Origin of the sequence: Shouchella oshimensis, assembly GCF_004375095.1 — a bacterium.
Taxonomy (GTDB): Bacteria; Bacillota; Bacilli; order Bacillales; family Bacillaceae_D; genus Shouchella; species Shouchella oshimensis.
Map to the genome: position 1 here is coordinate 633,589 of NZ_SNUX01000004.1, position 57,671 is coordinate 691,259.

Annotated in this window: 54 protein-coding genes (2 of these 54 only partly in view); 17 read left to right on the forward strand and 37 right to left on the reverse strand. The window is 40.4% G+C overall.

Annotated elements, in window-relative coordinates:
* From E2L03_RS18675 to E2L03_RS18710, 8 genes are all read right to left on the reverse strand, one after another.
* Positions 1–1,150 carry the 5' portion of a 2-hydroxycarboxylate transporter family protein gene (locus E2L03_RS18675; RefSeq protein WP_095151005.1) on the reverse strand. 209 nt of this gene lie to the left of the window's left edge, so 1,150 of the gene's 1,359 nt are visible here — the first part of the coding sequence; the start codon lies at positions 1,148–1,150; its stop codon lies off the left edge, out of view.
* Between the two features lie 96 nt (positions 1,151–1,246).
* Entirely contained in the window at positions 1,247–1,960 is a 714-nt protein-coding gene (locus tag E2L03_RS18680; protein WP_134260063.1) for a response regulator, read from the reverse strand.
* Complete coding sequence (gene dcuS / locus E2L03_RS18685; RefSeq protein ID WP_051667691.1) at positions 1,953–3,575, reverse strand: DcuS/MalK family sensor histidine kinase; 1,623 nt, start codon at positions 3,573–3,575, stop codon at positions 1,953–1,955. Before dcuS ends, E2L03_RS18680 begins: the two co-directional genes overlap by 8 nt.
* A gap of 97 nt (positions 3,576–3,672) precedes the next feature.
* The gene (locus E2L03_RS18690; RefSeq protein WP_055736172.1) at positions 3,673–5,295 is read right to left on the reverse strand and encodes a catalase; all 1,623 of its coding nucleotides are present in this window, start codon (positions 5,293–5,295) and stop codon (positions 3,673–3,675) included.
* Positions 5,296–5,401: 106 nt separating this feature from the next.
* Positions 5,402–7,117, reverse strand: coding sequence for an ABC transporter ATP-binding protein (locus E2L03_RS18695; protein WP_134260065.1), 1,716 nt, complete (start codon positions 7,115–7,117; stop codon positions 5,402–5,404).
* 76 nt (positions 7,118–7,193) lie between these two features.
* Positions 7,194–8,009 (reverse strand): endonuclease VIII, encoded by an 816-nt coding sequence (gene nei, locus E2L03_RS18700; protein ID WP_124742865.1) that lies wholly within the window; start codon positions 8,007–8,009, stop codon positions 7,194–7,196.
* 34 nt (positions 8,010–8,043) lie between these two features.
* The gene (gene murB, locus E2L03_RS18705; protein WP_134260067.1) at positions 8,044–8,979 is read right to left on the reverse strand and encodes a UDP-N-acetylmuramate dehydrogenase; all 936 of its coding nucleotides are present in this window, start codon (positions 8,977–8,979) and stop codon (positions 8,044–8,046) included.
* A 276-nt stretch (positions 8,980–9,255) separates the two neighbouring features.
* The gene (locus E2L03_RS18710; RefSeq protein WP_055736168.1) at positions 9,256–9,876 is read right to left on the reverse strand and encodes a flavin reductase family protein; all 621 of its coding nucleotides are present in this window, start codon (positions 9,874–9,876) and stop codon (positions 9,256–9,258) included.
* 658 nt (positions 9,877–10,534) lie between these two features.
* Here E2L03_RS18710 and E2L03_RS18715 point away from each other — a divergent pair.
* The 8 genes from E2L03_RS18715 (at position 10,535) to E2L03_RS18750 (ending at position 19,007) form a co-directional block, all read left to right on the forward strand.
* Positions 10,535–12,088 carry an ABC transporter substrate-binding protein gene (locus E2L03_RS18715; protein ID WP_166740375.1) on the forward strand — a complete coding sequence of 518 codons (1,554 nt, stop codon included), beginning with the start codon at positions 10,535–10,537 and terminating at the stop codon, positions 12,086–12,088.
* A gap of 52 nt (positions 12,089–12,140) precedes the next feature.
* The gene (locus tag E2L03_RS18720) at positions 12,141–13,058 is read left to right on the forward strand and encodes an ABC transporter permease (protein ID WP_038484399.1); all 918 of its coding nucleotides are present in this window, start codon (positions 12,141–12,143) and stop codon (positions 13,056–13,058) included.
* A 14-nt stretch (positions 13,059–13,072) separates the two neighbouring features.
* On the forward strand, positions 13,073–13,996 hold the full coding sequence (locus E2L03_RS18725; protein WP_038484402.1) for an ABC transporter permease: 924 nt from the start codon (positions 13,073–13,075) through the stop codon (positions 13,994–13,996).
* A gap of 13 nt (positions 13,997–14,009) precedes the next feature.
* A complete protein-coding gene (locus E2L03_RS18730) occupies positions 14,010–14,999 on the forward strand; it encodes an ABC transporter ATP-binding protein (RefSeq protein WP_055736165.1) in 990 nt (329 codons plus the stop codon).
* Complete coding sequence (locus E2L03_RS18735) at positions 14,996–15,973, forward strand: ABC transporter ATP-binding protein (RefSeq protein WP_134260069.1); 978 nt, start codon at positions 14,996–14,998, stop codon at positions 15,971–15,973. The genes E2L03_RS18730 and E2L03_RS18735 overlap by 4 nt, the downstream gene beginning before the upstream one ends.
* Before the next feature lie 21 nt (positions 15,974–15,994).
* Positions 15,995–17,119 carry a M20 family metallopeptidase gene (locus tag E2L03_RS18740; protein WP_134260071.1) on the forward strand — a complete coding sequence of 375 codons (1,125 nt, stop codon included), beginning with the start codon at positions 15,995–15,997 and terminating at the stop codon, positions 17,117–17,119.
* A 299-nt stretch (positions 17,120–17,418) separates the two neighbouring features.
* The gene (locus tag E2L03_RS18745; RefSeq protein ID WP_038484429.1) at positions 17,419–18,066 is read left to right on the forward strand and encodes a DUF421 domain-containing protein; all 648 of its coding nucleotides are present in this window, start codon (positions 17,419–17,421) and stop codon (positions 18,064–18,066) included.
* A gap of 50 nt (positions 18,067–18,116) precedes the next feature.
* On the forward strand, positions 18,117–19,007 hold the full coding sequence (locus E2L03_RS18750) for a diacylglycerol/lipid kinase family protein (protein WP_241742142.1): 891 nt from the start codon (positions 18,117–18,119) through the stop codon (positions 19,005–19,007).
* 42 nt (positions 19,008–19,049) lie between these two features.
* Here E2L03_RS18750 and E2L03_RS18755 read toward each other — a convergent pair whose 3' ends face one another.
* Positions 19,050–19,733 carry a DsbA family oxidoreductase gene (locus E2L03_RS18755; protein WP_124742877.1) on the reverse strand — a complete coding sequence of 228 codons (684 nt, stop codon included), beginning with the start codon at positions 19,731–19,733 and terminating at the stop codon, positions 19,050–19,052.
* 947 nt (positions 19,734–20,680) lie between these two features.
* Between E2L03_RS18755 and E2L03_RS18760 the strand changes: the two genes are divergently transcribed.
* Both E2L03_RS18760 and ribD read left to right on the forward strand, forming a co-directional pair.
* Positions 20,681–21,544 (forward strand): oxidoreductase, encoded by an 864-nt coding sequence (locus E2L03_RS18760; RefSeq protein WP_124742878.1) that lies wholly within the window; start codon positions 20,681–20,683, stop codon positions 21,542–21,544.
* A gap of 13 nt (positions 21,545–21,557) precedes the next feature.
* Positions 21,558–22,661, forward strand: a complete 1,104-nt coding sequence (ribD, locus tag E2L03_RS18765) for a bifunctional diaminohydroxyphosphoribosylaminopyrimidine deaminase/5-amino-6-(5-phosphoribosylamino)uracil reductase RibD (protein ID WP_221620917.1) — start codon at positions 21,558–21,560, stop codon at positions 22,659–22,661.
* Positions 22,662–22,696: 35 nt separating this feature from the next.
* Here the strand turns inward: ribD and E2L03_RS18770 are convergent, their stop codons facing one another.
* The gene (locus E2L03_RS18770) at positions 22,697–24,715 is read right to left on the reverse strand and encodes a hypothetical protein (protein ID WP_166740376.1); all 2,019 of its coding nucleotides are present in this window, start codon (positions 24,713–24,715) and stop codon (positions 22,697–22,699) included.
* 2 nt (positions 24,716–24,717) lie between these two features.
* Positions 24,718–25,398: an ATP-binding cassette domain-containing protein gene (locus E2L03_RS18775; RefSeq protein ID WP_166740377.1), complete on the reverse strand. Its 681-nt coding sequence runs from the start codon at positions 25,396–25,398 to the stop codon at positions 24,718–24,720.
* An 83-nt stretch (positions 25,399–25,481) separates the two neighbouring features.
* Between E2L03_RS18775 and E2L03_RS18780 the strand changes: the two genes are divergently transcribed.
* Positions 25,482–26,111 (forward strand): NUDIX hydrolase, encoded by a 630-nt coding sequence (locus E2L03_RS18780; RefSeq protein ID WP_134260079.1) that lies wholly within the window; start codon positions 25,482–25,484, stop codon positions 26,109–26,111.
* 16 nt (positions 26,112–26,127) lie between these two features.
* Here the strand turns inward: E2L03_RS18780 and E2L03_RS18785 are convergent, their stop codons facing one another.
* The 4 genes from E2L03_RS18785 to brnQ all read right to left on the reverse strand — a co-directional run bounded on the left by E2L03_RS18785 (position 26,128) and on the right by brnQ (position 29,450).
* Entirely contained in the window at positions 26,128–26,673 is a 546-nt protein-coding gene (locus tag E2L03_RS18785) for a GNAT family N-acetyltransferase (RefSeq protein ID WP_124742882.1), read from the reverse strand.
* Positions 26,674–26,789: 116 nt separating this feature from the next.
* Positions 26,790–27,722, reverse strand: coding sequence for a nucleoside hydrolase (locus tag E2L03_RS18790; RefSeq protein ID WP_134260081.1), 933 nt, complete (start codon positions 27,720–27,722; stop codon positions 26,790–26,792).
* 73 nt (positions 27,723–27,795) lie between these two features.
* The gene (locus tag E2L03_RS18795; protein WP_241742070.1) at positions 27,796–28,110 is read right to left on the reverse strand and encodes a CHY zinc finger protein; all 315 of its coding nucleotides are present in this window, start codon (positions 28,108–28,110) and stop codon (positions 27,796–27,798) included.
* Positions 28,107–29,450 (reverse strand): branched-chain amino acid transport system II carrier protein, encoded by a 1,344-nt coding sequence (gene brnQ / locus E2L03_RS18800; RefSeq protein WP_437183250.1) that lies wholly within the window; start codon positions 29,448–29,450, stop codon positions 28,107–28,109. Before brnQ ends, E2L03_RS18795 begins: the two co-directional genes overlap by 4 nt.
* A gap of 173 nt (positions 29,451–29,623) precedes the next feature.
* Here brnQ and E2L03_RS18805 point away from each other — a divergent pair, with 173 nt between their 5' ends.
* Positions 29,624–29,893: a 4a-hydroxytetrahydrobiopterin dehydratase gene (locus tag E2L03_RS18805; RefSeq protein WP_241742073.1), complete on the forward strand. Its 270-nt coding sequence runs from the start codon at positions 29,624–29,626 to the stop codon at positions 29,891–29,893.
* A gap of 84 nt (positions 29,894–29,977) precedes the next feature.
* Here E2L03_RS18805 and E2L03_RS18810 read toward each other — a convergent pair whose 3' ends face one another.
* The 5 genes from E2L03_RS18810 to E2L03_RS18830 all read right to left on the reverse strand — a co-directional run bounded on the left by E2L03_RS18810 (position 29,978) and on the right by E2L03_RS18830 (position 34,735).
* A complete protein-coding gene (locus tag E2L03_RS18810) occupies positions 29,978–30,367 on the reverse strand; it encodes a hypothetical protein (RefSeq protein WP_038484454.1) in 390 nt (129 codons plus the stop codon).
* Positions 30,368–30,460: 93 nt separating this feature from the next.
* Positions 30,461–31,855 carry a sensor histidine kinase gene (locus E2L03_RS18815; RefSeq protein WP_095151025.1) on the reverse strand — a complete coding sequence of 465 codons (1,395 nt, stop codon included), beginning with the start codon at positions 31,853–31,855 and terminating at the stop codon, positions 30,461–30,463.
* Positions 31,852–32,535, reverse strand: coding sequence for a response regulator transcription factor (locus E2L03_RS18820; RefSeq protein ID WP_038484460.1), 684 nt, complete (start codon positions 32,533–32,535; stop codon positions 31,852–31,854). Before E2L03_RS18820 ends, E2L03_RS18815 begins: the two co-directional genes overlap by 4 nt.
* Positions 32,532–33,497, reverse strand: coding sequence for a YncE family protein (locus E2L03_RS18825; protein ID WP_134260085.1), 966 nt, complete (start codon positions 33,495–33,497; stop codon positions 32,532–32,534). Before E2L03_RS18825 ends, E2L03_RS18820 begins: the two co-directional genes overlap by 4 nt.
* A 74-nt stretch (positions 33,498–33,571) precedes the next feature.
* Positions 33,572–34,735 carry an MFS transporter gene (locus E2L03_RS18830; protein WP_134260087.1) on the reverse strand — a complete coding sequence of 388 codons (1,164 nt, stop codon included), beginning with the start codon at positions 34,733–34,735 and terminating at the stop codon, positions 33,572–33,574.
* 270 nt (positions 34,736–35,005) lie between these two features.
* Between E2L03_RS18830 and E2L03_RS18835 the strand changes: the two genes are divergently transcribed.
* On the forward strand, positions 35,006–36,433 hold the full coding sequence (locus tag E2L03_RS18835) for an aldehyde dehydrogenase family protein (protein ID WP_038484469.1): 1,428 nt from the start codon (positions 35,006–35,008) through the stop codon (positions 36,431–36,433).
* Positions 36,434–36,473: 40 nt separating this feature from the next.
* Here the strand turns inward: E2L03_RS18835 and E2L03_RS18840 are convergent, their stop codons facing one another.
* The 7 genes from E2L03_RS18840 to E2L03_RS18870 form a co-directional block, all read right to left on the reverse strand.
* Entirely contained in the window at positions 36,474–37,016 is a 543-nt protein-coding gene (locus E2L03_RS18840; protein WP_055736148.1) for a glycerol-3-phosphate responsive antiterminator, read from the reverse strand.
* Positions 37,016–38,668 (reverse strand): glycerol-3-phosphate dehydrogenase/oxidase, encoded by a 1,653-nt coding sequence (locus tag E2L03_RS18845; RefSeq protein WP_038484475.1) that lies wholly within the window; start codon positions 38,666–38,668, stop codon positions 37,016–37,018. Before E2L03_RS18845 ends, E2L03_RS18840 begins: the two co-directional genes overlap by 1 nt.
* A 155-nt stretch (positions 38,669–38,823) precedes the next feature.
* Positions 38,824–40,320 carry a glycerol kinase GlpK gene (gene glpK, locus E2L03_RS18850; RefSeq protein WP_038484478.1) on the reverse strand — a complete coding sequence of 499 codons (1,497 nt, stop codon included), beginning with the start codon at positions 40,318–40,320 and terminating at the stop codon, positions 38,824–38,826.
* 22 nt (positions 40,321–40,342) lie between these two features.
* Complete coding sequence (locus E2L03_RS18855; protein WP_134260089.1) at positions 40,343–41,047, reverse strand: MIP/aquaporin family protein; 705 nt, start codon at positions 41,045–41,047, stop codon at positions 40,343–40,345.
* A gap of 276 nt (positions 41,048–41,323) precedes the next feature.
* Complete coding sequence (locus E2L03_RS18860; protein WP_241742076.1) at positions 41,324–42,988, reverse strand: SLC13 family permease; 1,665 nt, start codon at positions 42,986–42,988, stop codon at positions 41,324–41,326.
* 83 nt (positions 42,989–43,071) lie between these two features.
* On the reverse strand, positions 43,072–43,773 hold the full coding sequence (locus E2L03_RS18865) for a response regulator (protein ID WP_134260093.1): 702 nt from the start codon (positions 43,771–43,773) through the stop codon (positions 43,072–43,074).
* Between the two features lie 16 nt (positions 43,774–43,789).
* Positions 43,790–45,370, reverse strand: a complete 1,581-nt coding sequence (locus tag E2L03_RS18870; RefSeq protein ID WP_134260095.1) for an ATP-binding protein — start codon at positions 45,368–45,370, stop codon at positions 43,790–43,792.
* 244 nt (positions 45,371–45,614) lie between these two features.
* Here E2L03_RS18870 and E2L03_RS18875 point away from each other — a divergent pair, with 244 nt between their 5' ends.
* Genes E2L03_RS18875 through E2L03_RS18885 form a run of 3 tightly spaced genes read left to right on the forward strand, consistent with a single transcriptional unit; the run spans position 45,615 to position 47,705 of the window.
* Positions 45,615–46,511 (forward strand): DMT family transporter, encoded by an 897-nt coding sequence (locus E2L03_RS18875; protein ID WP_038484489.1) that lies wholly within the window; start codon positions 45,615–45,617, stop codon positions 46,509–46,511.
* A 13-nt stretch (positions 46,512–46,524) separates the two neighbouring features.
* Positions 46,525–47,079, forward strand: coding sequence for a cysteine dioxygenase (locus tag E2L03_RS18880; protein ID WP_134260097.1), 555 nt, complete (start codon positions 46,525–46,527; stop codon positions 47,077–47,079).
* 11 nt (positions 47,080–47,090) lie between these two features.
* Positions 47,091–47,705 carry a YdcF family protein gene (locus E2L03_RS18885; RefSeq protein ID WP_124742893.1) on the forward strand — a complete coding sequence of 205 codons (615 nt, stop codon included), beginning with the start codon at positions 47,091–47,093 and terminating at the stop codon, positions 47,703–47,705.
* A 72-nt stretch (positions 47,706–47,777) separates the two neighbouring features.
* Here the strand turns inward: E2L03_RS18885 and E2L03_RS18890 are convergent, their stop codons facing one another.
* The 8 genes from E2L03_RS18890 to E2L03_RS18915 all read right to left on the reverse strand — a co-directional run bounded on the left by E2L03_RS18890 (position 47,778) and on the right by E2L03_RS18915 (position 54,857).
* Positions 47,778–48,623 (reverse strand): fatty acid kinase binding subunit FakB, encoded by an 846-nt coding sequence (locus tag E2L03_RS18890; RefSeq protein ID WP_038484494.1) that lies wholly within the window; start codon positions 48,621–48,623, stop codon positions 47,778–47,780.
* 439 nt (positions 48,624–49,062) lie between these two features.
* Positions 49,063–49,917: a mechanosensitive ion channel family protein gene (locus tag E2L03_RS18895; RefSeq protein ID WP_095151045.1), complete on the reverse strand. Its 855-nt coding sequence runs from the start codon at positions 49,915–49,917 to the stop codon at positions 49,063–49,065.
* 28 nt (positions 49,918–49,945) lie between these two features.
* Positions 49,946–50,809, reverse strand: a complete 864-nt coding sequence (locus E2L03_RS18900) for an STAS domain-containing protein (RefSeq protein ID WP_038484524.1) — start codon at positions 50,807–50,809, stop codon at positions 49,946–49,948.
* A 159-nt stretch (positions 50,810–50,968) separates the two neighbouring features.
* Positions 50,969–51,682, reverse strand: coding sequence for a purine-nucleoside phosphorylase (gene deoD / locus E2L03_RS18905; RefSeq protein ID WP_038484527.1), 714 nt, complete (start codon positions 51,680–51,682; stop codon positions 50,969–50,971).
* Positions 51,651–51,803 (reverse strand): hypothetical protein, encoded by a 153-nt coding sequence (locus E2L03_RS20605; protein ID WP_166740379.1) that lies wholly within the window; start codon positions 51,801–51,803, stop codon positions 51,651–51,653. Before E2L03_RS20605 ends, deoD begins: the two co-directional genes overlap by 32 nt.
* A gap of 44 nt (positions 51,804–51,847) precedes the next feature.
* The gene (locus tag E2L03_RS18910; RefSeq protein ID WP_055736125.1) at positions 51,848–52,831 is read right to left on the reverse strand and encodes a ring-cleaving dioxygenase; all 984 of its coding nucleotides are present in this window, start codon (positions 52,829–52,831) and stop codon (positions 51,848–51,850) included.
* An 11-nt stretch (positions 52,832–52,842) separates the two neighbouring features.
* Positions 52,843–53,001, reverse strand: a complete 159-nt coding sequence (locus E2L03_RS20610; protein ID WP_166740380.1) for a hypothetical protein — start codon at positions 52,999–53,001, stop codon at positions 52,843–52,845.
* A 14-nt stretch (positions 53,002–53,015) separates the two neighbouring features.
* A complete protein-coding gene (locus tag E2L03_RS18915; RefSeq protein WP_134260099.1) occupies positions 53,016–54,857 on the reverse strand; it encodes a UbiD family decarboxylase in 1,842 nt (613 codons plus the stop codon).
* 180 nt (positions 54,858–55,037) lie between these two features.
* Here E2L03_RS18915 and E2L03_RS18920 point away from each other — a divergent pair, with 180 nt between their 5' ends.
* Entirely contained in the window at positions 55,038–55,430 is a 393-nt protein-coding gene (locus tag E2L03_RS18920) for a hypothetical protein (RefSeq protein ID WP_095151047.1), read from the forward strand.
* A gap of 54 nt (positions 55,431–55,484) precedes the next feature.
* On the opposite strand, the gene E2L03_RS18925 is transcribed toward E2L03_RS18920, so the two are convergent.
* Both E2L03_RS18925 and E2L03_RS18930 read right to left on the reverse strand, forming a co-directional pair.
* Positions 55,485–57,413 (reverse strand): FtsX-like permease family protein, encoded by a 1,929-nt coding sequence (locus tag E2L03_RS18925; RefSeq protein ID WP_134260101.1) that lies wholly within the window; start codon positions 57,411–57,413, stop codon positions 55,485–55,487.
* Positions 57,406–57,671, reverse strand: the 3' portion of a protein-coding gene (locus tag E2L03_RS18930) for an ABC transporter ATP-binding protein (RefSeq protein ID WP_055736121.1). Its footprint extends 493 nt past the window's final position; 266 of the gene's 759 nt are visible here — the last part of the coding sequence; its start codon lies beyond the right edge, outside the window; its stop codon occupies positions 57,406–57,408. The genes E2L03_RS18925 and E2L03_RS18930 overlap by 8 nt, the downstream gene beginning before the upstream one ends.

A 57,671-nucleotide genomic window follows, 5' to 3' on the forward strand; every position in this document is an offset into this window, starting at 1 on the left:
AACCGGTTGTGACCATCGTCACGACAACGGACGCACATATCAATACATAGGAAACGCTAATGATTCCTGCCACATCTTCAAGTGGAATAAATAAAAGCCCAAGTCCAACCATAAGAGGCCATGTAAAGCTCGTCGATACAAACTTATATAGATGGAAAGCACCTTGTTCCAGCTGGGACGGGATCAGCTTAAAGATCTTACAAAAAGCTGCGATAAGTATCATTAGAATCGCTGCAGGAATATGAAGGCTGCTCTCCATCAAATGCCCAAACACGTAAAAGCTACAGGCAACTAATAGACCAGCCCCCATTAAGCTGAAATTAACAGGTTTATTGTCATCCACAGAGGTAGGGATTCTATCCCCTTTTGTTTTAACGAGAACGCCATTACCTGTAAGGTGCTGCTTTCTTAGACCTAACTGCTTTAATAAAGCAGCGCATATGATCGCAAAGATGTTTCCAATAATGGCAGCAGGAATCATTTGCGAAATTAAATCCGCTACAGGTGTTCCTAGGATGGCACTGTATCCAGCAGATAACGGTAGAATGCCTTCTCCAATTCCACCAGCTAGAATCGGGACAACAATAAAAAATAACGTATGCTTTGCTTCATACCCAAATAACATACCAACACCTACGCCTGCTGCAACCGCCGTTACCGTGCCGAGTACAAGCGGCACAAGCATTTTCGTGATGCCTTGCATGAGCACTGTCCGATTCATGCCGAGAATACTTCCTGCTACAAGACAAGCAATATAGAAATAAAGGAAATTCGAAGTTGTCATTAAATTTGATACAGCATTCACAGTTGTTTCATTTAATAAGTTAAAAAACATAAACGCTGATGGTACGAATAGAGCTAGAATAGCCGGTCCACCGATACTACGAAAAATAGGAATACGCGATCCAATTTCCCCTAATAACATTCCGACAACCATAATGATGGCAAAGCCACCAATCATATCCGCCGGTAACTTTTGAAAATAGGCAGCTAATAATACGATTGTCGCAACAGCAACATAAATAGGAACAGGCAACACGCCAATTTTCCAATGTATAGGGTTCCAACGTTGAGATTTAGAATCATTTGTATGATGACTATCAGATGTAACCGTTTTTAATTGTTCCAAGCTGAACACCTCCTGCTTCATACTGTAATAGTAGGAGGTCGCTCGTTTTTTAGATAGATTTTGTAAATAAGAACCTTCTTTTTGAAACTAAAAAAAGCAGCTCAATGGTAAGCTGCTTCATAAAAATGCTTTTATACGTTGCTTGTGTTCATATTTAAGCTTATAAAGATGAATAGGCCTGCCAATCGATCCATAGGTAGGTTGTAGTTCCAGTACTTCCCATTCAAGTAAAAATGTTAGATATTTTTTCACTGACACACGGGAAATACACGCATGCAAGGCTACATCTTCTGTAGAGAAGCTATTTTGACCAACTCGTTCTATTGCTTGCCATACCTGTCCAAGTGTTTCCTTAGTCAAACCCTTTGGCAGGTCGATTTTTGCGTTTTTTTCGTTATCTTTTCGAAACCACAGTTCGTCTAATTCTTGCTGACTAACCGGCTCTTCCTTCGTCCAAATGGTTTGCTTCTTCTTAAAATGCATGAGCGCTTCTTGAAAACGTTCAAATTGATACGGTTTTATTAAGTAGTCAACGGCACCATGGCGTAGTGCGGTCTGTATGGATTCTTTATCAGATGCAGCGGTTAACACGATCACATCAGCCGCCACACGCTGTTGCCGTAATTCCGTTAACAATGTCAAGCCATTCTCTCCTGGCATGTAAACATCTAATAAAATAAGACGTATATGTGGATAGTGAGTAAGAGCTTTTCTCGCCTCCTCTACATTTCTAGCGTGAGCCACTAACTGGAAACCAGCTACATCTTTAAGGTAATTGGTTGTTACTTCAGCGACCATAGGATCATCTTCTACAATGAGCACGTCAATCATCAGTATCGCTCCTTTTTATTTCGTGCAGTGGCATAAATACCGCAAATGTTGTTCCTTGTCCCTTTTCGCTTTGAACCGTCATAGAGCCTTGTATCTGTTCAACACTTTGCTTTACTAAAGACAATCCGTAGCCACGGTTCAACCCTTTTGTAGAGTAGCCCTGCTCATACATGTTTTGTAATTCATCTGCATTCATCCCTGGCCCATTATCGGAAATATAGATAATCAGCTCTTCTTCTATAACAAACAACTTTAAGCGAACGACTCCTTTCTCTTGATTCACCACTGCATCAAATGCATTATCAATCAAGTTTCCAAGAATCGTTGTTAATTCCAGTGCTTGTTCATTTGTAGCGAATGATTGAATTGCTGTGTCTATGGAGATGTCTAACTCAACACCTCGTTCACGCGCATAGCTTTTCTTCCCTAGCAATAAGCCCGCAAGAACAGGCTCTTTTAATTTAACTGTTACTTCGTTCACTTCTACTAATTGATTTCCTGTAATTTGCTGCACGTAGGACTCTAATTTTTCGTATTCCTTTGAATGGAGCATCCCTAAAATGATTTGCATACGATTCATAAATTCATGGGTCTGTGATCGGAGCGTAGATGCATATGTTTTTACCCCTGTTAATTGCTCTGCTAGCTGCTTCATTTCAGTCTTATCCCGAAACGTAGCGATGGCTCCAATAATGTGATTGTTCAAATGCACAGGCACACGGTTTACAACGATCGTTAAGTTGTTCAACGACTGTTCTTGGTTGTATTCGGGCTTTCCACTCTCTATTACATGTCTAAGTCTAGAGTTTTGCATATACGTTTCTACTTTTACACCGACTGCATTTGGTGGCAGACCGGCACGCTCAAAAATCGTTTGAGCTGATTTATTTACGAGGGTAATATTCCCTGATGCATCCACTGCAATCATACCTTCTATCGTCGATTGCAGCATGGCGCTTCGCTCTTCTAGTAATGTGGCAATCGCTTTTGGCTCTAAGTTAAAAAGGGTTCGTTTAATATAGCTTGCTAACCATATAGCCCCGACTAAACCTACTAATAAGCCAAAGAAAGTGCCAATAAATAAGTTCGTCCGATTCTCAGAGACCGCTTCCTCTACTTTATCCAAAGAGATCCCCACCGCTACAGCTCCAATTTGTTGCTGTTGTTCATCATAAACCGGTGTAAACGCACGCAGTGAGCGTCCTAATGTCCCTTCTGAAATCGATAGGCTTTCTTCACCAGTTGTTAGCACCGTTTGCTCATCTCCACCAACAAAATGAGCACCGACTTTCTCTCTTTCAGGGTGGGCATAACGAATACCATCCATGTTCATGACAACAATAAACTGAACATCTGTCTTATCCATAAGGGTTTCTATATAAGATTGAACCGATGTTTCCTCTTCTTCTATAAGTGCCTCTCGTACAATGGGTGTCAATGCAACAACCTTTGCTAACTGCTGCGCTTTGTTTGTTTGGTTTTCCTCTACTTCTTCTTCAATCGATCGATGCACTAAGAGATCGGTCACAAGAAGAGATAGTACCACAACAACGAACACAAGCAATAGAATGGTTGATTTTAGCGTTAAACGGTTACGCAGTTTTTTTATACTCATAAGATGCGCTTCCTCTCTGCGTCTATTCCCTCGCAGTATAGCATAAAAAAAACAAAAAAAGAGGCTCTCTCCCATTTGAGACAGCCTCTTTCCTTACTTAATATGGATCGGATGGCTTGCTATCGCGTTTTGCCTCTTCCACCTGTTGTGCTTGGCGATCTTTCATGCTTTCTCGCTCTTTATGAATGGCTTCTTTTAGTCGCTTCCCATAATCTGCATCCGCTTCTGTTACATTCGTAATCATTTGTTCTCGTACGGCATCATGAACATCTGCAAGAGCGGAAGATAAATTGGAAATTAACTCGTCCTTTTCCCAATCCGCTAAGCGACGGTATGTTTCGCCCGCTTGTCCAAAGTTGTTCGGCCGGTCGATTGCCTCACCTTTCACTTCACCAGATACATGCGGTGTATGTTCTTTCCCTGTTTTTTCTGCCTCTTTTAACCCACCGATTACAGACGGCTCATAGTTAATATGGGGATTGTTGCTTGGCGGTGAATCCACTTGATACGTCATCTGCCCATCTCGCTGATTCGTTGCAACGCGCTTTTTAGGTGCATTAATCGGCAGCTGCAAGTAGTTTGCACCGACACGATAACGCTGTGTATCTGAATAAGAGAATGTACGACCTTGCAAGAGCTTGTCATCAGAGAAATCTAGTCCATCGACAAGCACTCCTGTACCGAATGCCGCTTGCTCCACTTCTGCAAAATAATTTTCTGGATTTTTATTTAACACCATTTTTCCGACTTTGTGCCACGGATATTGATCCTTATACCAAAGTTTTGTTGGATCAAGAGGGTCAAAATCAAGCTCAGGGTGATCGTGGTCCTCCATTATTTGAACATAAAGTTCCCATTCCGGATAATTTCCTTCTTTAATTGCATCATACAAATCTTGAGTTGCATGGTTAAAATTTTGACTTTGAATCTCATCTGCTTCTTTTTGCGTTAAGTTTTTAATGCCTTGAACAGGCTCCCAGTGGTATTTCACAAGAACTGCTTTTCCTTCTTCATTTACCCAACGGTAGGCGTGAACACCAGACCCTTGCATATTTCGATAGTTTGCAGGAATGCCCCAAGGAGAAAACAAAAACGTAATCATATGAGTCGCTTCAGGGCTTTGTGATACAAAATCAAAGAACCGTTCCATACTTTGACGATTTGTCACTGGATCAGGCTTAAACGCATGAACCATATCAGGAAACTTTAATGGATCACGAATAAAGAAGATTTTTAAATTATTACCAACTAAATCCCAATTCCCATCTTCTGTATAAAATTTAATTGCAAACCCTCTTGGGTCTCTCAATGTTTCTGGTGAATGTGTACCATGAATGACAGTTGAAAATCGAACGAACACCGGGGTTTTTACTTCTGTGTTTGTAAATACCTTTGCTCGTGTATAGGTAGAAATTGATTCGTCTCCCACTTTTCCATACGATTGAAAATAGCCATGTGCACCCGCCCCACGACCATGTACAACACGTTCTGGAACACGTTCTCTGTCAAAATGACTTACTTTTTCTAAGAAATCATAGTTTTCAAGTGTTGTTGGACCACGGTTCCCTACCGTGCGAACGTTTTGATTGTCCTTTACAGGGTGACCTTGACGATTCGTAAGTGTTTCGTCCTTTTCATTCGCTGCTTTACGCTTGTCGAGAGAATCGCCTGCACCTGTCACATTTGTTCCAAATGAGGGGGACTTATGTTTCTCATCCATTTTACACAGCTCCTTTATCATTCTTTCATCTCTATCATTACCAAATGAAGGGAGCCTATTCACCAAAAAAGCAAATCACCCTAGGATGATTTGCTTTTCCATTTAACTATTGTTTAATTTGAATACTGTTTAACGTTGCAAAGACGCCGTTATTCTCTATTAATTCATCGTATGTCCCTTGCTCGACAATACCATCCTTTGTCACAACAACAATATGATCTGCATGACGAATGGTTGCCAATCGGTGCGCAATTACAAGTGTTGTACGATCCTCAGCCAGTTCTTTTAGTGATTGCTGAATGAGTGCTTCTGTCTCTGTATCTAAAGCAGATGTCGCTTCATCTAGTATTAAGATTGGAGGATTCTTCAAGAACGTACGTGCAATAGCAATACGCTGCTTCTGTCCGCCAGATAACTTCAAACCACGCTGACCAATTTGCGTATCATATCCATTCGGAAGTGATTCAACAAGCGCGTCTAAATTCGCTAGTTTGGCAGCATGGTAGATGTCTTCATCTGTTGCATGTAAATTACCATAACGAATATTTTCTCTCAACGTTCCACCGAATAAAAAGACATCTTGCTGTACAATCCCAATTTGTGAACGAAGAGATTCTTTCGTCATCTCTGTAATATTGATGCCATTAATCGTAATCGCTCCACCATTAATATCGTAGAAGCGTGGAATTAAAGAACTAATGGTTGTTTTTCCAGCTCCAGATGGACCAACAAAAGCAACCGTCTTTCCTGCTGGAATGACTAAATCAACATTCTTTAATACTGGTCGGTTTTCTTCATAACCGAACGTTACATCGTTAAACTCAATGGCACCATCTAAAAGAGGCGCAGGTTTTGCGTCTTCTTTATCAACGACATCAACTTCTTCATCCATTAAATCAGTGAAACGCTTAAACCCTGCCATTCCTTTTGGATATAATTCAAGTATGGCACTGATTTTCTCAATAGGTTTGAATAAAATATTAATATATAGAATGAAAAGAACAAATTCTCCTACATCAATCGTCTCAACATAAAGCAACCATGCACCGTAAATAAGCACAGATAGAATCATTAAGCGAGTCGCCAAAAAGATTCCTGAAGACGTGTAGCCCATTACTTTATAGCCGCCTACTTTTGCATTACGGAAGCGTTTATTGTTTTCACGGAACGTGTCGACTTCATGAGCCTCATTCGTAAACGATTGAACGACACGCATACCGGATACGCTATCTTCTACTCGTGCATTTACATCACCAATTTCCGCATACATCTTTCTCCATGCTTTATTCATTTTAATATTGGTATATGTAATTAAAGCAATTAAAATGGGAACAAAAATCAATGCAATAAGTGCTAAGCTTGGATTTACATAGAACATAATGCTAAATGCACCAACGAACGTCATGACCGCAATAAATAAATCTTCTGGTCCATGGTGAGCAAGTTCACCAATATCAAATAAGTCATTTGTAATTCGACTTATAATATGTCCTGTTTTCGTATTATCAAAGAATCGAAACGACTGCCTTTGTACACTTTCAAATAAATCTTGTCGCATGTCTGTTTCAATATTGATTCCTAACTTATGCCCAAGGAAGTTTACATTGTACTGTAAATAAGCACTAACTAAGTAGGTAGCCAATAAACCTCCAGACACCCATACTACCGTTCCCCATTCTTGTTCAGGCAAAAGTGTATTAATAAACCACTGCACCACAAGCGGGAAAATTAAATCTAAAATTGCTACTACGATGGCACTAAAAAAATCAACATAAAACAAGCGTTTATGCGGTACGTAGTAAGCAAAAAAGCGTTTTAACATGATTTACCTCTCTCTCTGCCTAATCAGCAGACCCCTCCTTAATTTAACGAAAGGAAACAAAAAATGCAAAGGTTATTTACTGACAATAAGGACAATAATACAATCTTCGTCCATTTTTCGTTACTTTCACAATCGTTTCCCCACACGCATAGCATAATTTACCTTCACGGTTAAACACATAGTGGCGATAATCCCGGCGTTTTTTCCCTGCATTCCTTAATTCATTCGCCAATGGATGACTCACAGTTATGCCTTCTGTTTCATAAGAGCGCTCTGACAACGTGATCAGTGCTTCTGCCATTGCATGTTGCTGCTCATCTGAACATTCACTAGGTTTAGCATCAGGGGAGATACCTGCTACATAAAGCAGTTCACTTCGCAAATAGTTTCCGTTCCCAGCTACGAAACCTTGATCTAGTAAAAGCGCACTCCACGACCGGTTTTTAAACGTACTTGATTGCATACGCTCTAAAAGCAGTGATTCGGTTACGTCATCAGATAAGACATCTGGCCCAGCTTTCGCAATAAACGGATGGTTTACAAGCTCGTCTGTTTTAAGAACTTCAATATCAGAAGCACTGTATAGTAGCGCTGCTTTCTTTTCTGTGTAGAGCGCCAGACGTAGCTGCCGTTTTGTTGTAGGATACGTGAACGCTTTTCGGATCATCCATTTGCCATACAATTGATTATGAGAATAAATGCTATATCCATTAGAAAAATGAATAAGCATGGCTTTTCCCTTTGTTCGTACCGCCTCTACTTTGGCAGCTACCAAATGGTCTTCATGTTCTTTTAAATGCGGAAAAGCAAAATAGACTTCAACTAAGGTTTGTCCTTTAACAGCTTGTTCCACCTCAAATGCGGCTCTTCTTATTTCTGGACCTTCTGGCATGACGCTCCTCCTACATACACGGAAGCCCTGTTAATTAATCATTAACAGGGTCTTCAAGATCTTCTCCTATTGTAATGACTTCCGTTTCTAGCATAACCCCAAACGTTTCATGTACTTTTTCACGCACATATTGAACGAGATTCATGTAGTCTGTCGCTGTAGAACCATCGACATTCACGATAAAACCAGCATGCTTTTTTGAGACTTCTGCTCCGCCTATTCTTGTTCCTTGCAAACCACTTTCTTGAATGAGTTTGCCTGCGAACATTCCTGGTGGTCGCTTAAAAACACTCCCACAGGAAGGATACTCAAGAGGCTGCTTCGTCTCTCTTGCAATCGTTAATTCATTCATCTTTTGTTTTATTTGAACAGCATCGCCTTTTTCAAGTAACATCGTACCTTCTAACGCAATATAACGTTTCTTCGAGAACACGCTTTTACGGTAGTCAAACTCAAACTCATCTTTTTGAAGTGTGAGAAAATCGCCTTCTTCTGTTAGCACAAGCACACTTTCAAGTACGTCGGCAATTTGGCCTCCATAGGCGCCGGCATTCATGTAAAAAGCACCACCCACGGTTCCTGGAATACCGCAAGCAAATTCAAGGCCAGTTAACGATTGTGTTAAAGCTTCTCTTGATGCACCAATAATGGTCGCACCTGTTTGCGCAACCATCTTTGTACCTGTAATCGTAACCTTATTTAATTGCTTTAGACAGAGGGTAATCCCTCGAATTCCACCATCTTTTACAATGACATTTGATCCGTTCCCGAGTAATGTAACCGGAACTTGATGGGCATGCGCAAATCGTAAAACGAGTTGTGTTTCTTCGTAGGTGTTTGGCGTAATAAATAGATCTGCTAAACCACCCATTTGCGTATACGTATGCTTGTAAATTGGTTCATCTTGTCGTACCACTTCATTCGGTAGTTCATTTAATAATGCTTCACAGCGTTCTATATATTCGTTCATTATCATCGTCCTCTAATTAAGGTCATCACTCACTTACCTTTTAAACGATATGCCTAGTGTACCTATATGCATTCGTCATGGTGAATGTGCCCGATTTGCCTCCTTTTATTCTATACAGGATAGGCGTAAACAGTATCTTCCCTATTATGAAGGAAAACCATACAAAAAAACAGACCAAACTTCTGTTTTAGCTAAAGCTCACTGACAGACAGAATGGAACTTTGACTCGAAAAAGGTTGTCTACATTTAGTTGAATGAATCTCGACAAACCCCAAACTAATCGGGTCGCTTTAACGAAAAAAATTCACCTAAACCGGCATAGTTTGGTCCAGATAGCCTAGCAACAGGCTTCAATTTGTCAGGAAGTACGTAGTTTTTTTCTTTATTATAAACGGTTTCGTCTAGATGAATGACGATTACCCTAGCGATAAGTAAGTCAAAAGAGACTTCTCCTTCATCATTTTGAATTGGTAGATGAGATTCAAGCTGACATTCAAAGCGTACTAGAGCCTCTTTAATTCCTGGTACTTGGATGGATGTGCTTTCTACAAGACTAAGGGAAGTTAAATCCACTTCACTTTCCTCAGGCTTTAGCGTCGCAGCCGTTTGATTCATATCGGACACAAGATCCTCATGAACGACATGGATAACGAGTTCCTTCGAGGCAACCGCATTTCGAGCAGTATCTTTCATCAATCCTTTTTTTCTCCCTACAGCAATTGAAAGCAACGGCGGGTCACCTGCCAACATGGAAAAAAAACTAAAAGGAGCAGCATTCGTCTTTCCGCTTTCAGTCGAGCGCGTCGTCACAAACGCAATTGGACGTGGTATCACTGTACCACTTAAAAGTTTATAGCGTTCTTTTGCCGTTAAATTCATTACATTAATTTTATGCATCAACGAGTTCCTTTCTCACTTGGTTAACCATCTCGTTATTGGTAGATTAGGAAAATAGTAGCCAGTGCGTTTCCTAATGATCCTTAAACAGGTAGTATGTTCCAGTGAATGAATCCTTCGTATTGTCTCTTAAAAAATATTTATTTGATTTATTTTATTATACAACAACTCTGTTTTACAATTGTTTCTCTTCAACCATTTCATTGCTCTTATCCTCATCACGTTGTTAAGAAATTCGCTTTCTATATCCAATTAGAATTTATTTTATTTGTATATAAAAAATGTCATGTTCACCTTGTAAGCGCTGTTGATCTTTTTCCGTACGCAAACTAGCTCTTTTTTCTAGTTTCTAACAATCAACTGTTTAGAGACGAATATTCAATTCTATTTCCAAATCAATCTTCGTAAAATTCATACGCTAGCTTTACAAAATCTCATATTGAATGAAGTAAAAATTTAGTAAAATAAACTTTTCTACTAAAGTTTTTTTCTGTTTTTGTTTTTAAAACGCTAATTGACTGAATTTTATATAGTCGTTATACTCTGGAATAACTTTCTCATCTTTTTTCATTTTTTCTAACACTTTTTTTAATGATGAAGCTAAAGATGAAACTGTTACCGCAAGAATTGCAACTTATGCGAGAAGGGGGAAACGTTTTTGAAAAAGATTAGTGCATTACTTTTAGGGGTCAGTGTATGTTTAGCAGCATGTGGAGGCGAGACAGAAGATGTTCAGTCTCTTGATGAGGGAGCTGCCTCTATTGATGAAGAGAACAGAACATTAACCATTGCTTTAGGAACAGATGTCGTCTCGTTTGATATTCATGACCATAATAATACGTCTACCGAGGCTGTGCACGACAACATGTTTAACTATTTATTTAAACGGGATAGCCAAAACGAGATACAACCAGAACTTGTAGATACGTATGAGCAAATTGATGATGTAACGGTAGAAATGACATTAAAAGAAGGAGTCACCTTCCACAATGGCGATCCACTAACGTCAGAAGACGTGAAGTTTACACTTGAACGTGTGGCAAATGATGACACATTGCAAGAGTATCCTAACTATCGTCAAATAAAAGAAGTGGACATTATAGATGACTTAACATTCCGAGTCATTACGCATGAAGAGGAACCTTCCCTATTCCACCGACTATCGAGATTAGGTTCAAGCATTCTACCAAAAACGTACATAGAGGAAGAAGGATGGGATCACTTCTTAGCCAATCCGATTGGAACAGGACCTTATCAGTTTGAGGAATGGGTACGCGATTCACAAGTTGTCATGACACCGTATACTGAATATTTTGAAGGCGAAGTGGATGAATGGGATGAAGTCATTTTCCGTGTCATACCAGAAAATTCTACACGCGTATCTGAACTTTTAACTGGTGGTGTGGATATTGCCGTTAACGTACCTCCTGCAGATTGGGACCGTGTTAATGGAAATGCAGGTACATCGATGGCATCAGAAACGTCTAACCGAACAATGATGCTCATTCTCCGTGCCACAGAAGGGTTTCCAACAGCTGATGTTCGAGTTCGTCAGGCACTCAACCTAGCTATAAACAACGAAGCTATTACAGAGAACGCCCTTCGAGGCGGGGGCGTACCAACAAGAACGAGAGTTGCTCCTGGCAATTTCGGAGCGGAAGAATCCTTGTATGATTCATATGATTATGATGTCGAACAAGCTCAAGCCCTTATGGATGAAGCAGGTTACCCTGATGGATTTGAAATGACGCTACATTCCCCGCGTGGACGCTATTTGCAAGATGCTGAAATCGCAGAACTTGTAGGCGGCATGCTAAAAGCCATCAATGTAGAGGTTACGGTTGAATTTATGGAGTGGAGTAATTTCGTGGAAATGCGTCAAGCTGGCACAAACAAAGATGCTTATTTAATAGGTTTAGGTAACTCTATGTTTGATGGCGCGTATGCAGTGGACTGGTATCGAGGAGATCGTTTCGTAGGTGAAACGGACTATCAAAACGATGAAATTGATGCATTACTTGATGCTTCAGCAATCAATATGGATGAAGCAGAACGTGCTGAGCAGATTCAGGAAATTCAGCGTATCGCTAATGAAGAACAGCCTCACATTATGCTTCACCAAGAAACCGTCAATTATGGAGTCAATGATCGAGTAAACTTTTCACCTGCAATGGATGAAATGATTTATGTTCCATCTATCTCAAAAAACTAATTGTAACGGCCAGGGAAAACCTGGCCTTTCCTAAGAAAAAGGAGGCGACGATTTGGGTTTATTTTTATTGAAACGCCTTGCGCAAATTATCCCTGTTCTACTTATTATTTCGTTTATTGTATTTGCACTTGTTTTTATAGCCGGTAATCCTGTGGCGCTTATGTTGCCGGACGATGCCTCTCAAGAAGATATTGCTCAATTAACCGCTTCTCTCGGTCTTGATAAACCTTTTATCGTCCAGTACGGTCACTATTTACTTAACCTGATACAAGGAGACTTTGGAGAATCTTTTCGATACAGCACAAGCGCACTACCACTTGTACTCGAACGACTTCCAGCCACATTGGAGTTAGCTATAGCGGCAATGATTATTGCTGTTACGGTGGCCATTCCTCTTGGAATATGGTCTGCTACACAACAAAATACACCGCTAGACTTACTTGCTTCAGGCGGAGCAGTACTTGGAAAAGCCATGCCTAATTTCTGGTTAGGTATTATGCTCATTTTACTTTTTTCTGTCACGTTGGGATGGCTACCTGTATCAGGAAGAGGAACATTCGCTCATTTACTTTTACCTGCCATCACACTTGCAACTGGCATTGCAGCCGAAATTACACGGTTGCTACGCTCCAATATGATCGAAATTTTAAATCAAGATTATATCCGCACTGCTAAAAGTAAGGGAATTCGCAATCTTTTTGTCGTTTACAAACACGCATTTCGTAATTCATTAATCCCCCTAATTACCATCACTGCACTTCAAACGTCAACGGTGGTCGGTGGGACGTTAATTACGGAAACTGTCTTTTCTTGGCCTGGTCTTGGACAGTTGTTAATACAAGCCGTAAATACAAGGGATATGGCTATTGTTCAAGCGTGCGTATTTGTCATTGCCATTCTAGTAATTTTAATGAATTTGCTTGCTGACATTTTGTACAGGCTGTTAGATCCGCGGATTAAATATGACTAAAGGAGGCCTTCTAAATGGCTTTACAACCAGAACCGCAACTGCCTGGCTCTCAACAACTAAGTACGCCTATTAGGAAAGGACGACTCAAACGCTGGAGTCAATTATTGTGGCGAAGTAAGACAGGGACAGTTGGTTTTTTTATCGTTGTTGCTGTCATTTTAGTGGCAGCTTTTGCTAGTGTATTAGCGCCTCACGATCCGAATGAAATTAACCCCATTAATATGTTACAGCCACCAATGTGGATTGAAGGAGGCTCCATCAGCCATATCCTAGGAACCGATAATCTTGGACGGGATATATTGAGCCGAATTATTTACGGTTCCCAAATCTCTTTATTAGTCGGAATAGCTTCCGTTGTTGTTGCCGGAATCATCGGTGTCACAATTGGCATCATAGCTGGCTTTTATGGAGGATGGATTGATTCCATTTTAATGCGATTAGTCGATTCTTTTTTGTCCATCCCTAATATCTTATTTGCTCTTGTTATTTTAAGCGTATTTGGTCCAAGTGTCTGGACGCTCATATTTGTTCTTGGGGTAACAAACTGGGTAAATTACGCGCGACTTGTTCGAGGGGAAGTACTCTCAATTAAAGAAAGGGAGTTTGTAAAAGCAGCTCGTTCTATCGGTGTAAAGAATCGGGTTATTATGTATCGTCATTTATTACCGAATGTCATTTCTTCTTTTATTGTTATCTCCACCTTAAGTGTCGCAACCACCATTATTTTAGAAGCGTCTTTAAGCTTCCTTGGTTTAGGTATACAGTCACCTGATATTTCTTGGGGCGGCATTTTAAGTGACGGACGGGATTATTTGGCAACAAGCTGGTGGCTCGCAACATTCCCTGGATTAGCCATTACAATAGCAGTATTAGGAATAATTTTTTTAGGCGATTGGCTTCGCGATGTTCTCGATCCTCGTAGCCAAACCCGTCGGTAAGGAGAAGGTAAACATGAGCGAAGACGTTCTTTTGTCAGTAGAAAACCTGCAAACACATTTCTTTACAGAGAATGGTGCTGTTCCGTCTGTGAATGGTGTATCCTTTTCAATTAAACACGGGGAAACAGTTGCAATCGTAGGCGAATCGGGTTGTGGTAAAAGCGTGACTTCCTTATCAATAATGGGACTTGTGTCCTCCCCAGGAAAAATTGTCGGCGGTTCCGTTAGGTTTAATGGTCAAGATTTGATTGGCATTAGCGATAAACAGTATCGTAAATTAAGAGGCAATGACTTATCGATGATTTTTCAAGAGCCACTCACCTCTTTAAATCCTTTATTTACAATCGGAAATCAGTTAGCAGAAGTAATCTTACTACACCAAAACGTATCAAAAGAGCAAGCGAAAGAAAAAGGCATTGATATGCTTAAAAAAGTCGGAATTCCGCGAGCTGAAAAGGTCTACCGTTCCTTCCCACATTCCTTAAGTGGCGGTATGAGACAGCGTGTTATGATTGCTATCGCACTTGCTTGTAGCCCTAAATTACTCATTGCTGACGAACCTACAACAGCTTTAGATGTGACCATCCAAGCACAAATCTTAGGGTTAATGCGTGATTTAGTTCAAGAAAACGATACAGCGATTATGCTCATTACTCACGATCTTGGCGTTGTAGCAGAAATGGCAGATACTGTCATCGTTATGTACGCAGGGCAAGTCGTTGAAGAAGCAGACGTATTTACATTGTTTGAGAAACCAGCACATCCATATACACAGGGACTACTTGCTAGTACACCAAAAATTAACGAGCTAGAAGAAACATTAACGTCGATAGAAGGAACAGTTCCTACCCCTGAATCAATGCCAACTGGATGTCGCTTTTCTCCTCGCTGCCCTCATGCAATGGAACGTTGTATCACAGAAGCACCACCATTGTTTTCCGCAGAAGCAGGTCAGCATGTCCGTTGTTGGCTTTTCAGCAAAGAGGAGGCAGCAATTGTATGAAAGATGTATTACTTGAAGCAAAAGGATTAACAAAGCATTTTGATGTCAGTGAAGGTTTTCTAAAACGAAATAAACGCTTGCTCCGAGCAGTAGATGGGGTCGATCTTACCATTTATTCTGGCGAAACCCTTGGTGTCGTTGGCGAATCTGGTTGCGGAAAGTCGACGCTTGGCAATGTATTAATGCGCTTGCTTGAACCAACGAGCGGGGAAATCTTATTCGAGGGAAGCGATTTTTCGCAATTACGCGGAGAGCCTTTACGAAAAAAACGCGCGGATATCCAAATGATTTTCCAAGACCCATTTTCTTCGCTTAATCCGCGGATGAGCGTAAAAGATGTCATTGCAGAGCCTCTTAAAACGCATAAAAATGAGTCAGAAAAAAGTATACTTGATCAAGTGTATGAGCTGATGGATGTCGTCGGGCTTGATCGCTCGTATGCGAAGCGCTATCCTCATGAATTTAGTGGTGGGCAGCGGCAAAGAATTGGCATTGCGCGAGCCATCGCCCTAAAGCCTAGACTCATTATATGTGATGAACCTGTTTCAGCCTTAGACGTTTCGATTCAAGCACAAATATTAAATTTAATGGCACGACTGCAAAAGGAATTTCAGCTTACTTTTCTATTTATTGCCCATGGCTTACCTGCCGTTAAGCATATTAGTGACCGCATCGCTGTGATGTATTTAGGAAAAGTAGTCGAGCTTACGTCTAAAGAGGATTTATTTGAACGTCCTATGCATCCTTATACACAAGGATTAATTAGCGCTGTACCTGTGCCTGATCCAAAACAACGAAACCAAAGGGAGCGGATTGTTCTTGAAGGCGATATGCCAAGCCCTGTTAATCCCCCATCTGGCTGCCGTTTTCATACACGCTGCGCAAATGCGCAGGAAAAATGTGCGATTGAGGAACCTGCGTTTCTTGAAAGAGAACCAGGTCACTTTGTAGCCTGTCATTATCCACTACATTAATCCGTTAAAGAGGTGATTACAATGAAGATCGCGTCAACAGTAGAGATGTTAAACATGCTAGAAAAGCTCGTTAACATTGATAGCGGATCTTATCATAAAGATGGCGTTGACCGAGTTGGACAACAATTAATCGACGCTTATCAAACAATCGGTTTTCATGCAGACATACATGAACAACACACATACGGCAATCATATTGTTCTTATGCATCACGAAGCAACAGAGCCAGACATCCTAGTTGTTGCGCATATGGATACCGTCTTTTTAGAGGGCACAGCGGCAGAACGACCATTTCACATTGTTGGTGATCGCGCTTATGGACCAGGTGTCATAGACATGAAAGCAAGTCATGTCACAACGTTCTCTGCGTTACAAGCACTTCTAAATGCTAATAAGGAAGCCGCTAAAAACGTTGTTGTATTGCTAACGAGTGATGAAGAAATCGGCGCACCATCAGCGCGGAAGCTGATTGAGGCACAAGGTGCAGGCAAGAAAGCCGTGCTTGTGATGGAACCAGCTAGAAAAGACGGTTCCCTCGTCACGTCACGTCGTGGTGGCGGTAGATATACCTTGAAAGTCACAGGAAAAGCGGCTCATTCAGGTATTGAACCAGAAAAAGGACGGAGCGCGATTGAAGAACTTGCGCATAAGACGATTAAGCTACACCGATTATCTAATCACGAGGAGGGCATCAGTGTGAACGTTGGTATCAGTCATGGTGGTTCCTCTGTCAATACTGTCGCTGATTATGCCGAAGGGAAAGTTGATATTCGCATTACCACTCAAGACCAAGCGGCGCCTTTAGCAAAAGCTATAGAGAACATATGCGCTCAGCCTGATGTTCCTGATACGTCAATAGAACTTGAAGGCGATATTACCCGCCCACCAATGGAGCGAAACGAGCAAACCATTGCTCTATATGAAATCATTAAAGACGTTGCTTCATCATTAAATATTGATTTAACAGAAACAAGTACGGGGGGCGGATCGGATGCTTCTTTCACTTCTGCACTCGGTATCCCAACAATTGATGGAATGGGACCAATTGGCGGAAATCAGCACAATGACGAGGAATATTTAGAGATTGATTCACTCGTAGAACGAACAAAGTTGCTTGCATTAACGATTGAAAGGTTAAGCAGTTAAATTCAAATCATTGTCTAAGACCAGAAATTAACAATAAACGTTTTAAAAAAATGCGGTGACGCCTACTGAAAAAGGAGCCGCATTTTTTGTATTAAGTTAAAAAGAACACTAACGAACCTATTCCAATAATAAACCCTCATCCTCTATAGTAAGAAGAGGGTGTTTTTTGCTATGATCAAACAAGCTTTTTACTCTTTTTACTCTCTTTGCTCCTTACAAGTGGTGCTATTACCAAGCCGATTTAGAATAATTGCATGTTTCTTGATTCTTTCGCTCATACTTTAAACGAGGTGATCGGCTTGGACCAACTACTGTCCATACTTATACGCACGGTTATTATGTTTATCGCCGTTTTAATTTTCTTTCGTTTAACTGGCAAAAAAGAACTTGGGGAAGTAAGTGTTCTTGATGTCATTATTACCTTAATGATTGCTGAATTAGCTGTCGTTTTAATTGATGATCCAGAACTGCCTTTATATAGGGGTTTAGCACCTATTGCCCTTCTCATTCTATTGCAACGTATCTTTACTTATTTACAAGTAAAGAATCAAAAGTTTCGAGATCTCGTTGATGGAGAACCTGTCATCATAATTAAAGATGGCCAATTTTTGCAAAAAAACCTCTCGGATCAGAATTATAATATTGATGATATTATGTTGCAGCTTCGGGATAAAAACATTGCCGATGTACAAGAAGTTGACTGGGCTATGCTTGAAGCCTCTGGCACATTATCTATCTTTAAAAAAGGGGACAACGCACCCTTTACCTTGCCTCTAATTATGGATGGAGTACTGCAAACAGATCATTTAAACATACTAAATCTAACTGAAGAATGGGTTCACGAACAATTAAATAAAAAGGGCATCGTCGCCGTTGAGCACGTTTTTTACTGTAGTTACTTTAATAACACATTTGCCGTTCAAAAAAAGATTATTACACGTAGTTGAAATAAAGGAAAAAGGGTATAGATGTATAGAAGAGGTGAAGTCAAGTGACCATGTATTCGAAAGCCATGCTCATCTACAATCAAGCAGCTGGACAAGGTGAACTAGAAGATTTACTTAAAGACATTGTTCCTAAATTAGCCCCTTCCATAAAAGAATTCACTTTATACCAAACCGAAAAAGCAGGGGACACGGAAGCTCTATGCATGGAAAATGGAAGCAAAGTGGACTTAATCCTCATTATGGGTGGAGACGGTACGGTTCACGAATGCGTAAACGGGCTTATGCAGCAAGCTGGCCGTCCTATCGTTGGCATCTTACCAACAGGAACATGCAACGACTTATCTCGCTCATTAAACTGTTCAAAATTAGAAGATGCGGTGGATGCTATACTTGCTGGACAGACGACTGATATTGATATTATTAGCCAAAACGATCGTTACTTTAGTAATTTCTCTGGGGTTGGTCTGATTACAGAAGCATCAAAAGAAATAGAGGAATCCACTAAGGAATCGTTTGGGAAGTTAGGCTATATTATTAGCGCCATCCGCTCCCTAAAAGAACCGACACCTTTTTCCTATGAAGTAACAACTAATACAGGAATAAAAAAAAGCGGAGAGGCCGTTATGATAGTCGCTATGAACGGTCAATACATCGGAACAGTTGGCTTGTTTAAAGACGTTATCTCTTTAAACGATGGCATTCTTCACATGATTATCGTAAAAGAAGCAGGCGCAACATTGCTAAAGAATATGTATAATCAAGCACGCACGGACGAAGGCTGGCTCGATGACCCAGAGCAATTGGAAATGCTTAATGTAAGCCAATGTTCACTTACTACCTCGCCTGTCCTTGATATTGATAGCGATGGAGAAAAGATAGACAACACACCTGTAACCTATCTTGTTCACGAAAAAGCATTGACCTTTATTCATCATCAATGATAAAAAGAGGAACCAAGTAAGTGTTGGATTCCTCTTTTTTATTTAACAACTTTCATCTGTGCAGGTATCGCCTTGATTCACGACTTGAATCTGAGGTTGATCTTCTTCTTTTACTTTTTCTAATACTTGAAGAAATGCCTCTTTTGGCTGAGCGCCTGAAACAGCATATTTCCGATTAAAAACAAAGAATGGAACGCCTTGAACGCCAATTTGGCTTCCTTCTGCCTGATCTTGCATGACAACGTCCTTATATTGATCGCTGTCTAGTACGGTGTTAACCTCTTCTTTCGATAGACCAGCCTTTGCCCCAATGTTGATTAACTCCTCTCGGTCACCAACATAGCGTCCCTGAACAAAATGCGCGTCTAATAGCGCCTCCATTACTTCTCCCATTTTCCCTTTTTCTTTCGCCAAATGACTTAAGCGATGAGCATCCATTGTATTCACAACTCGGATACTCTCTAGATCATAGTTTAAACCTACTTCTTTCGCCTGAGCAGTAACTTGACTATTCATTTCCTTTGCCTTTTCAACAGGTATATTGTATTTTTTCGCAAGAACCGTAACCATGGACTCTGTTGAGTGGTGTGGTGCATTCGGGTCAAGCTGAAAACTTTTAAACGTCACGTCAACAGGTTGATCAAATTCGTCTAGAGCCTGTTCAAACTTCCTCTTCCCAATATAACAAAACGGACATGCAATATCCGACCAAATCTCTACTTTCATTCTTTATTCACCCCTTCTTTTTTATACGATATACCCATCAGTAAACAAGTGCAACGGATGTGCTCGGCCATCATTTTAAACCATTTTAAAAAAAATTATAAAAAAAAGTGATCCAATGTGACCTCTCCTGCGTTAGCTAGGTAAGTAAAAACAATAAAGCTTTTTAAAAGGAGGTTCTGTCATGTTTACAGATATTCTCGTTCAAGCTTTTGAATCCGTTTCTAGCATTATCGGTACTCTTGGTTAATTTTCTTTTTCCTTATTTTCAAACTGGAGGTGGACCTTATGTTTACAGATATTCTTGTTCAAGCTTTTGAATCCGTTTCTAGCATTATCGGTACTCTTGGCTAATTCTCTTTTTCCTTATTTTCAAACTGGAGGTGGACCTTATGTTTACAGATATTCTTGTTCAAGCTTTTGAATCCGTTTCTAGCATTATCGGTACTCTTGGCTAATTCTCTTTTTCCTTATTTTCAAACTGGAGGTGGACCTTATGTTTACAGATATTCTTGTTCAAGCTTTTGAATCAGTTTCTAGCATTATCGGTACTCTTGGCTAATTCTCTTTTTCCTTATTTTCAAACTGGAGGTGGATCTTATGTTTACAGATATTCTTGTTCAAGCTTTTGAATCAGTTTCTAGCATTATCGGCACTCTTGGTTAATTCTCTTTTTCCTTATTTTGAAACAGGAGGTGGATCAAATGCTCACAGACGTACTTACACAACTTTTTGAATCGGTTTCTAGCATCGTGGGAACTCTTGGGTAATCAATATGAACGGGCAGTGATCCTTATCACTGCTCGCTTTTTTTGTTTTTAACACGCCAAAGCACTATACACGCTACCTCCTCCAATGGCTCGTAACGTCTTTAGCAACCTTCTTTTTGGCAAACCCTCATAAGACTAGTGTAGTATGGAGACAGTGATTGCTTAAAGGAGCAAAATGATATGAAGCATACAGCGCTTATTACCGGTGCAACAAGCGGAATTGGCTTTGAAACAGCCAAGTTTTTACTAGCGAGCAACTATCGGGTAATCATTGCCAGTCGAAATAAAGAAAAAGGGGAAGCCACCGTTAGACTTCTCCGCTCTTATGGAGCTGTCTCTTTTTCTTTTCTCGATTTAGGGAACCTTTCTTCCATTCAAACCTTTTCAGAAAGCGTACCATTTTCAAGATTGGATTTACTTATCAATAATGCAGGGGTTATGATTCCACCATATGAGCTTACAGTAGACGGTTTTGAAAGACAGTTTGGTACGAATCATCTTGGTCACTTCGCATTGACCGGGTATCTTTTGCCACTCTTAACTTCTACTCCTTCATCCCGTATTGTGACGATCACAAGTATCGCTGCCATTAAAGGAACGATTCAGTTTGCTAATTACAATGGAGACTACGGTTACAATCCAATGACCTTTTACCGACAGAGTAAGCTTGCCAACTTTTTATTTGCTCGAGAGCTGGATTTACGTTTAAAACTACATCAAAAATCCACTATTAGTGTTGCTTGCCATCCTGGTCTAGCTTATTCAAACTTGCTCTCCAAAGGCTCAGGCAAGAAAGCCCATTGGTTGATTCGTAGCATTTTACCCTATCTTGTTCAATCAGCTGAACAAGGCGCTGCATCGACATGTTATGCTGCCACAAATGCCACGCTTAACGGCGGAGAATGGATTGGACCTAGTGGCTATAGGGAATGGTACGGGGAACCTAAACCTCAAACAACTGGGGATACTATTTTTAATAAACACCAAGCGGAGTCTTTATGGTCGCTTTCAGAAAAACGCACCGGCATCTATTATTTATCGTAAGGAGTGTTTACTTATGTCTGATCAAATGTATATGAAGCTAGCCCTTGAAAATGCAAAAGCCATGCTAGGTCAAACAGGGGCAAACCCTATTGTCGGCTGCGTACTTGTAAAAGAAAGTCGAGTGGTTGGAATAGGTTCTCATTTAAAAGAAGGAGGGCCACATGCAGAAATTCATGCGCTTCAAATGGCGGGTGAGCATGCAAAAGGTTCAACAGCTTATGTTACCCTCGAACCATGCTCACACACAGGTAAAACAGGTCCTTGCGCAGATGCCTTAGTGAAAGCCGGTGTAAAGAAAGTCGTAGTCGCTTCACTTGATCCCAACCCTAAAGTAGCTGGTAACGGAATAAAACGTCTCAAAGATGCTGGCGTTTTAGTCGAAGTTGGCTTATTAGAAGAAGATGCTACACAATTAAATGAAGTATTTAACTTTGCTATCGTTCAAAAAAGACCCTTCGTGACGTTAAAAGCTGCTGTCTCCCTTGACGGGAAAATTGCTACGAAAACGACTCACAGCAAATGGATTACATCCCCTCCTGCACGGGAAGATGTACATCGACTTCGAAGTGAACATCAAGGTATTATTGTCGGCATTGAGACCGTCTTAAAAGACAACCCCTCATTAACGGCTCGTATTCCTAATGGGAGAAACCCGGTTCGCATTATCGTTGATTCGCAAATGCGTATACCGTTAGACTGTAACGTAGTCAATGATGGGGAAGCCCCTATCTATCTCTTTACCTCTGCTGCACCAGCTCATAGAGCTAAAGAAGCCGCATTAAAAGAGAAAGGTGTACACATCTTTTACACAACGAATCAGGAGAAGGTCGATGTAGATGAGATGCTTGCTACGTTATTCTCAAAAGGCATCACCTCAACGCTTCTAGAAGCTGGTGGCACATTAAATGCTGCTTTTCTAGAGCAGCAACACGTACAGAAATGTATTATTTATATCGCGCCAAAACTTATTGGTGGACGAGATGCACGAAGCTTTTTTGAAGGAATCGGTATCGAAACAATGGATCAGGCGATTCCACTGAAGTGGGCAGAAAGCTCCGTTATAGGACCTGACCTAAAGATTATTGCTTATCCTCAATATGAAAATAAAAAAACCTAAATGCGCTTTAAATGGCTGCATTTAGGTTTTCTCTATTAAGAACTCCATTGTTTTTTCGCTTTTATTTTCTTAAGCAAAGGTGCGCCTAACGAAAACAGAATCATTGTTAATACAAGTACAATCGGGACAACCTGTATCATCAGCAACCTAAAGCTTGTTCGCTCTGTTTCAACAAACCATGTGGCGTGATGCCCATTTTCAATAAACCTAAGCAACGGATACTCGTTTAAATAGTTCGTGAACAATTCGTATTCAAATTCGTTAATGGATAAATCAGTCGGGATTAAGTAGACTGGCATGAACAATTGCTCGTCTACCTTTGTTTCACCAACATAAGATTGAGGCAATATAAACGTTTCATAGGTAAAAAAATGCTCTTGTTCTACACTATAGGCACGAAATGTTAACGTTTCTTCATTGGTTACAAACTCAAAGCTGCCATCATTTTTATAGTTTATTTGCTGGAGTGCTACTTCCATTCCTTCGAGATAAACGGGCTCCTGGTAACTAAACTTTGCTGACTCTTTCCATGGAAAATGAATAATGGGAGGTGCGCCATCTTGTTTTAAGGACGCTATTTCCTCCATGCCTAATTGCTTTAACATGTTTGGCCACTCATCGTCCTCTACAGCTAAAACTTGCGATGCGAAAAACAGATCTTGTTCATCTTCTAGTCCATTTACAAACCAATCTTGAAGCCCCCTTAAATGAAGAGCGGAAACACCGTCACGATCCAATGCACTTGTTAAATCATCAAACTGATCGATGGCTCTTTTATCTAATAAATGAGCGCTTGTATACGGTTGTTTTTCTAAATAATAATCATAAATATCATCACCGATTTCATTCTCTCTGTGAAATTCGTTATAGTCCACTACAGATTGAATGAAAGGCATTGTTAAGGCTAAACAAATAAGCCCAACTAAACTTGAAACAATGAGGGTTGTTGTTCTATTCATTTGTTTACTTACAAAGAAAACAAGAATGAACCATATTGTAAGAAGGATACTGGCGATGATCATATAGGTGTAATCAATAGGTATATGCATTTGATTATTTACATGGTCTTGACGATAGAAGATTGAAACACCTATTACGTGGCTCCATCTCTCGCCAACATACTGAAAGGCTATATAAGCTATAAAATAACTGATGCTGACTAAAAGCATGGCAACGATACTAAACAATACGATACAAGCCAATGTTGTTTTCTTCGGCGACAAGCCATAGTACATGGCCGTTGACAATCCAGCACGAAAATCAAACAATGACAGAAGTTGCACGGCAAGCCATGCTAGGATGATCATGTTCAATAAGAGGAGTAGACTATAAAACACGATGATGGTACTACCCTCCGAAAGCTTCTCAAAAGGTGGATTTTGATAAACCGGTTGGCGTTGTATGGTGATGTCAAAAGTCTCCTTCAAATCAGAAGAAACAGTTGAAACCGAATCCATTTCTACTAATCCAGCAATATAGCCTTCCTCTACCTCTCCAACGGTTAGCGCTGAATAAGATGCTTGATAAGCTTGCAGCTCTTCATATACACCTGTAATCGTAATAGCCTTTCGATCGCCTGTGCTAGACTCAAATGTAAGTTGGTCACCAAGTGAAAAATCGTCATCGATCGCATAAAATTGATAGCTATTAATAACCCATTCATGTTCATTCTGTGGCCACTCTCCAATAAGAAGAGTCGTCCCATTTTCATGAAAATAAGGTTCACTATTCCTTTGGACGATTACCGTTGCTCCCTCATATGTATACGCCTCTGGCTTACTTTTCACATATGGTTGGTAAACAGAATCTAAATCCATGAATCGGTCAATTTCTGACTTACTTAGATCGACTTTAGACTGAATTGAATAAAGGCCTAAGTTCCCTCCATCACTTGATAGCTGGTTAACCTTATTTGCATGAATGGCAACTTGCAAACTAAAAAACAACGACGTAAGTAACACTATAAGCAATAGTACGTAAACTAAAAACAACCGAAATCCTTTCTTTGACTGAAAAGCTGTGCGATTGCCCATTAAAAAATAAATCATCTTCATTCCTACTCTTGCACCCTTCCTCGTTCTAGGCGCGAATGATCCTCTAATACTCCGCCCTTTATAGACAACATGCCGTGAGCCAGCTCTGCTTTTTTTAGTTGAGAAGTTGTAAATAGAAATGTAATTTGCCTTGACCACGTATACTGAATAAGTTTTTTTAGCGTACGAGCATCTTCTGGCTCTTCCATTAGGATTAGATAAGGGCTCATCCAAAGAGCACGAATAAGTCGTACAAGTTCCTTTTCACGAGAGTCAAGGTCTTTCACGAATTTATGACAAAGAGATTCAGCCTCAAAGTAGATAAGTAATTGTTTTAAATGCGCTTTATTTGCATAAGCCTTTTTATTTAGCCACTTATTCACCTGTAAATTCGCTTCAACCGTTGCTTCTGTCATTAATAGTGTTCGACTTGATACAAAGGCAACTTCCTCTCTGCGTATACGAGCTGCTTCTTCTTCATTTACATTTGTGATCGTATGCTGACCGATTATAATTTCACCACGATTAGGTTTTTTCATTCCTAGCAAAAGATCCATCAGCCATTCTCTCTCTTGCCGATTTTCTACAAAGAGTCCAATTGCCTCACCATGGCGAATGGAAAAGCTAATGTTATCTAAAATCCGTCTCTTTCTATAAATAAACCGTTCATTTACTGATAACTGTTTAACCTGGACATACTGCAAACGCATGCTCCTCTCTTACATGATCCTTCATTTGTTCTTATGCTATACTAAATCTAGCTACTGTACAGAAAAGAGGATTAATCATGAATACTGAAAAAATTTTGTACTTTACTCATGCGAAAAAACCCCTCGGTTCGACCCATCGAGAACAAATTCACCAGAACGGGTTATGGCACGAAACATTCCATCTATGGATGATAAATGACAAAATACAAGAACCACTTATTTACTTGCAGCTTAGAAGCCCGACAAAAAAAGATTTTCCGAATTTGTTCGATATAACAGCTGCTGGTCACTTAATATCTACCGAAACCACACTAGACGGTTTACGAGAAGTCGAGGAGGAACTCGGTGTAACACTATCATCAGAAGACATCTACTTTATCGGTCAATTTCTCGATAAGATTCATACAGAATCATTTCTCGATAACGAAATCGCTTCTTCTTACGTTCATTTCACATCCAAATTGATAGAGTCGTTTACACTACAAAAAGAAGAAGTAGCTGGAATGGTAGCTGTCCCTTTTTATCAATTCAAAAAGGTATGCTTTGGCTTGTCCAACTCAATGGTTGCCTCAGGCTATAAAGAAGAGGGGAATGATCGCATTGCTCTAGAGTTAGAAATCACACTAAATGATCTTGTCCCCCATTCCCTCTCTTACTTAAAGCAAACAGTTATTGCATTAGAAGACCAGCTACAGCGTCATGCCTAAAAAGGAGTCGAGAGCTTTATTGCTCTCGATCCTCTCGCAAACAACCCATAATAAGCTGATCATAATAAATGCCTTTCACACACTCCGCTCTTCTTAACCTTCCTTCTATTTTAAAACCACACTTTTGGTACGTCCGTATCGCTGCATCATTTCCACTCCATGTATCTAGCTGAACACGCTGCAAATTTAAATCTTCAAACAGAAATTGGACGAGCGCTTGTAACGCCTCCGTTCCATAACCTTTGCCACGTTCACCCTCAACACCTATAGAAATACCTACCTCAGCACTTCTTGCAATAGGATTAACATCTCGATAATCACAGTTTCCAATATGCGTATTGGTTTCAGCTATATAAATAGCAAAAATGTTTTCCGTTTTCCTTTCTTTTACAACTCGTTTATCATAGAGCGCCTCTACTTCTTCCATTGTCACATGACCGTAGAGGGCAGCATACGACCCCGCAGCTAAACGAGCAGTGTTTTCATCATTTCTCCACTCAACTTGCCTTATGAAGTCTTTCTTCGATGCAGGCCTTAATTCGATTCTTTTTCCTTTGATCAATCACAAAACTCCTTTTACTATAATAGTGTCTTTTTTCTGTTATATACAAATACGTTACATACGTTTTCATAAACATCACCCTTCCGTCTCAGTTATAACGTAAGTATACCAATGTTTTATCCGCCTGCATAGAAACCGAACATCGCATTCTCGTAATCTTGTAACAGTTGTTTTTGATTAATCGTCCACGCGATTTTTTGTTGTCCAATGGGACTATCCGGTCTTAAATCAATAACTGTCATACCAGTTGCTTCTCCCATAGTAATCACTTCAATATTACGAGATACATAAGTAGCTAGAGAGGGATTTACCATAATGAGTAGAGGAACAATGTCGTGAATAGGGGGTCCAGATAGTTGAGGGTGTTTTTCTTGATAGTACTTTATGTATACAGAAAGAATGGCTTGAATGGTGCTCCCAAAAGTAGGGTGACTGGTTAAGCGTTGAATGAGAGGAGGAGTGATTATCGCTTGTGATGTAACATTTAACGGTGCAATAGTCGTTTGCAGAAATCGAAATATAAACCGAGCACTGACAGAATCACCGTACACATTTGCTTCCGCTACAGGTGTACGATTTCCAGGAATGAAGAAAGCCCCACCCATAATAAAGACATTTTTCACCTGAGAAAACTCGTTTTCATATAAATTAAAAGCACTTGCCAATGCCGTCATTCTTCCTAACTCGATTATTGTTAGCTGTCGATTATAAGTCGTTAGAATAGAGCGAATGGTATCGAAACCTAAGCGATTTCCTGGGAAATGATGTTCAGGCACGATCGATCCAAGTCCTGCTACCCCATGGATTTCAGGGTAAGACACTTCTTCAAACGCTGAAAAAGAACGAAAAGCAGCAGGGATCACTGGTATATGAGACATCCCTGCTACTTTTAATATATATTCTGCATTTATGGTTGACTGGTTTTTTGTAACATTTCCATAGCTAGTGACAATACCAACTAATTCAATCTGTGGGTGCATGATGGCTAACATAATAGCCATTGCATCATCTATTCCTGGATCACAGAATAACAACACATAGTGCTTCATGTACCTGCCCCTCTCTCAATGTCCTACACCATTTTATGAGAAGCAGTACCAAAACATACTTGTTCCTTATCCCTTAACAGTCAAAATAGAGATGGTTATGCCATACACAATTCGGGTTAAAAGCCACCTCACAATGCGGACATTGTGAGGCTTTCAAGTATTGATGGATCGTTAACAGCTGCTTACAAACCCCACACAGAATGACGGGTTTATCAAATGCTGCTTTTGGCCACTGGGTTCGTTCATGATCGACCGCTTCATCATGGCATTTGTAGCATGGATAAAAATCACGGCAACATTCGAACTGAATGGCTACGACATCAACCGCCTTCGAATAGTGGACACAGCGCGTCTCTGTATCAACCATTCTTCCCTTTACGATCGTCAAGCTTTAGGCTCGCTTCCTTTAAATACTGGGCTCAAGAGAAGACCGATAACAAAGCCAATGAATGCAGGCAATGCCCATGCAAAACCAATATCATTAAAAGGTAGAGGAACTGCCCTTAAATAGTTCCATGATGGGTTTGCAGCCGTTAAACCTTCGTTTATCGAAGCAATGGCGGTAAACAGAACGGTCATTTGGTAAACAATGCGTCTCCTTTTAAATAATGGCTCAAGGAATGCTAGTAGAATAAGCACGATAGCAATTGGATAAATAAAGACTAATACAGGGATTGAGAATTCAATAATTGTGTTTAATCCAAAGTTTGATATACCTAAGCTAAAAAGTGTAAAAATAATAACAAACGCTTTGTAAGAGAGTCTTGGAAACAACTTATTAAAATAAAACGAACACGAGGAAATCAATCCTGTAGCAGTTGGAATACATGCACCTAATATGATTAAACCAAGTAGTACGTTTCCACCTAAGCCAAAGTATTCAAATGAGACACTTGCAAGGATTCCTGCTCCTGAATCAGCTGATATAGCCGACGCACTGATGGCCCCTAGATAACCAAGACCTGCATAAACAGTACCTAAACAGATAGCAGCAATCAATCCCGCTTTCCATGCCGTTCGCTTCACAATCCGCTGATCCGTCACGCCAAAATCTTTTATTGCTTTTACGACAATAATTCCGAACACGACTGCCGCAATGGTATCCATTGTTAGATAACCTTCCGTAATTCCACGGAAAAATGGATAATCACTGAAAGATGAGTCAACAGGCTCAAGATACGTCCCTAAAGGATTAAATAATACCGTCACAAGTAAGATAGCTATAACGAGTAATAAAAACGGCGTAATAATTTTGCCGATTCGATCTACAAATTTCCCTGGACTTAATGATAAATAAAATACAATGGCAAAGTACGCAATGGAGAAAAGAAACAGCCATAATGGGCTCGATGCATTTAGGCTCTCACTTCTTTCAATAAATGGACGAATACCAATTTCATAGGACACTGTGCCTGTACGAGGTACGGCAAAGAATGGACCAATCGTTAGAAAAGTTAAAGCTGTAAATCCTATCGCAAAATAGGGATGAACTCTACGCCCAAGGCCTTCAGCGTCATCACTTCCTACGTACGTAATTGCCATAACACCGAGTATAGGTAAACCTACCCCTGATATTAAGAAACCAATAATCGCTGGCCATGCATTTGATCCAGCACTCTGACCAAGCTCTGGTGGGAAGATTAAATTACCTGCACCAAAGAAAAGTGAAAAGAGCATCAACCCAATATAAAGTGTTTGTTTGTTTGATATACCACTTAATTGGTTCATCATGTCACCTCTCTGTTTAAATTATCTGACTAATTATGTCATTTGAGAATTGTATCACATATTGTCAAATTATGTCCATATAATTTTCATGTAAAATCTTCCTTCAAAACAAATGGTTAGTATGTGACCAAAACAGGTATAAAGAAAGACAAACTTTTTTAGGAGGAATGACTTTGGGTCAGTTAATAAAAGAAGCCGAGAAATTAGAACACTGGACGGTTGAAGGAGAAACGTTAATCAGACATTTTTCTTTTGATGACTTCTTAGCCGGAATTGATTTTGTCCAAAATGTTTCTGCTTATTCTGAAGGAGCTCAACATCACCCCTATATCATTATTGACCACACGACGATTACCATTAAATGGACAACGGTCGATAAAGGCAAGCTTACACAAAAAGATCTTGATGCGGCAAGAGCTTGCGATCAATTCTACTCCCATTAGTAGCAATGTGCACACACAATCTAGCTATCAGCAAAAAAACTGTCCTCATCCTATAAATAGGAGAGGGCAGCTTTTTTTATAACCCTATTCTTCTTTTGAACTTGATAAAAATGCTAGTACGGCAAAAAGTATGAAGCTAACAACCACGGTCATACCTCCGCCAATATAAAGCCCAAGCTGAAGCGCATGTGGCAGATTAAACGGTTCATTTGTATACAGCCACATACCGACTGTAAGAAGAATAGCACCAATTATGCCTGTCCACGTTTGCAAACTAGCTAGTAGCCTTTGCTTCGGCTTATAGAGCTTATGAAAGACACTCCAAGCAAAAAGGGTTAACCAGCCTAAAACAAGAACATGGGCGTGAATAGCGGATAACGCATAAGACCCGCCTCCTGCCATATGTGCCCCCATCATTACACCCCATAGACCAAATAAAGACGACACAATTAACAATAGCTTCGAATGGTTCATTACATAACCTCTTCTCTACTTGCCATAGAACTGCTCCGATGGTTTTTGAACATCCCATCTGTTTCTGGACGAGAGACAATGAAGCTTAGCTCATTATTCGTCATACTCTGCTAAAGTAAGGACGATTGTTGTTCCTTCGTTTTCAATTGAATCTAGTTGAAATGTACCGTTGTGTTTGGCAATAATTTCTTGAACAATGGATAGCCCTAATCCAGTGCCACCATCTGTACGGCTTCTTCCTCTCTTTACCCTGAAAAAACGTTCTGTTACTTTAGCGACATCCTTTTCAGGAATACCAAATCCGCTATCTTTTACAACTACCTTTGCTCTTCCATCCTCTACGGTTAAGGTAATTGTAATAGCATGACCGCAATCACTATAAGCGATTGCGTTTGTTAATACATTTATAAATACTTGCTTCATTCGATCACGATCTGCTACCACAATACTTGCTTCATCTAAATCTAGTTGAATCGGTATACACTTCTCATCCGCCCGAATGAGAACGGTGTCAACTGCTTCTCGAATTAACTCAGCAAACACAAGCGGATGCCTATCCAGTGTATCGCCATCTCCCTCCAGTTGGGCAAGATCAAGTAAGTCCGTTACTAATCGATTCAGTCGATTGGCTTCTTGAGTGAGCACCGTTAGTCCCTTTTTCTGATCAATGACCCCTTCTTCCATCCCCTCCATATAGCCAATCATATAGCTAAGGGGTGTACGAAGTTCATGGGCAACATTTGCTAAAAACACTCGACGATTTGATTCCACCTGATCCAAAGAGTAAGCTAATTGGTTAATCGAATTCGCTAACAGCACAAACTCATCTTCAGACCGAACGAGCTGAATACGTGCAGAAAAATCACCTGACTCCATCTTTTCCGCAACTTGTTTCATCTTTAAAAGTGGGCCAACAAGCTGTTTTGTAAGGCGACTACCCATAAATAAAATAAAGCCACCTGCTAATGTGACAATGAGAATAAGCCACCATGCCACGTTTGAAAATAACTCGTATAAGTCGGTGAGTGGTTGAGAAATGAACACAGCTCCCTCTAGGCGGCCTTCTTCCCCTATAAATGGAATGGCTACACCGATTAACTCTTGTTGGAACCGAGGGTGCTCTCGCCTCACATAGACCGATTGCCCTTGCAATAACACTTGCCTCTCATCAAATGAAATCAGCTCTTCACCAAAATCATCTTCAAACGGCGCACCTCCTGCAAGCTCCATCGGATCTTCTGTTACGACATAACGAGCATCTGATGTTTCCTCTGACCAATGAAGAAACTCATAAAATCCTTCAGTCAATCCTTCATCCTTATAGAGAGCTGCTAGCGCCTGTCCCTCACGTTCGAATTGGCTTATTTGCTGATCCACATATAGCCGTTCATATAGAAAAAAGATCAACAGACTTGATAGTACCATAACCGCAAGAACTGTTAACCCTATACCCATCCAGACCTTCTTCTTGATCGAAATGGACTTCATTCAACCTCTCCAAACTTATAGCCTATGCCCCAAACGGTTTGCACTTTTTTTCCGTTCTCTCCTAACTTAAGGCGTAACGTCTTAATATGGGTATCTACGGTTCGCAAAGAGCTTGTACTAAGATCACTCCAAATTTGTGTAAACAGTTGTTCTCGCGTGAACGAGCGATTTTTATGTTCAGCCAAATACACGAGTAGATCAAACTCTCTTCTTGTTAACGGTACTTCCTGGGTGCCTACAAATACCATTCTTGCACCACGATCAATCTGTAGATCATGAAAGACTAGACGATTTGGCTGATCATTCATTTGATTGGAGCGTCGCAGTGTTGCTTCTACTCTAGCCATTAGTTCCCTTGGACTGAAGGGCTTTTCCATATAATCATCTGCACCGAGCTTTAATGCTCGCACCTTGTCTTCTTCGTGACTTCGAGCCGTGAGCATGATAACAGGTACTGCATATTGTTGTCGTATAGCCTTGCAGACTTCAAAACCGTCTATTCCTTCCATCATAATATCAAGGATAACGAGTTCAACGTGATGTTGTTTAAGAAGGCGTAGAGCGTCTGTTCCGTTCCCTGCTTCTAACGATTGGTATCCTTCTTTTTTGACATACGTCGATACAAGCTTTACTAAGTCTGGCTCATCATCCACAATAAGAATGATTGGTTCTCTACTCATTTTATCTCCCCTGACACAATGACATATGGACCTGCACCGACTTCAACCTCTGATCGCTTTTCCAACGTCTCACTTGATAGAAAAGACAATGAATGGCTATCAAAATTACTAACAATGATAACCTCATTATCTACATGAATATAACTAGGGTTATGACCAACGTCTGAAGTGGCTACTACTTCATCCGAGGAGGCGTCAATCTTATAAAGGTGATCATTACCGTGCGCTATGGCATAAATCGTTCCATTACGGCCATCTCCATCAATGGCGATGGGCATTAAACCAATATCAATCGTACCTATCTTTTCACCTGTTTGTACATGGTAACGATCAATTTGATGATTTAATTTACCTGTTGGTCCATGGCCACCAATCCATAGATTCTTGTCTTCTACATACAGACCTGACGCACGATCCAATACAGAAAATGACTCTCTCATATCTAATGATTCCCTATCCACCGTGACGATTAGATTATCATCTGCACACAGAGCAAACAATGTGTTTCCTTCAATCATTAATTCTGTAGCTGAGCATGCTAGATCCCTATCCTCTATTGCTTCACCTTCCAACGTCCGCCATTCTACTTTGTTTATTGTGGCGTAAGCTATGACTAAAGAGTTCGTCTCAGCATCATACAACACATCACTGACTGCCTCATCGAACTCTACTATAGGTGAAACCTTTCCAGTTTCTAATGAAAAATTTGAAAGCATGCGAGACTCGTTTGACAAAAAGACAAATTCTGTATCATTTATCCCGATCAACTGCTCCCAAACGGTTGGTAGTGCTGCCATTTTTTCTACTTCTAAATTTTCCTTGTTAACAAAAGCAAGCGTAGGTTCTTTCACATGCGAAACCATGTAATAGGAACCGCTTTTTTGAGGAATATCTACTTGTTCACTCTGGCAAGCAGAAAGAAAAGTCATCATGATGGCAGCAATTGTCATAAAACGTAGCAACCCTTTTCTCCCTCCTTTTTTCCGCATCAGTATAGCATATAAATGTGAAATCTATACGAACTATAGGAAAACCTCTACCCGAGCTTGTTCTTCACTCCCTCTACTTTCGCCGGCCTACCTAGAAGATACTGAACGACTCCCATGCTCATAATAACGACGAGTAATACATATAAAGCCGGTTTAAACGTTCCAAATACGTCAAAGAGGGTTCCAACCGCCAACGGTCCTAAGGCAGCAAAAATATAGCCACCACCTTGATTTAGCGCCGATAATGCACTTGCTTTATCAGCTGTGTCCGTTTCAATAATGGGAATCATCAGAGCTAGCGGAAACAGCCCCCCTGCACCAAATCCGATAAGACCTAACGCAAGTAAAGGGTGAACACCAACAAGCAAGCAGATGACACCGACTAATTCAATCGCACTACACCCGATAAGAGCAGGGGTAATATACCCATACTTTGAAACAATGCTCGGTAGCACCAGAGAAACAGGAATTTGAATAAATTGAAAAACCGTCACCCCTGCTGCCGCCATTGCCGTAGAATAGCCAAAACTGATGACAATCGGTGCCGCCCACGCTGTTACAGTATAGAAGACCGTTGCCATAAACCCAAAGAATAGGGTAATCAAGAGTGCGCGTTTATCTCTAAATGGTAATGCTGCGTTGGTTGTCTTCAGGGCAGTTGGTCGCTTTTGTATTAAGCCAATCCACGCTAGTAGTGCTATTACGCCTAAAGTACCCCAAACGGCTAGCGCCAGCTGCCAGTTCCCTGAAAAGCCATCGTACACTGGAACAGCAAAGCCAGTGGCAATTCCTGCACCGATAACAAGGGATACAGAATAGACGCTTACAAATCCCGGTTTTTTAGGAAAGTGTTGCTTTATAAATCCTGAAAGAAGTGGGCCAGCTAAACCAATACCGATCCCAGCTAAGAAAGCTGTTACGACAAGCAGCACGACAGAGCCAACAACACCACGCATTAAGGTTGCCACCGTAATAAAAATTAAGGAAACAAAAATAGCTCTTTCTAACCCGATTTTCTTACTAATAACAGCTGCAAAAGGCGAAAAAATCCCCATACATAAAACAGGCAATGTTGTTAATAAGCTTGCTGTTGCTCCGCTCATTCCGAGTGAAGCTTGAATGGATTCTAATAAAGGTGAAATCGATGTAATGGCTGGTCGCAAATTTAATGCAGCCAAAGTTAAAGCGAGCAAATAATAAAACGTACGCATAGTCTCTCCTGCCTCATTTTCTTTTTCTCTCTTTGCAAAGAATACGTAAAAATCTTTTGACTCGTCAAGTTTATAGCGCTTTTTTCTATCGGTTCAGGAACTTTTTTGCTTCTACCATTTTACAGAAAAAATGCTTATACAAATACAATAAAAGTTTTCCTTCTAAAAATATGGTCGGTTACGATCATGTTTTATTGTTTCTTAAGAGGGTACAAAACTGTAGGATCTTTTTCCAAAAACTGACTAGCTTAATGTGAAGGAGCGATTCTCATGCGTAACCAAACGCAACATTTCATTAACGGTGAATGGATTGATTCAACTGATTCTAACACCATTGACGTTATCAACCCTGCAACAGAAGAAGTAATCGGTCACGTTTCTGCAGGTACTAAAGAAGATGTCGATAAAGCCGTTTCTGCGGCAAAACAAGCATTTCCATCGTTTTCAACCTCTACAAAAGACGAACGAATTCAATGGCTAAAAGCAATTGCTGAAGGTTACAAAAAGCGAAGCAAAGAGCTTATTCATGTTATGACTGAAGAGCTCGGTGCACCACTTTCGGTTTCTGAAGACGTTCATTTTAAAATGGGCCTAGCTCATTTTAACCAAGCGGCAGAAGCGTTAGAAACCTTTTCGTTTTCAGAAGAAAAGGACGGTCATACACTTGTAAAAGAAAGCATTGGTATAAGCGGGTTAATCACACCGTGGAACTTCCCAACAAATCAAACAGCTACAAAAATTGCAGGTGCCATTGCAGCAGGTAGTCCTGTCGTATTGAAACCAGCTGAGAAAACACCCTATGCCGCAATGATGCTTGCTGATATTATTCATGAAGCAGGTGTTCCAAAAGGCGCCTTTAACCTCGTTAACGGCACTGGTGATGTAGTAGGAGATGCGATTAGCTCGCACCCGGATATAGATTTTGTATCTTTCACTGGCTCTGGGGCTGTAGGTGAGAAGATCATGCAAAACGCCTCTAAAACCATTAAGAAGGTTGCCCTTGAATTAGGTGGCAAGTCGCCACTTGTTATTTTAGAAGATGCAGATATGATTGATGCTGCTAAGACAGCCGCTTCACATATGTTCTTTAATACTGGACAAGTGTGTACGGCTGCCACACGTATTCTCGTCCCAAAAGCAAAACAAGACGCATTTGAAAACGCGATGAAAGATACAGTTGCTTCCTTCTCAATGGGGAACCCAAAAGAAGAAGGTCATACAGCTGGACCACTTGTTTCAAAAGGTCAGTGGGATACGGTTCAATCTTACATTCAAAAAGGAATCGACGAAGGTGCAACCGTATTAGTAGGAGGTACTGGAAAGCCTGATGGATTAGATACCGGTTATTTTGCAAAGCCCACTGTCTTCTCAGACGTTTCAAATAACATGGTTATTGCACAAGAAGAAATCTTCGGGCCAGTCTTATCCATTATTTATTACAACGATGTTGACCACGCCATTGATATTGCCAATGATACTGTCTACGGCTTAGCAGGCTATGTCTTTGGACAAGATCCAGATAAGTTACGCTATGTGGCCTCTCGGATCCGTGCAGGTCAAATTACGATAAACAATGCACAGACAGACTTTAACGCTCCATTTGGCGGTTACAAACAATCCGGTATTGGACGTGAGTGGGGCGAATTTGGTATTGAAGAGTATCTTGAAGTGAAAGCTGTACTCGGTATGCCGTCCTAAACAAAAAAAAGCAGGCGCACTTCTATGCGCCTGCTTTTCATTAAATCCATAATTCTTTTCTTGATGTTGTAACAGCTCTTGCCCCAGCTTGAAGCGCGGTTTCGATGTCGTCTGCAGTTGTAATTAACCCTCCTGCAATAACGTCTATCCCCGTTTCTTGTCGAACTTTTTTGATATAGTCTGGCAAGACACCAGGTAACACCTCAAGAACGTCAGGCTTTACTTCTTCCACTTGCTGATAACTTGTTTTCAACGCCATCGTATCAAGTAAAAAAATACGTTGGATCGCCAAAATGTTATTTTTTTTTGCGGTCTTTAGCATATTTGCTCTAGTTGAAATGACACCTGTAGGACGAATGGTCTGACAAATAAACTCTGCAGCATACCGATCACTCTTTAAACCTTGCACGAGGTCAGCATGTAGAAGCATCTTTTTCCCTGCTTCTTTCGAAAGCTTTTTCATTTTTGCCAACAGCGACAGATGTACATCAAGGACAACAAAGTAAGTCCTTTCTTCTTTCATCACGCGCTCAAAATCTTTCATATTGTTTACTGCAGGTAATAATTGTTGACCATCAAACATTACTGTAAGCCCCTCAACGTAACTAGATTTACTTGTTCATTTAGTTCTTTACTATAGCGAAGTTTCTCTTCTTCTGACCATTGTAGCAAATCGCTCATCGCATTTAAAATACGATCTTTATACGCATCTACTTGATCGATGTCAAATAGCAGATACGAAACCCGTCTCATCAAGAAATCAACGGCTGTTACGGTCATTTCTTGCTCTATTCCATAACGAAGCATCGCATAAAGAGCCTTAGGCAAGTCGTAGTGATTGTCTTCTTGTAGATAGGAAAACACTGCTGGTGCATTAGAACCGTAGCGTTCTGCAATTTCTTGGGCTTCGTCTTGGGTTAAGCCTTTTTCTACTCCGTCTCGAATCGTCTTTTGTTTGAAGGCTTCATATTTCGCTGAACCACCAACATGCCCGCCTGATAAAGCCATTTCCTTAGTCTGACAGCTTGGATAGCTCTTTCCAGTTTCTTTAGAAAGTTCTTCAGCAGCGATAGAGACAATCGTATCAGCCATTTTTCGATAGCCTGTAAGCTTCCCTCCTGCAATGGTCATCAGACCGCTTTTCGAATGGAAAATCTCATCTTTTCTCGAGATCTCGGATGGATCTTTACCATCTTCATGGATAAGCGGACGAATTCCAGACCAGCTTGATTCAACGTCTGTCTTCGTTAAATGATAGCCTGGGAACAATTGGTTCGTAGCATCAAGAATATAATTAACATCATCTATTGTCACACCTGGCTCTTTTTGATCGCCTTTGAAGTTCGTATCTGTTGTTCCTACATACACTTTCTTCCCTCTAGGAATGGCGAACATCATTCTTCCATCACCAAAAGGTGTATCAAAATATACAGCACGATTTAAAGGCAAGCGCTCTTTTGAGAGAACTAAGTGAACACCTTTTGTATGATGAATGGATTTCCCTTCTCTCGAACGATCTTGTTCTCGTAAAGTATCTACCCAAGGTCCTGTTGCGTTAATGATTTTTCTTGCATATATTTTTACGCTTTCACCTGTCAAACGATCTGTTGCTTGAACACCAACTAGCTTTCCATTTTCGTAAAGAAACGAATCGGCTTTCACATAGTTAATGAGTTTTGCACCGCGCTCTGCAGCACTTTTGGCTACTTCCATTGTTAAACGAGCATCATCTGTACGGTATTCAACGTACATTCCAGCACCTTTGAGCCCTTCACTTGCTAAAATACTTTCTTTCTTTAATGCTTCTTTCGCGTTCATCATCGTCCGACGTTCGTCTTTCTTCACTCCGGCTAAGCGATCATATACAGATAATCCTAGCGACGTTGTAAAAGCGTTAAACGTTCCTCCCTTATAGAAAGGAAGCATCATTCGAACAGGCTCTGTTACATGGGGCGCATTTTCATAAACAATTGCCCGCTCTTTCCCAACTTCTGCAACTAGCTTAATTTCGAATTGTTTTAAATAGCGTAAGCCACCATGTATTAATTTCGTAGAACGACTCGATGTTCCTGCAGCAAAATCCTGCATCTCGATTAATCCTGTACTTAACCCTCTTGTTTGTGCATCTAGTGCAATTCCTGTACCTGTAATTCCCCCACCGATGACCAGTAAATCTAGCTGTTGCCCTTGCATGCTTTGAAGTGTGTTTGTTCTAGTAACTGTTGAAAATGGCATGGTTTTCCCTCCTAAGAAAATAAAAAAGAGGGGACCACAACATTCTTAAGTAGGCAGTTCGCCTACTTAAGTGCTGTAATCCCCTCATCGTCTCAAAGATTTTATCATTAACTTGTTACTCTTAGTGTACGCCTTTTTTTCTCATTCGTAAAGGGTTACGGTTTGAATGTCATTGTTGCATCAACCGCTTTTTTCCAACCACTGTATAATGCATCTCGTTCTTTCTCTTTCATATCAGGGCTGAATGAACGATCCATCTTCCATTGTTTCGCGATATCTTCCTTACTTTCCCAAACGCCGACTGCTAGTCCTGCAAGGTATGCAGCTCCTAATGCCGTTGTTTCTGTAACAGAAGGGATTTCTACTGGTGCATCAAGTAAATCGCTTTGAAACTGCATAAGGAAGTTGTTCGCTACTGCACCACCATCTGCACGCAGTTTCTTCGATTCAATTCCAGCATCGCTTTCCATTGCTGTCATAACGTCTTTCGTTTGGTATGCAAGGGATTCAAGGGTAGCGCGAACAATATGTGACCGCTCGGTTCCACGAGTTAACCCAAACATCGCTCCTCTAGCTTCACTGTCCCAGTATGGTGTGCCTAAGCCAACAAATGCGGGAACTAAATACACACCGTCTGATGATGTAATGCGTGTAGCGAGCTCTTCACTTTGTGGTGAATGCTCGATAAGCTGAATGCCATCACGAAGCCACTGAATGGCTGACCCTGCAACGAAGATACTTCCTTCAAGGGCATACTCCACCTTGCCATCGATTCCCCATGCAAGGGTCGTTAACAAACCATTCTTTGATTCCACTGCTTTTTCGCCTGTATTCATTAGAATAAAGCAACCCGTACCATACGTATTCTTAACCATGCCTTCTTCGAAACAAGCCTGTCCAAAGAGAGCTGCGTGCTGGTCTCCTGCTACTCCTGCAATCGGAATATTTTCACCGAAGAAATGATAATCTACCGTTTCAGCATATACTTCAGAAGAGGAGCGTACTTCTGGTAAAACACTTTTTGGTATGTCTAGAATCTCTAATAATTCATCATCCCATTTTAACTCATGTATATTGTACATAAGGGTCCGTGCGGCATTCGTATAGTCGGTAACGTGTGCCTTTCCTCCACTCAACTTCCAGATTAACCAAGAGTCAATTGTTCCGAAGAGAAGCTCTCCTTTTGCCGCTCTTTCCTTCACACCGTCCACATTGTCAAAAATCCATTTTACTTTTGTGCCTGAGAAATAAGGATCAATCAGGAGCCCTGTTTTCTTTCTGAACAGTTCATTATGTCCAGCATCTCGTAATTCTTTACAAATGCCTGCGGTTTGTCTTGATTGCCATACTAACGCATTGTATACAGGCTTGCCAGTCGCCTTATCCCATACAACCGTTGTTTCACGCTGATTTGTAATGCCGATACCTGAAATATCGCCAGGTTTTACATCCGATTCAGAGAAAATTTCAGCAATAACTGCTAAGACGGACGTCCAAATCTCATTAGCATTATGTTCTACCCAGCCTGGCTTAGGAAAATACTGCTTAAACTCCCGCTGAGCTGTTTGCAGCATCTCCCCCTTTTCATCAAATAAAATGGCCCTCGAACTTGTTGTACCTTGGTCAATTGCTAAAATGTATTGTTTCTTCATCTTCATTCCTCCTCATCTCTTTTTAAAATATCATTGTATAGGCGAATGCACCAATGACACCACCTGTAATTGGACCTAAAATAGGAACCCAAGCGTATGCCCAATCAGACGGTCCTTTTTTATGAATAGGTAACAAAGCGTGGGCAATTCGCGGTCCTAAATCACGGGCAGGATTAATCGCATACCCTGTAGGTCCCCCAAGAGAAAGCCCGATAGCAATAATTAGTACACCAACGACAAGAGGATTTAAACCTTCACTAAATGTATTCGCACCGATTGCCAGTAATCCAAATACTAATACAGCGGTTCCAATTAATTCTGAGCCGAAATTCGATGGTGTATGCTTAATCGCAGGTGCTGTCGCGAATACACTAAATTTTGCATCCGGATCGTCTGTTTTTTTCCAATGCGGGTAGTAATGTAGAAAGATGACGACTGCCCCAGCAATAGCGCCAAGTAATTGTCCAATAATATAGCCAGGAACCTGGCTCCATGGAAACTCTCCAATTGCCGCGAATCCAATGGTTACCGCAGGATTTAAGTGCGCTTCACTTACTGTTCCTGACACGTATACGCCTAACGCTACTGCAAAGCCCCAACCTATGGCAATCGTTAACCATCCGGCACCCTCAGCTTTGGATTCTTTTAAGTTAACTGCTGCAATAACACCTGCACCAAATATAATGAGTATCATTGTTCCTACAAATTCGGCAATGACTTCAGCCATTTTTGTTCCTCCTCTACTTCATCTGAGTGGGTATGCACAAAAAAGAACAGCCTTTTTCACAGACCTGTTACGTTCCGCAAAAAAAGCTGTTCTCATACACTCATCAGCTACTTCTATTAACATGGTGCCATTATAGTATGAACAAGCTTATTTGTAAACGGATTCAATGGTTCTTTCCCTATTCTTTCTACATATAAACAATTTTTCCCTTTTTAATGAGCATCAAAAAAAGAGATGCAGCGATTAAAACTCTTCTGCATCTCCTATATAATGAGGTTAATCAAGAATCTCTGTAGGGAATGTTGACAAATCTACGCCCATTACAAGCGGAACTAAGAAATAGACAGCTAAAACAATAATGGTTGTAGCAAATACATTCAGCCAAAAACCGGCTCGTACCATTTCAATGATTTTAATCTTCCCTGTTCCAAAGATAATGGCATTTGGCGGTGTTCCAACTGGCAACATAAACGCACAGTTTGCTGCCATTGCACATGGGATCATAAGCGCAAATGGATGAATATCAAGAGCGACTGCAAGTGCCGCCACAACTGGTAGAATCATGGTTGCTGTTGCCGTATTTGATGTAATCTCTGTTAGCATCATGATTAATAGCGTCGCCCCACCAATAATAAGGAGCATATGAAGACCGTCTAAAATCGTTAATTGATCACCCAACCAACTAGAAAGGCCACTTGATTGGAAACCTGAAGCAATCGCTAGTCCCCCACCAAATAAAAGAAGCACGCCCCAAGGAATTTCTTTTGAATCACTCCAATCCAAGATACGAGAAGAAGCTTTTGCAGGGATTAAGAATAAAAGCATTGTTGCGATAATAGCAATCATCCCATCTGAAACTCCAGGAAGCTGAACAAGTAGCGCCTCATCCCCAGACCATAAAAATTCTCTAGAAATCCACATAAATGCGGCAAATATGAAAACCCCACCGACAATTTTTTCTTCATAAGCGGTTTTTCCAAGCTTTTGTCTTTCTTGTGCAATTAGCGCTTTCCCACCTGGCAGTGTCTTAATACTCGTTTTAAAACTAACTGTCCCGAGATAAAACCATGTGAATAAAAGAAGTAAGATGACAACCGGCACGGCAAAGAGCATCCATGTACCAAAACCAATCGAAATTCCAAAAATAGTATCGAGCTGCGCAGCAAGAATAATATTAGGCGGTGTCCCAATTAATGTACCAAGCCCACCAATTGTGCCCGCATACCCTACACCAAATAATAGTGATTTCTCAAACTTAGGTAAGTCACGTTTATGTTGATCTTCTTTCAATGCCGCTGCTACTTGAGCAGTAATAGCGAGTGCCATTGGTATCATCATCATAACAGCAGCTGTGTTAGATACCCACATTGAGAGAAAACCTGTCGCAATCATGAAACCTAACAGAATTCGTTGAGTACTTGTCCCAATGACAGAAATAATAAACAATGCCACTCGTTTGTGTAAATTCCATTTTTCCATCGCCGTTGCGATAAAGAAACCACCTAAAAATAAGAAAATGATGTCATTACCATAAGAAGACGCGACATCAGAACCTTCCATTGCCCCAGTTATCGGTAGTAAGATAAGCGGCATTAACGAAGTAGCTGGAATTGGAATTGCTTCAGTCATCCACCAGGTTGCAATCCAAAGGGTAACTGCTAACACTCTTTGCCCATCAGCAGATAATCCTGCTGGTTCAAAAAACAACATGGTTAAGGCAAACAGTAATGGTCCAAGCAATAGACCAATTAGTTGTGCCCTAGAATAAGGCTTCTTTTTATGATTATTTTCAGGACTTGCGTTCTTGCGTTCTCTCATTTCTTTATGTTCAGCTGCTTCTTTTCTCAAAGCAGCAGAGCCTTTGTTTGCATAGGAGAAGATATTTAAAAGGTCCTTCGTTCGTTCAGACTGTTGCCATAATCGATCCCATACAAGTCTCATAGTCATTCCTCCATCCATTGAAAGCGTTTACTTATTTTTTCATGAACGTGGGGGAATGGTCTAGTTTTTTTAATTAAACGAAATCAACTTTTTAATCGAAACACCTTGCCCGCTTCTAACATACGATAGCGGTTATACGGTCTCCCATGCGTTAAATAGACAAGATCTTTCTCGATAAACCCTTGTTCAAGAAAGTAGCGTAGATATTTTCGGAGTGAAACATGAGAAATGGTTGTACGCTCCTCTAATTCGGCTGCTGTTTGCCATTTCGTATCATCTAGCGCTTCTAAGATCCGAGTCGCCGTTACTTCCGTAATGCCTTTTGGCATATGTACTTTTTCTACGACTTGGTTTGTTTCATTTCGTTGGAGAAAATTATCTATTTCTTGTTGAGCAAATGATGGTTGCTCTGTTTCTTGTTTCATAAATCGATAGCGATCAAGGGCTTCTTTAAAACGCACAAATGTAAAGGGCTTTACGAGATAATCAATCACACCAAAACGGTAGCCTGTTTGAACTGTATACGCATCATTTGCGGATGTAATAAGAATTACGTCGACATTCCTTTCCTCTAGGCGCACTTGCTTTAAAATATCTAGTCCATTCCTGTCACCAATATACACATCAAGCAACAATAGATCAGGCTTCTGTTCTTTCACTTGTTGTAACCCTTCTTCGAACGTTCGTGCCTGGGCTACCAACGTAAATCCTTCAACTTTTTTAAGAAAAAGACTGTGGAAATGTGCAATCTCTTCCTCATCTTCAACCATTGCTACACGAATCAACTTGTTCTACCTCCTTTCATGTCCCTATCGGAATATGGATCGTAATAATGGTACCTTTACCTTCTCTTGATAAAAGGTCAATCGTTCCACGAAAACGAGAGACTTCTTTTCTTACATTCTCTAACCCGTACCCGTGATCTCCATTTTTTGTCGATTGTCTCTCTTGAGTAGGCGTAAAGCCTTTGCCGTTATCTTCAATTACATAGCGAAGGACACCGCCTACTTGCTTAATGGTGACAATAATATAGGTTTCGCGGTGATTAAGGCTCGCTTCCGCTGCATTGTCCATCGTGTTTCCAATGATCGTAATCCATGCATCAATAAGTTGTGACGATAACTTTGGCCAAGGTGTACCAGATTGGAACAGAACGTTAATACCTTGCTCTTCTAACACACTTGTTTTACGTGCTAAAAATTGCGCTAAGCTCTTGTCAGATACTAATTTGCCAACTTCTTCCGGTAATTGACTATTCTTCTTTTGCTGATAGCGTAAAGAAAGATTTTCAATATAGTCTTGTAGTTCACTATATGATTCGGTTTCCACCATAGCACTAATAATGTGTAGCTTGTTCATGAACTCGTGGGTTTCGCTTCTTAAGCTTTTGGCATAGGTCTCTACTCCACTTAAACGTTTCATAATGTCATCTAGCTGATTCTTTTCTCGGAATGTGGCAAGTGCTCCAATACAAAGATCTTGATAAAAGATCGGCACCTTCGTCACAACAGCTTCTAAATCGCTTCTTTGATAGACCACATCGTAGCTACCTTCACGCTGCTCCATCACATCTTCCAGTTTAAGCTCTGGCCACACTTCATTAATCTTTTTACCTTCCACAGAATTTTCATGATTCGTTGCTTTTAAAAAGGTTGTCGCTGCACCATTTATGGCAATAATCTTCCCTTCTTCATTAATAGCGATAACACCCTCACCAGCAGCTTCTAAAATGGCTTCACGTTCATTAACAAGCCTTGCAATCTGTTGTGGTTCAAGACCGTGAAGCTGTTTTTTAATTCGGTTTGAAAGAAAGTAAGCACCAATCATCCCAATAAGTAAGCTTCCGCTTGCGCCAGCTAATGATGTAAGAATGGCCTGGGCTTCAGCCTCGTTAATAGCATCTGTAGAGATTCCAACTGAAACAGCACCGATTAGTACGTCTGTTTGACTATAAACAGGCTCAAAAGCTCGAACGGAAGGACCTAAAAAACCAACGGCTTCTGATATATATGATTCTCCTTCAAAAACTAAATCTGCGTCTCCCCCAACAAACGGCTCCCCGATACGATCCTCCACCGGGTGGGTGTAACGTTTTTGATCTGTATCCATCACCACGATATATAAGAACTCATTTTCTTCTCGAATAGCCTCAGTAAGTCGTATGAGCTCATCTGTTGTTTCATCGGCTTCAAGGGCAGATACAACCACTGGATGATCCTGCAAATGACTTGCACTAATTCGTACTTTATCGGCTAGCTGTTCTCTTGTTAATGATGCTTGCTGAAAAGCGCTAAATAATCCGAATAATAGCAAAGCTACTAGGACAATGCTAGCACTTAATAACATCGTTTGGGTTCTAAGCGTTAGTGGTTCTTTTTTCATTTCCGCACTCCACCTCTAGCCATTTTATCAGTATCATTCCACGCATCTTATACGTAGTTTAAATTTTTTCTTTAAAAATGTATAGATTTCATTTAAACGGTTAGAATGAGTAGCGTATTCCCCTATCCCCCTTAGCTCCCAACAATTGTTGGGAGCTTTTTTTTATAGCTTGGACATGTCTCTTTTTCTTTTGCATACAATTCTAAAAGAGTTTCACTTTGCTTTTTGAAGGAGATAGGAATTCATGCGCTGGTCCAGTTCTGTTTTAACCGCGGCTTTGTTTGCTTTTTTAGCCGTCGCCTTTTGGGGGATATCGTTTGTAAATACAAAAGCACTATTAGCAGAACTTACGCCTAGTACGATCTTAGTCAGCCGTTTTGCAATCGGTTCTTTGTTCCTATTTCTCTTTCTTATCGTATTTCGCTACCCTCTTAAACTATCATTACACTATCTTCCGCACCTCTTTATTCTTGGGACACTTGGTGTATTTATCCATCAATGGTTACAATCAACGTCATTGTTAACGATTCAAGCCTCAGAGGCGGGCTGGATGATTTCCCTCGTACCAATCTTTACATGTGTTTTAGCATGTTTTTTTCTTCATGAACGTTTTACTCTTAAAAAAGGAATTGGCATGCTACTTGCTCTAGTAGGTGTACTTCTCATTACGAACCCTACTCACCTATCTGCTTTCCAACCAGGGTACATCCTTATGTTTCTCAGCACAATCAATTGGGCCGTTTATTCCTTACTTTTAAAAGGACTTCGTATACCATTACCGCCTGTGTCCATAACGTTTTATATGTGCTTAATCGGTACATGCCTTTCTCTACCAATCGTACACGTTACTAGAAGTGTAGAGGAATTAACATTGCTATCAATAACCGGGTGGACTCACTTACTTTTTCTAGGCGTGTTTGTATCAGCTGTTGCCTACTTTCTTTGGGCAAAAGCATTAACTCAACTACAAGCATCAACCGTATCTAGTTTTCTTTATATCGAACCATTAGTAACGTTTCTCGCAGCTATTTATTTTTTAAACGAAAAAGTTCTACTTCTAAGCATTGTAGGAGGAGTCATAATTATAGGAGGAGTCTTATTGTCAAACCACGGTTTAACTCAGGCGAAAAACAGGGAATAGAAAGGAGATCATTATGTTCGAACACCATATAAGCAATTGTTTGCTTCCTCTCACTAAACCAAGTATTGAAGGATTACGTCAAGCATTGCTAAAGCTGAACGCAACCTATGATGAGTTAGCTCCTTACATCCAATCAAGCAGTGAAAAGCCTTACTATCGCAAACTGCTCTTCCAATCTAAACACGTTGAACTATTACTTATGAATTGGTCTGGCCTTGATTGCGCTCCTCATGATCATGGCAACTCGTATGGTTGGATTCAAGTAATCGCTGGGAATGTATCCAATCAACTCTTCAGAGTGCAATCGAATGAGCTACCAGAGCTATTTGTTGAAAAATATTATAAACAAGGGAAAACCTTTTTTGCTCCTAAAAAAAGTGTGCATCGAATGGAAGGAAACAAAGGGCTATTAACTCTCCACTTATACGCCCCACCTATTTCAGGGATGAAAGTATATGATTTAAAAAAGTGTGCCGCCTGTGTTGTATCAGATGATTGTGGCGCCTGGTGGCCGGAAGATCAAAAGCAGCGGCTTAAAGTTATTCAATTAAATGAAGCACCGGAATAAGGAGGAATTCGATGTATCTCTCTCAATTGAATACAGCTGAGCTCACAGACAAGCAAATCACCAAACTCCTCTATCATTCTACTTCTGACGATGGACAACAGGGAGATTGCATTTTCGTTCCAGGCAGTAGTAAGGCTGTCGACTATAAAGTCCCCAAAGCAATTCAACTCTATCTGGAAGGACGGGCTAATAAATTATTGTTTTCAGGAGGTGTATCTTGGGATGCTTCTAAGAAACCAGAAGCCGTGATGATGCAAGAACGAGCACTTCAAAGCGGCATTCCTCAAGAAGCGATCTTAATCGAAAAAGAGTCGCTACACACAAAAGAAAATGTTCTTGCTTCTCTCCTCGTTCTCGATCGTGCTTACTACTTGCACCACGTAAAACACATCATCATCGTTACCTCTAGTATTCATATGTTAAGAGTTTGGTTGACGATGCGTACGTATATGCCGAACTGGATCACCTACTCATTTGCGTCTGTAGATGATCGGAGCACAAAAGAAGGGAATTGGTTCCTTTCACCTCATAGTCGAAAAAGAGTCGAAGCAGAAGTGCAGAAGCTTGTACGCTACGCAAAAATAGGGGCCATTGTTGATGAAGACATTTTCATTGGCGATGGGTAAGCCAAAAAGCCCTCCACTGTTTCCACTTTTTCAAAGTGCCTACTTTGGAGGGACTATTCATACGATTACGTGTTAGTTTGTGTAATACATAAGGGCAATGGCGCCAGGCCCTGTGTGGGTGCTAATGATTGGAGAAGTTTCCAGTATGGACGATGAGAAATGCTGTCGGACTTTTCTTAAGCGATCCAACACTTGCTCACTAAACGTTTCGGCTTCAATATGGGCTACACCGACATGTTTAATCTCCTTCGCTTCTGTTTCTTTTGTAAAAGTGTCTGTCAGAAATTCAAGCACCTGTTTCTGAGAACGCTTCGTTGCTACAGGTGTATAAGAACCATCTTGTAAAGAAGCGATCGGCTTTATCTTTAATAATGAACCAAGGAGCGCCTTCCCTTTTCCAATTCGACCGCCTTTAGCCAAATAGTCTAGCGTATCGACCACAATATATAAAGAAGTTTTCGAGCGAATATCCTCAAGCTCACTTAGAATAGCCTCAAGGTTTTTTCCTTTATTCGCCAGCTCAGCAGCTCGTGTCACTTGAAAAGACAACGCAATTGAAATGAAACGAGAATCGACAACAGTCACTTTCCCACCAAACTCATCTGCCGCCATTTGTGCAGATGCAACAGTTCCGCTCATCGCACTCGTCATATGGATGGATAAAACGTGCGTTTCAGGCTCACTTAAAAGTTCCTCATACACGCGGACAAACTCGCCAACTGGAGGCTGAGAGCTTTTCGGAAGGTCATCGCTTGTCACAAGCATGTGCGCAAACTCTTTCTTCGTTAAATCGACTCCATCTAAATAACTTTTACCATTAATGTTTATTGATAACGGGACAACGGTTACCCCTAACTCTTGTAAGATTGATGCATCTATATCGCAAGTGGAATCCGTCACAATTTTGATTTTTGTCATTAAAATCTCCCTTTAATAAGGCATTTTGTGAACGCATAACATACGTTGATTGTAGTATGACACACGTGCACCTGAGTGTAAACGCTCTCTTAAAAAGCGCAATTGTACGACTATAGAAAAAAGTATGAACGTAATCGGTTTCGTGTTGTTTTAGAACCATCTTCATCTATGAATACATTGTAAAGTTTGTAACGTTCCTTTATCAATTGTAAAGGTACGCTTTTTTTCAAAACTCATTTTGTATAAAGGCTACAGCCATCGGCACGTCGTTTTAACGATTTATCGGGTTAGCATCCTTTTTGCTTGTGCGGTACTCTTATTGTCCATGTCTGTGAAGCGGGTCTACCCTTCATGAAATGGTGGAAACTACGAGCTCGAAAAAAAGCAGTCTATAATAGACTGCTTTTTTACAACTTCTCACTGCAAGGATGAAACTTATTTAGGCTTCTTTTTGGTGTACCGTTACTTGTTGATAAGGCACATCAATTCCTTTTTCAGCAAAGGAATCTAAGATGGCACGTCGAATTTCCCGCTCTACGCCCCACTGCATGACCGGCTTACATAAAGCAATAACACGAATAACAGCGCCAGATTCACTTATTTCTTGTATGCCTAGCATGTCAGGCTTTTCAATCATGTTCTCGTTACTATGATAAACAACCAGGCTGGCATCCATAATAAGTTGCTGTAACTTCTCAAGGTCGTGTCCATACGACACACGCATATCGACTACCGCATATGAATTTTCTTTTGAATAGTTTTTTAAATCCTCAATATGGCCATTTGGAATAATGTTCACTTCGCCTGTCCAATCTTGAATTTTTGTCACCCTAAGACCAAAGTCAATGACCGTCCCTGTGTACTGACCAGTTGTAATGTAATCTCCAACGGAAAACTGGTCTTCATATAATATAAAGAACCCTGTAATCACATCTCGGACAACGTTTTGAGCGCCAAAGCCAATTGCAAGACCTAGCACACCTGCACCAACGAGTACAGATGCAAGGTTAAATCCTAATTCGTCTAGTACAAGTAAAATGGCAATAAAATAAACAACATTGGCAACAACACTATGTAGCAATGACGTTAAGGTTTTACTTCGTTGTTCAGATACATTGACGTACTTTCCTTCACGCTTTTGTAAAATCTGGGTAATTACTCGCTTTAATACCCCTAGTAAAATTCGCGCCAATACTAAAATAACAATAACTTTTACAAGAGTACTTACAACGGCAAGCCAAAACTCCGTATCCGATAAGAGCGCATACGTGGAGTTCCATAAATCATCAAACATAGAAACCTCCTAGAATAAATAGCATCACTTATTCTTTATCCGCACTTACGTCTTTTAAAACATAGCCTATTTTCATTAAAGCTGCTTCAATGGTTTTTACATAGGCGACATCAAGCTTTACCAGTTGATCGCGTATTAAATGCTCATGAGCAAGCTGGACGGGCACGCCTGATAACATGACTTTTACACCCATCAGTCTTAATGCAGATATTAATGAATGGAGCAATACAGCAAAATTTGTATCGCTATACTTTATTTGGGATAAATCGATAACAAAATAATTAATACGTTGATCTAATGCATAGTTTAATGTATCTTCTAAAATTTTCTTACCCCGGCTTTTATTAATATTCCCTTGCAAAGCCAAAATCGCTAAGCCTGAACGAATCGGTATAATTGGCACACTTAACAGTTCGATATCCGCAAAGGTTTCGTCAAGCTCAATAATATATGACAAGACTTCCGCTATTGTTTTCAAGAACTCAACATCTTCTTCACTAAAGTGCTTTTCTGCATAATCCATGACGCATAATGTGCCGAAAATGTCCCCATTCATGCTTTTTAGTTTTACACCCATAAAACCACGAACATGCCATTCTCTTGAGGCAACTTGATCTTGTGTCGTTGGGTTTGTCATTAAGTTCTCAACGGTTGTATACTCTTGATCACTTTCAAATACTTGCTTACAGCTTGATTCATAATAATCAATCTCTGCATCTTTAGAAAGAATCGTCTCCTTCTCGTTAAACGCATTCACAATCTTTATTTGCTCATTTTCTTTTCTAGCAATATAGGCAGTGTTTACACCTAATTTATTTGAAACAAGCTTGAATAGCTTGTTTGAGACTTCTATTACGGAATCGTAGTTTGAATGACCGATCGTTTCGTCCATATATTCTGCTCCTTTTATTACCTAAGCTGGGATGTCTGTTTTTAAGCGCTCTTCCTCCATACCCATTTATACATATATAAAACCCCTTTTTTAAAAAAACGTACGACTTTTTTCGAAGACAAAAAAAGGTTTGGCATCAGCCAAACCTTTTACGAAAAATTATTCACCTAACTCAAGTGCAATCTCCATCATTTTTGTAAACGATGTTTGACGCTCTTCCGCTGTTGTTTCTTCTTGTTTATAAATATGATCGCTTACTGTTAAGATACATAATGCGTTCACACCAGCTTCGGCTGCATTCATGTATAATGCCGCTGCTTCCATTTCAATACCAAGGATCCCCATCTTGCGCCATTTATCATTTGCTTCTTTATCGGCACTGTAAAACGTATCACTTGAAAGAATGTTACCAACGTGTACAGGGTATCCTTTCTCATCGGCAATGTGTTTAGCTTTTTCAAGTAAAGAATACGAAGCGACTGGTGCATAATGACCTGGGATATGGTACTGACTTACGTAATTTGAATTAGATGAAGCGCCCATTCCAATAATAATATCGTATAAATCTAAATTGTCTTGAAGAGCACCACAAGAGCCAATACGTATTAAATTCTTCACACCATAGATATGGATTAGTTCCCAAGAATAGATTCCCATTGATGGCATACCCATTCCTGTTCCCATTACAGAGATTTTTTTTCCTTTATACGTGCCTGTGAAGCCCAGCATATTACGAACACTGTTAAATTGTTCAACGTCTTCTAAAAATGTTTCTGCGATAAACTTTGCTCTTAATGGATCACCTGGAAGAAGAACCGTTTCTGCAATCTCACCAGTTGGATTAATATGGGCGGTTTGTTTTACTTCTGACATATCCTAACAACTCCTTATTCGTTTCACTTATTATGTGAATAATGACCATTTCCATTACAATACTTACTACATCATCATAGACAAACTCAGCGCAAATCGCAAAGATTTCTGTGCTGGTCAAGCAAAAAAACTCCCCTTCAATTGTCGAAGGGGAGCACGATACCGTTATTCGTATTCTTTTTCAAATGTTTTCGTACTTCTTGTTGTATCAATTGGACGAACCGCGCTTTCAATTTGTTCACGTTGTGGCTCAAGAAACGGTGGAAGTGAAAGCTTCTCACCAAGAGTTTCATAAGGCTCGTCACCCATAAACCCAGGACCGTCTGTTGCAAACTCAAACAGAATTTGTGGTGAGACTCTAGCATAAAGAGATTCAAAGAAGTGTCGGTTCACATAGCCAGATGTTTGGAAGCCAAGTGACTCAAGATGCTTCGTCCACTCATCTAAAACAGCACGATCTTCTACTCTAAACGCAGCATGATGGACAGTTCCATAGCCTTGTCGAGCACGTGGTAAAATGGCATTATGCTCCACTACAATCTGTGCACCATTTCCACCTTCCCCTACTTCGTATAAATAGCGAGATCCTTCATGGGCAACTTCTTTAAACTGTAGAGCGTGTTCCAATACTTGTTTAAAGAAATCGACATTTGCAACTCTTACATAAATAGGACCAAGACCTGTTATAGCAAATTCTAATGGGATAGGGCCGTCCTGCCAAGGAATGCCAGCCTCTACACCTTGATTAGTCTCATCGGAAACGAGCTGATACTGTTGATCATCAAAATCGACAAAAGAGAGTGTTTTCTTACCAAACTCCTCTTTAACGCCTGAATGTTTAACATTTAGACGGTTAAACCGTTTTTCCCAGTATTGAATCGCTTCATCAGTCGGTACGCGGAAAGCCGTTTTAAAAATTTCATCTGTACCGTGTGATCCTTTTTGAATTCCTGGAAAGTCAAAGAACGTCATGTCTGTTCCGGCATTCCCTTTATCGTCGGCAAAGAATAGATGGTACGTCTGAATATCGTCTTGGTTAACTGTTTTTTTCACCAATCGCATGCCAAGTGTATACGTAAAAAATTCATAATTTTTTTCCGCACTACTTGTAATGGCAGTTACGTGGTGAATTCCTTTTAATTGATTCATGCTAGGACCTCCTAAGAATCTAACTTTCCTTTTATCTCTAATTCAATTATAACTAATTCGAGATAAATGTCAACAATGAGACTTTTCACGATTAAATCATTTAGAAAAAACGCGCTTAACAGTCGTTTATTGGTCATCAAGATTGCCTTTTCGACGTCATGCGCGTTCATTTTTCCATTTAGGTCTAATTTTCTTCTTCTCTTTTTGATGCGAGCACGCCATTTTCTTGAAAAAATTGAGCTACCCGGCTTTCTACCTCTTCGTCTTCTATAAGTGGTGGTGCATGATGTGGCTTAAGCCGTGCATCAATAATGATGGCGTCACATCCCCAATGTTTATGCTTCACAGAGGCATTAACGCCATGAATATCATGAGAAGGGTTGCTTCTTGTAAAGGTCGCCCAAAGAAAATTCTCAAGCGCGCCACTTAAAAACTCACTATCATCACATAGAACGATGAGAGGACACCGTTCCATATTCACCTCTCCTAACCTTTTCGTAAATTGGTTCATTTCCTCTTCTACGGCTTCATAATTTGTAAACTCATTTTCAAGTTGGACAGCTACAACTCCTGGCATAACAAGGCTAGCATCTTTAATTCCGTTTACTTGTCTCATTCCGTTAGGGACTTGCTTACATAGCTCACGCTTTTTATCTCCATAAGCTGCAAACGTTACTTTACTACCTCGATTCAAACCTGTTCCGCTGTAATCTAGCGTATCTATTGTTGCGTTCGTTTGAAAATGGAGATCACGTCTTAAATCCATCCGCTCTAAAATATGTTGAATAAACGCTGCTTCGTCATGAATATCAATGGAGTCTTCTTCTTCGGCCGTTAAAAACAAATATTTCGCTAAGCTTAGCTGGCCGAAACCTAAAATACGGTTGGCTATCGTCAATAACTCTGTTGGCTGATCCACTTTTTCAAACGGCGTGTAACGCTCACTCCCTATGGCAAAAAGAAGCGGATGCACACCAGCAGCATCAACAGCGTGCACAGCCTTAACACCTGGTAGTTCTTGCGTTACTGCATCTCCTGTGATCTCATGAATTAGAGCACCAAAGCTTGTATCCTCTTGAGGTGGTCGACCAACCACTGTAAATGGATAAATCGCTCCTTTTCTTCCATACACTTTATGAACTTTTAAGACTGGAAACTCATGGGTTAAACTGTAATAGCCTAAATGATCTCCAAAAGGACCCTCTGGCTTTGTATCATTTGGATAGATGTCTCCTGTAATAACGAAATCAGCATCATGGCTAATACAGTAACCATCTTCATAGCCATAGCGAAAGCGACGATTTGCAAGTAAACCAGCAAACAACATCTCACTTAACCCTTCCGGCAAAGGCATCACAGCGGCTAATGTATGTGCTGGTGGACCCCCAATAAAAATACTAACTTTTAACGGCTCACCGCGTTTAACAGCCTTTGTTTGATGAACACCGATTCCCCGCTGAATTTGATAATGTAAGCCAACCTCTTTCCCAACTTGATAATCATTTCCATCAAGCTGAACACGATACATCCCTACATTTGCCGACATGATGCCTGACTTGTCAGGGTCCTCTGAATAGACTTGTGGAAGCGTAATAAACGCCCCTCCATCGTCTGGCCATGACTGAATAAAAGGTATATCGGTTAAGTCAATTTCTTCTAACTTAGAGCCATTTAAGCCTGATTTCCGCATGGGCAAGGCTGTTAAAGCTGAGACACCATTTCCGATATTTCGAAGAGGATTCTTTATGGCTTTCATTGGATCATCACGAAGGGCGATAATGTCTTGTACCTTGTCCCAGTTATTGCGAAACATGAATTTGCTACGTTCAATGGAACCAAATAAGTTCGCAACAGCCGGGTATTTTGATCCTTTTACGTTTTCAAATAGGATCGCTGGTGCCCCTTCTTTATAGGCTCTTCGTTGAATGGAAGCCATCTCTAGATAAGGGTCTACCTCCTCTTTAATACGGACAAGATGACCGTGCTTTTCTAGATCAAGCACACATTCCTCTAAACTTTGATACATTTCCTTACCCCCTACAAACAATCTTCTCTTTCTATTATGCTTGCAGGATGAAAAAAGAGTCAAACCTTACCACTAAGAAAGACACTACTACGAATAATGAAATCGTAAAAGAATAAATATTTATTGACAATCAATAAATAATAATAGAAAATAGGAAAAAATTAGAGATGAGGTTTCATCATGAGAACAAGATTAGTTGGACTATATACCTCCGTGCTTATCTTATCCGGTTGTTTTAACGAAACGGTTGAAGAGGAGGGTCTTGCAATGATCACTGTCACAAACATGGCATCATTTCCTGTTTATGGTTTTGAAATAGCCTATGAAAATGGATATTCAGGTACATCTTATGCAGATGGTTCACTAGTAGAAAAAGGTGATTCTTTAGACTTTACGTTTACTAAGGGTGATGATTATCACGGAAACGTCACCTTTTTTGTGAAAACAGATAGTGAAGAAAAGGCACACCCTGTTAAAGGCACCTTTCCGTTAGAACCCTATGAGGATCAGATCTACACCTTTACTTTAATAGGCGATAAAAAGGAAAATGCACAAATGTACTTAGAACGTTAAAAAGCTTGTCAAAAGCCTCCCAGTGGGAGACTGATGAACAAGCTTTAACACTCATTATAATGAATCGCGAATAATTTTCTTAGAATGGCTGACTGATAGAATGCCAAATACTGAGTACAGTACTGTGTAAAGGGTCATCACAATAAGCATTGGGATGTGCATCTCATTCCCAAAAATAAACCAGCCAGAACGAACAGCAAAGTAACTATGCAGTAAGCCAATCAACAATGGAATGCCAAAATTGTAAAGCTGACGAACTTTAATTCCTTTAAGCAAGTCTTGATTCGTAAAACCAAGCTTTCGAAGGATCGTATAGTCAGGGCGATCTGCTTCACTCTCATCCATTTGTTTAATGTACAGAATACAACCTGATGTGAAAAGAAACGCAAATCCAAGAAAGCCAACAATAAACATAACTAAGCCCATTTGTTGCTTTTGTTCCTGTTCACTGGCAAGTTGGCCGATTGCCAACTCACGAAAGCTCTCGTTATGGTCCATAAACCAATCGTTGGCTGCCTCTAAATCTGCTTCATCTTCAATATTAATAGCAAACTCAGTTCGTATATCTTCAACGCTATTAAGCTCTTGATAGACCTCATCCGCTACAATTAACGTAGACAAACCACCAATAGATAAAATATAGTTCACGACAGGCTCTTCTTTCTTACCAATATACTTGAGGTTATAGTGATCATCATCATTAAAGATGGTGATGTCCCCAGTATCCTTAAACTGCATGAACACCTCCAGCATAGGAGCCATTGGTGTTAAAAAGACATCTCCCGCTTGGACAGTCACGCCATCTACATCTTCATCGCTTACTACAGGTAAGAACATTTCTCGAGGATTAACGTAAAGGTCATCTCTCTCATATTCTAATAAATCCTCCACATCTACATTTAACCCCTTCACTTCTATATCGTGAAGTGAATAGGTCAGGCCTTCTTCATCAAGAAACGTGATCATCTCATTTCGATCCTGTTCTTCCAAGAAGCCAAAATGGTTTGGCGCATTAAACGTAGCATTTTGATTCGCTGAGTAATAGGAAATGTAGCTTAATGACAATAAACCGATAGCTAATGCAGAAACGGTCGTTATAATCGTTAACAACAGAGCACTGGATTTCATTCGAAACATAATAGACGAAAGGGACAGAACTTTCACAACAGACATATATCCTGCTTGTTTCTTCCGTACGATCTTAGCCAGCAACGACACTGACCCTCTATAGGATAAGTACGTTCCTATGATAACGGAACCTAATGTATAGCCCATGCCAAGAAAGAGAACACTCGGCGATCCACCAAAGGTGTCACTTAATAAAATGGTTGATACGTAGTAGCCGCTAACGATTAATGCGATTCCTACTATTCCAGTGATGATTTCCCAACCACTTAGCTTTTTGACAACAATCTCAGTACGCTTACGAAAATGAAACAGTTGAAGAACTGTATGTCGCTTTAGGAACAATGCATTCGCTACTACGACAATAAGATAAATTCCAATAAAAACCAGTACCGTTTGGAACAACGCTGTACTTGAAAAATAAAGAGAAACGATTTCTTCTACACCAATAATGTTTAATAAAATCATTGTGACGAGCTTTGCTAAAAGAAACCCTGCAATGATACCAATCATAAGAGAAACGAGGTATAAATACATAATTTCAATACTAATCAACTGAAATACGCGACTTTTTGTCATACCAATTAATTGAAGTAATCCAAGCTCCTGACTTCTACGCTTAATCATAAGATTATTGGCGTACAGCAGGAAAAAAGCAAGAATGAAAAATAGTAAAACCGATGCCGTTCCAATACCAGCAGAACCCCGCGTCGATTCTTCTACAGCTTCCATTGCAGGTGCATAACGCAATGTGACAAATGCGAAATACAACGCTACACTAAAGCTAATAGAAAAAAAGTAAATCCCATACGTCCGCGCATGCTTTTTTAAATTTTTTAGTGCTAATGTATTACTCATCGTGAACGCCACCTAAAACCGCTTGCGTTTGGATAATATCTTTAAAAAACGCCTGCCTTGACTGCCCGCCTCGTGTCAGCCTTGTATAAATTTGACCATCTTTAATAAAAACAACGCTACTCCCATAGCTTGCGGCAGTCGGATCATGGGTCACCATCATGATCGTTGCATGCCGTTTTTCATTTAAGTCGCTTAACGTTTCTAGTAAACCTGATGCTGCTTTTGAATCAAGTGCTCCAGTTGGTTCATCAGCAAAAA

Coding starts and splice junctions, on each gene's coding strand:
- E2L03_RS18680 (WP_134260063.1), bottom strand. CDS start 1,960: ATGATTGACGTGCTCATTGTAGAAGATGATCCTATGGTCGCTGAAGTA.
- dcuS (WP_051667691.1), bottom strand. CDS start 3,575: ATGAGTATAAAAAAACTGCGTAACCGTTTAACGCTAAAATCAACCATT.
- E2L03_RS18690 (WP_055736172.1), bottom strand. CDS start 5,295: ATGGATGAGAAACATAAGTCCCCCTCATTTGGAACAAATGTGACAGGT.
- E2L03_RS18695 (WP_134260065.1), bottom strand. CDS start 7,117: ATGTTAAAACGCTTTTTTGCTTACTACGTACCGCATAAACGCTTGTTT.
- nei (WP_124742865.1), bottom strand. CDS start 8,009: ATGCCAGAAGGTCCAGAAATAAGAAGAGCCGCATTTGAGGTGGAACAA.
- murB (WP_134260067.1), bottom strand. CDS start 8,979: ATGAACGAATATATAGAACGCTGTGAAGCATTATTAAATGAACTACCG.
- E2L03_RS18710 (WP_055736168.1), bottom strand. CDS start 9,876: ATGCATAAAATTAATGTAATGAATTTAACGGCAAAAGAACGCTATAAA.
- E2L03_RS18725 (WP_038484402.1), top strand. CDS start 13,073: ATGGCTTTACAACCAGAACCGCAACTGCCTGGCTCTCAACAACTAAGT.
- E2L03_RS18730 (WP_055736165.1), top strand. CDS start 14,010: ATGAGCGAAGACGTTCTTTTGTCAGTAGAAAACCTGCAAACACATTTC.
- E2L03_RS18735 (WP_134260069.1), top strand. CDS start 14,996: ATGAAAGATGTATTACTTGAAGCAAAAGGATTAACAAAGCATTTTGAT.
- E2L03_RS18740 (WP_134260071.1), top strand. CDS start 15,995: ATGAAGATCGCGTCAACAGTAGAGATGTTAAACATGCTAGAAAAGCTC.
- E2L03_RS18750 (WP_241742142.1), top strand. CDS start 18,117: ATGTATTCGAAAGCCATGCTCATCTACAATCAAGCAGCTGGACAAGGT.
- E2L03_RS18755 (WP_124742877.1), bottom strand. CDS start 19,733: ATGAAAGTAGAGATTTGGTCGGATATTGCATGTCCGTTTTGTTATATT.
- E2L03_RS18760 (WP_124742878.1), top strand. CDS start 20,681: ATGAAGCATACAGCGCTTATTACCGGTGCAACAAGCGGAATTGGCTTT.
- ribD (WP_221620917.1), top strand. CDS start 21,558: ATGTCTGATCAAATGTATATGAAGCTAGCCCTTGAAAATGCAAAAGCC.
- E2L03_RS18770 (WP_166740376.1), bottom strand. CDS start 24,715: ATGAAGATGATTTATTTTTTAATGGGCAATCGCACAGCTTTTCAGTCA.
- E2L03_RS18780 (WP_134260079.1), top strand. CDS start 25,482: ATGAATACTGAAAAAATTTTGTACTTTACTCATGCGAAAAAACCCCTC.
- E2L03_RS18790 (WP_134260081.1), bottom strand. CDS start 27,722: ATGAAGCACTATGTGTTGTTATTCTGTGATCCAGGAATAGATGATGCA.
- brnQ (WP_437183250.1), bottom strand. CDS start 29,450: ATGAACCAATTAAGTGGTATATCAAACAAACAAACACTTTATATTGGG.
- E2L03_RS18810 (WP_038484454.1), bottom strand. CDS start 30,367: ATGAACCATTCGAAGCTATTGTTAATTGTGTCGTCTTTATTTGGTCTA.
- E2L03_RS18815 (WP_095151025.1), bottom strand. CDS start 31,855: ATGAAGTCCATTTCGATCAAGAAGAAGGTCTGGATGGGTATAGGGTTA.
- E2L03_RS18820 (WP_038484460.1), bottom strand. CDS start 32,535: ATGAGTAGAGAACCAATCATTCTTATTGTGGATGATGAGCCAGACTTA.
- E2L03_RS18830 (WP_134260087.1), bottom strand. CDS start 34,735: ATGCGTACGTTTTATTATTTGCTCGCTTTAACTTTGGCTGCATTAAAT.
- E2L03_RS18835 (WP_038484469.1), top strand. CDS start 35,006: ATGCGTAACCAAACGCAACATTTCATTAACGGTGAATGGATTGATTCA.
- E2L03_RS18840 (WP_055736148.1), bottom strand. CDS start 37,016: ATGTTTGATGGTCAACAATTATTACCTGCAGTAAACAATATGAAAGAT.
- E2L03_RS18845 (WP_038484475.1), bottom strand. CDS start 38,668: ATGCCATTTTCAACAGTTACTAGAACAAACACACTTCAAAGCATGCAA.
- glpK (WP_038484478.1), bottom strand. CDS start 40,320: ATGAAGAAACAATACATTTTAGCAATTGACCAAGGTACAACAAGTTCG.
- E2L03_RS18855 (WP_134260089.1), bottom strand. CDS start 41,047: ATGGCTGAAGTCATTGCCGAATTTGTAGGAACAATGATACTCATTATA.
- E2L03_RS18860 (WP_241742076.1), bottom strand. CDS start 42,988: ATGAGACTTGTATGGGATCGATTATGGCAACAGTCTGAACGAACGAAG.
- E2L03_RS18870 (WP_134260095.1), bottom strand. CDS start 45,370: ATGAAAAAAGAACCACTAACGCTTAGAACCCAAACGATGTTATTAAGT.
- E2L03_RS18875 (WP_038484489.1), top strand. CDS start 45,615: ATGCGCTGGTCCAGTTCTGTTTTAACCGCGGCTTTGTTTGCTTTTTTA.
- E2L03_RS18880 (WP_134260097.1), top strand. CDS start 46,525: ATGTTCGAACACCATATAAGCAATTGTTTGCTTCCTCTCACTAAACCA.
- E2L03_RS18885 (WP_124742893.1), top strand. CDS start 47,091: ATGTATCTCTCTCAATTGAATACAGCTGAGCTCACAGACAAGCAAATC.
- E2L03_RS18890 (WP_038484494.1), bottom strand. CDS start 48,623: ATGACAAAAATCAAAATTGTGACGGATTCCACTTGCGATATAGATGCA.
- E2L03_RS18895 (WP_095151045.1), bottom strand. CDS start 49,917: ATGTTTGATGATTTATGGAACTCCACGTATGCGCTCTTATCGGATACG.
- E2L03_RS18900 (WP_038484524.1), bottom strand. CDS start 50,809: ATGGACGAAACGATCGGTCATTCAAACTACGATTCCGTAATAGAAGTC.
- deoD (WP_038484527.1), bottom strand. CDS start 51,682: ATGTCAGAAGTAAAACAAACCGCCCATATTAATCCAACTGGTGAGATT.
- E2L03_RS18910 (WP_055736125.1), bottom strand. CDS start 52,831: ATGAATCAATTAAAAGGAATTCACCACGTAACTGCCATTACAAGTAGT.
- E2L03_RS20610 (WP_166740380.1), bottom strand. CDS start 53,001: ATGAACGCGCATGACGTCGAAAAGGCAATCTTGATGACCAATAAACGA.
- E2L03_RS18915 (WP_134260099.1), bottom strand. CDS start 54,857: ATGTATCAAAGTTTAGAGGAATGTGTGCTTGATCTAGAAAAGCACGGT.
- E2L03_RS18920 (WP_095151047.1), top strand. CDS start 55,038: ATGAGAACAAGATTAGTTGGACTATATACCTCCGTGCTTATCTTATCC.
- E2L03_RS18925 (WP_134260101.1), bottom strand. CDS start 57,413: ATGAGTAATACATTAGCACTAAAAAATTTAAAAAAGCATGCGCGGACG.